The following is a 57194-nucleotide window of genomic DNA, read 5'->3' as shown; positions in this document are numbered from 1 at the left end:
CGACCCGCTCCAGGCCGGCATCCACGCGCAGGCGATACAGGCCGTCGGCGGCGATCGGCTGGTCGTTGACGTCTTGGCGCAATGAAAACGCATACCCGAGCTCATCAAGCAGCCGCCATTCGAACGAACGCAGCAGAGGTTCCAGCGGGCGGCCTTCAGCCAGGGCCTGCAAGGTCAGGGTGTAGTGCTCGAAAATGGCCGGAAACGGTGCTTCGGCGGGCAGCAGCCGCATCAGCAACTCATTCAGGTACAACCCGCTGAACAGCGCATCGCCATGCAGCCAGGCGGCGATGCCGTTGCTGTCCATGCGGCCGACATTCTTCAGCTCGCCGCGCCCCCGCAGCTCTAGCTCCAGGAGGACGAACGGCCGCACCAGGCTACCGCCCTTACCCCGCGCGCGACGCAGCACGGCGCGCATGCGGCCCTGCGGGGTGAAAAAGTCCACCAGCGCGCTGGTTTCCTTATAGGCACGGCTGTGCAGCACGTAGGCTGGCTGGCCGACAGGTTGTTCCATTAAAAATCACTCGCGCCGAGGGTTGCGCTGGCCCTTGTGGGAGCGGCCTTGTGTCGCGAAAAGGGCCGCAAAGCGGCCCCAGATTTTTAGCTTCGCAGCATAAGTCGCCGGGGCTGCTGCGCAGCCCTATCGCGACAAAAGGCCGCCCCTACAGGGACCAGCGCGCGGCTTACAGGTCGCCGTAGCCCAGCGAACGCAGGGCGCGCTCGTCGTCGGACCAGCCGCCCTTTACCTTGACCCACAGGTTGAGCATGACCTTGGAATCGAACAGCACTTCCATGTCCTTGCGCGCCTCGGAACCGATGCGCTTGATGCGCTCACCCTTGTCACCAATGATGATTTTTTTCTGGCCATCGCGTTCAACCAGGATCAACGCGTGAATGTGCAGCACATGGCCCTGCTGCTTGAACTCTTCGATCTCCACGGTGATCTGGTACGGCAACTCCGCACCCAACTGGCGCATGATCTTCTCGCGCACCAGTTCGGCGGCCAGGAAGCGGCTGCTACGGTCGGTGATCTGGTCTTCGGGGAAGAAATGATCGTTCTCGGGCAGGTGCTTGGCGATCTGTGCTTCCAGCGCCTCGAGATTGTGCCCCTGCTGTGCGGAAATCGGCATCACCTCGGCGTTCGGCAGCTGCTCTTGCAGCCACTGCAGGTGCGGGATCAGCTCGGCTTTCTCTTCCATACGGTCGGTCTTGTTGACCGCGATGATCAGCGGGCCGGTCACATATTGCACGCGCTCCAGCACCAGTTGGTCCTCGTCGGTCCACTTGGTACGGTCGACCACGAAGATCACCACGTCGACGTCCTTGAGGGCCGCCGAGGCATTGCGGTTCATGTAACGGTTCAGGGCCTTGTCGTTGGCCTTGTGCATACCGGGGGTATCGACGTAGATGGCCTGCACATCACCTTCGGTCTTGATGCCGAGCATGTTGTGGCGGGTGGTCTGCGGCTTTCGCGAAGTAATCGCCAGCTTCTGGCCCAGGATGTGGTTGAGCAGGGTCGACTTGCCGACGTTGGGACGGCCAACAATGGCTACGTAGCCGCAGCGGGTCGGGTTGCTATCAGTCATTGCCATTCTCCACGCCCAGGGCGATCAGTGCAGACGCGGCGGCGACTTGCTCGGCAATACGCCGGCTAACGCCTTGACCACGGCTCTTGTTGTTCAGCAGTACCACTTCGCATTCGACGAAGAAGGTCCGGCAGTGTGGTTCACCCTGGATATCCACGACTTCGTAACGCGGCAGCTCACAGCTGCGCGACTGCAGGAACTCTTGCAGGCGGGTTTTCGGATCTTTATTGGTGTCGACCAGTGTCAGGCCTTCAAACTCATCGGCCAGCCAGGCCAGAATGCGCTCCCGGGCGGTGTCCATGTCAGCGTCCAGGTAGATGGCACCAATCAGTGCCTCCAGGGCGTCGGCCAGGATCGACTCGCGGCGAAAGCCGCCGCTCTTGAGTTCTCCGGAACCCAGGCGCAGGTAATCGCCCAGATCAAAACCACGGGCCAGACGGGCCAGGGTCTCCCCCTTGACCAACCGCGCACGCAGCCGCGACAACTGGCCTTCGCGAGCCTGCGGAAAACGCTCGAACAGCGCTTCGCCGGCAACGAAGTTGAGAATGGCGTCACCGAGGAACTCCAGGCGCTCATTGTTGCGCCCGGCGTAACTGCGATGGGTCAGTGCCAGGAGCATCTGGTCCTGGTTCTTGAAGGTGTAACCGAGCTTTCGCTCCAGACCGGCAAGGGAAGCACTCATGCGGCCACCCGATCGTTGTTCAACGCGTTGTTCAAATCAACATCCTGAAAGACTGTTTGGCTGTGGTCCGCCGATTGATGTGTGGCGAATCTCCCGATCCCTGAGAACACAGCCTATGTCAGAAATGCATTCGGCGCTGTCTGCTGGACAGCGCCGATGGGTATCAATGGATCAGGCCAACCCGCGACAGGTTGGGCAAGTGGCTGAGTTTGGGCTCTGGCCAGCTCATCCACACCGCGAAGGCCTTGCCGACAATGTTCCGGTCCGGAACCATGCCGTGCAGTTCCTTGGGAATGTTCGGGTCATCCCAGAAACGGCTATCGTTGGAGTTGTCGCGGTTGTCGCCCATCATGAAGTAATGGCCCGCAGGCACGGTCCACTGCTGGTCCGGCGGCATGCGATAACGGCTCATTTCCTTGCGGATCAGGTGTTCGGCCGCGCCGAGCTTTTCCTTGTACAGCTGAGCACTGCCCAGGGTACCCGGCTCGCTGCCCACCAGTTGTTCGGCAACGGGCTGGCCGTTGACGAACAGCCGCTTGTCGTTGGTGTAGCGGACTACGTCGCCCGGCAGGCCAACCACACGCTTGATGTAGTTGACATTCGGGTCGCTCGGGTAGCGGAACACCATCACATCCCCGCGTTGCGGGTCACCGACCTCGATGACCTTCTTGTCGATCACCGGCAGGCGAATGCCGTACGAGAATTTGTTCACCAGGATGAAGTCGCCCACTTCCAGGGTCGGTTTCATCGATCCCGAAGGGATCTGGAACGGCTCGACCAGGAACGAACGCAGCACCAGCACGATGAACAGCACCGGGAAGAACGACTTGCCGTACTCGACCAGCAACGGCTCCTTGTTCAGCCGTTCGACCACCGCCATCTCAGGCTGGCTGACGCTGCCCTGATAGTTGGCGATTGCCGCACGCCGGCGCGGGGCCAGGAACAGCAGGTCGATCAAGCCCAGCAGACCGCAGATGAAGACGGCGATGACTAGCAACAGCGGGAAATTTAGCGACATAGGACCTAGCTATCCAACCTGAGCACGGCGAGGAAGGCTTCTTGTGGAATTTCCACATTGCCCACCTGTTTCATGCGTTTCTTACCGGCCTTCTGCTTCTCCAGCAGCTTCTTCTTACGGCTGACGTCACCGCCGTAGCACTTGGCCAGTACGTTCTTTCTGAGCGCCTTGACGGTTGTCCGCGCAATGATCTGGCCGCCAATGGCTGCCTGGATCGCTACGTCGAACATCTGCCGAGGGATCAGTTCCTTCATCTTCTCGGTCAACGCACGGCCTTTGTAGGCCGCGTTGTCGCGGTGCACGATCAATGCCAGGGCATCGACCTTGTCGCCATTGATCAGTACGTCCAGCTTGACCAGGTTGGCCGACTGGTAGCGATCGAAATGATAATCCAGCGAAGCATAGCCGCGGCTGGTGGATTTGAGGCGGTCGAAGAAATCGAGCACCACTTCGTTCATCGGCATGTCGTAACGCACCTGCACCTGGCTGCCGAGGAACTGCATGTCGCGCTGTACGCCACGCTTCTCGATGCACAGGGTGATGACGTTGCCCAGGTGCTCCTGCGGAACCAGGATGGTCGCGGTGACGATCGGCTCGCGGAAGTCGGCTACAGCCGAGACGTCCGGCAGCTTGGACGGGTTGTCGACGACGATGGTTTCGCCGGTTTTCAACTCCAGCTCATAGATCACGCTGGGTGCGGTGGTGATCAGGTCCAGGTCGTATTCGCGCTCCAGGCGCTCCTGGATGATCTCCATGTGCAACATGCCCAGGAAACCGCAACGGAAGCCAAAGCCCAGCGCGTCGGAGCTTTCCGGCATGTACTGCAGCGAGGAGTCGTTCAGGGTCAGCTTCTGCAGAGCGTCGCGGAAATCCTCGAAGTCGTCGGAGCTGACCGGGAACAGGCCAGCGTAGACCTGCGGCTGAATCTTCTTGAAGCCTGGCAACACCTCGACCTCAGGGGTCGAGGACAGGGTCAGGGTGTCGCCAACCGGGGCACCGTGGATGTCCTTGATGCTGGCGATGATGAAGCCTACTTCGCCGGCTTTCAGATCAGCGGTCTGGGTGTGCTTCGGGGTGAAGACACCGACGCTGTCGACCAGGTGCACCTTGCCGGTGGACTTGACCAGGATCTTGTCGCCTTTCTTGACGCGGCCCTGGCGCACACGCACCAGCGAGACCACACCCAGGTAATTGTCGAACCAGGAGTCGATGATCAGCGCTTGCAGCGGTGCATCGATCTCACCTTCTGGCGCGGGGATGGTGTGCACGAGGCGCTCGAGCACCTCGTCAACGCCCATACCGCTCTTGGCGCTGCAGGCCACGGCGTCGGTGGCATCAATACCGATGATCTTCTCGATCTCGTCCTTGACGCGGTCCGGGTCGGCCTGGGGCAGGTCCATTTTGTTCAGGACCGGCATGACCTCCAGGCCCTGCTCGATGGCGGTGTAGCAGTTGGCTACGGACTGGGCCTCCACGCCCTGACCGGCGTCAACCACCAGCAGTGCCCCTTCACAGGCCGCCAGCGAACGCGAAACTTCGTAGGTGAAGTCGACGTGGCCGGGGGTATCGATGAAGTTCAGCTGGTAGGTCTTGCCGTCCTGCGCCTTGTAGTGAAGGGTGACGCTGTGGGCCTTGATGGTGATACCGCGCTCACGCTCCAGGTCCATGGAATCGAGCACCTGGGCTTCCATCTCGCGCGCCGACAGGCCACCGCACATCTGGATGAAACGGTCAGCCAGCGTCGACTTGCCATGGTCGATGTGGGCGATGATGGAGAAATTGCGGATATGACTCAAATCACTCACGGGTCAACACTCGAAAAGGCTGCGAGCCGGACGCCCGCCGAAAAATAGCCGGGAATTGTACCTTAAGCTGCTGGGTTATGGGAGATTCCTCTGTCCGACTGTACACAGCAATCATTCCGGCAATTGTGAAGATTCATGAAAAAGGGCAGCCGAAGCTGCCCTTTCGCCTAGCGAAACCGCTTATTCAGCAAGCTTGAAGGTGATGAAGCTGGCGCGGCCCTGACGCAGCACGCGCATCGACACAGAACGGTTCTTCGGCAGTTCCTTGGCGATTTCGGTGAATTCCTTCGCCGAACCGATAGCCTGGTTGTTCAGATGGCTGATGACATCACCCGGGCGCAAGCCGATCATGGCTGCCGGGCCATCCTGCACTTCCTTGATGACCACGCCACCTTTGAGCTCCAGAGATTTTTTCTGCTCGGCGGTCAGGTCGGCGACCGATACACCCAGGCGGTTGCTGCTGCGCTCGGCGCCACCTTCGGTGCCAGCGCCAATCTCAACGTCGTCATCCGGCAGTGCGCCGACGCTGATGTCCAGGTTCTGGCGCTTGCCATTGCGGATGATTTCCAGCTTGGCCTTCTCGCCATCCTTGAGGCTGCCAACCAGGTGCGGCAGATCGGCCGACATGACGATTGGCTGGCCGTTCATGCTGAGGATCACGTCGCCCACCTGCAGGCCGCCTTTGGCTGCCGGGCCGTTTTCCAGCACCTGGGCCACCAGGGCGCCCGCCGGCTTGTCCAGGCCAAACGATTCAGCCAGGTCCTTGTTGACCTCCTGAATCACTACGCCCAGCCAGCCGCGGCTGACCTTGCCGTCTTTCTTCAGCTGGTTGGAGACATCAATCGCCACGTCAATCGGGATGGCGAACGACAGCCCCATGAAACCGCCAGAACGGGTGAAGATCTGCGAGTTGATCCCCACCACTTCGCCTTTCATGTTGAACAGGGGGCCGCCGGAGTTACCCGGGTTGATGGCCACGTCGGTCTGGATGAACGGTACGTAGGTGTCATTGGGCAGGGTCCGGCCCTTGGCGCTGACGATACCTTTGGTCACCGAATGGTCGAAGCCGAACGGCGAACCGATGGCCAGTACCCACTCGCCCACCTTGAGCTTCTCGGAGTCACCCAATTTCACCGTTGGCAAATTCTTGCCATCGACCTTCAGCAGCGCCACGTCAGTACGCGGGTCGGTACCCACCAGCTTGGCCTGGAGCTCGCTACGGTCCGACAGGCGGACGATGATCTCGTCGGCATCGGCCACCACATGGTTATTGGTGAGCACGTAGCCATCACTGGAGATGATGAAACCCGAGCCCAGCGACTGCGCCTCGCGCTGGCGGTCGCCGCGCGGCGAGCGCGGCTGCTGGGGCATGTTGCGCTCGAAGAACTCGCGGAACATCGGCGGCAGGCCTTCCAGGTCCGGCATCTGGCCTGCGGCGATTCGGCGGTCAGGCAGCTTCTGCTTGGTACTGATGTTGACCACCGCCGGCGAAGCCTGCTCCACCAGGGTGGTGAAGTCCGGCAGGGCTTCCTCGGCCTGGGCGGTGAGGACTTGGCCGAGCATCAGCACAGCAGCGAACATCATTAGGTAGGATTTCAAGCGTGGTATTGACATACGACTCCCGTCACAACGAGCGGTAGTTTGGAAAGACCCCTGCACAACGCAGAAAGGCCAGGCTCTTCAAAGCCTGACCTATAGAAAATTTGCCGATGGATTGCAAATGACAATGCTTTAATTTCATTTCAGCCGTATACCCGCCCACCTTGGCTCGGCACGCAAAAGCGCGCCATTACTGGCGCGCCTGGGCATCCTGGGGGCGCATCGACAGGGCAACGCGCTCTGCCGTACCCAGCGGAATTTCGCCAACCACGGTCACCATCACCTTGCCCTTGGGTGTATTCAGGCGACGCGAGACTGCCGAGGTCGGGCCTAACTGGGTGCGCATGTCGGTGCCGCCATCATCGCTCACTTGCTCGATGAACACCGAAAAACGCGCCAGGCCGTCGTCATACATCAAGCTGCTGACCGAACTGTTGCGCTTGGGATCACGGCGTACCGAGCTGTTGACCAGCTCGAAACCGGGTGGCAGCCAGTCCGAACGCCAACCCGCGACGGTATCATTGCTGCCGGCCGCCACATGTTGCACCGGCTTGCAGCCAGCACCTGGGCGCAGGTCTGCGTCGCTGGGGACATCATCGGTATCGAGACGGGTCATCTGGAAGCGTTCCAGCAACTGCCCCTTGTCGTTGAGCATCAACGAACGCAGCGGCAAACCCGAGTGACGGTCCAGATGCAATTCGAATGCATAGCGATGCTGGTCGCGTGGCGAGAGCGTAATGATCACGGCATCGCGCCCGGCGACCCGTGACTTGCCTGCCACACTCAAATCGTACCAGCCCATCAGTTTCAGCGGATCAAGCACACGCGGCGCGGTATCCGGCGGCGCCGTGACACCGCTGGCCAAGGCCCCGCTGACGCACTCCACCTTACCATCCACGCGCACGATTTCCTGGGCGGCGCCATCAAGCTGCAACAGCCGCTCGCTGACCTTGCCGTTGTCGACCCTGTGCCAGATGTCGTGGGAGGAGAAACTGCCGTTGCGTTCGTAGACGAACGACCCTTGATAGCTCTGTTTTTGCTCGGCCTGTGCCAGCTTGTTCAACCACTCACTCGCCTCAGGCGAAGAATTGGCCGCCAATGCTGGCACCGTCATGCAGCTGCCAATCAGCAGCGACAGGAGAGGTAGCGCGCGCATGATCCTCCTTACTTAACGGTTTTCCAGGCTGGCGGCGCGGGCATACGGCAATGCGGTTTCAGTGCCCTTGAGCGCAGATTCCTGGGCATGCTGGCGCAGGTAGCCTGGCAGACGCTGATCCCAGCCGGCCTGGTTCTGCAGCACGCCATTGGCCATCGGCCCGGTCGGTTGCTCACTGCTCTCACTATAGCCTGCCAAAACGGCCGGGCCTTGCGCTTGTGGCACACTCAGGCCCTGCTGGACAGGCTGCTGGGCAGCAAGCTGTGCACCCGTGATCTCATCCTGGTTGTACATACGCACACCCGCCAGCACCGCCACGGTAACCGAGGCGGCAACCGCCAGGCGGCCAATGCTGCGCCAAGGGCCTTTCTTGACCTTGGCTGGCACGGCTTCGTCGGCCAGCGCAGCGGACACCGCCGAGGCGATATCCAGGTTAGGCAGCAGCAGCTCCTTGTGCATGGCTGCTCGGGCAACCTGGTAACGCGACCAGGTGGCACGGGTTTCGGCGTCGTCGACGGCGTTCAACACCCGACGCAGTTCCAGTTCATCCGCTTCGTTATCCATCACCGCGGACAGCGATTCCTGCAAAGCTTCACGACTCATGGCGGTTCCTCTCTTGGCGCTGTCGCCGCTGTCTCAGGTTTCCTGCAACAACGGCTGCAGGGCTTTATCTATGGCCTCCCGAGCGCGGAAGATTCGAGAGCGCACGGTACCCACCGGACATTGCATGACACTGGCAATGTCTTCATAACTCAGCCCATCGAACTCGCGCAGCGTCAATGCCGTACGCAGGTCTTCGGGCAGTTGCTGGATGGTGCGATGGACAGTGCCTTCGATTTCATCCCGCAACAACGAGCGCTCTGGGGACTCGAGATCCTTGAGACCATGATCGCCGTCGTAAAACTCCGCATCCTCGGAGCTCACATCACTGTCTGGCGGCCGTCTTCCACGGGACACCAGGTAATTCTTCGCCGTGTTGATGGCGATGCGGTACAGCCACGTATAAAACGCACTGTCGCCGCGGAAGTTGCCAAGCGCACGGTAGGCCTTGATGAAGGCTTCCTGTGCTACATCCTGGGCCTCGTGGGTATCGTGTACAAACCGCACGATCAACCCGAGAATCTTGTGCTGATACTTCAACACCAACAGATCGAAAGCTCGCCTGTCGCCGCGCTGAACGCGCTCGACAAGCTGCTGATCCTCTTCCTGGGTTAGCATGAACACTCCTCAGTGAACTCGAAGGAGCGTTGCATCAGCCATCGCTCAGGCTTGCAAACATAGACTCGGGCTTTGCGCAAAAGTTCTCCCCTCCAAGCAAGTTTCCTGCAGCCCTTGGTCGGCTTGCACGGAAGACGCGGCGCGGTCACGGCCGGCTACGTCGATAATCAGGTTTCAAATACGCAGGGGTAAAGCCCGGAAAGGCCTGCCGCCCTGCGTCGCCGCGGCAAATTGTGGCGTACGGGCAGCCTTCATAGGATTTCCGGCCATGTCGGAAAGTTCCCACAAAGGTCGTCGCAACCTGGCAGGTGGCATGGAAATTGGCCACCCGGGGCTGCTATAAAGGCATCCCGGCCACGTTTAACGATAGTTTCACAATGCCATCCGCGCGTGACCATTGTGCCGTGCCCCTCCCAAAGATTACTAGTGTCCCGACATGAGCCAACAATTCCAACATGATGTCCTGGTGATCGGCAGCGGTGCCGCCGGTCTCAGCCTGGCACTTAACCTCCCCAGCCACCTTCGCGTTGCCGTATTGAGCAAGGGCGACCTGTCCAACGGCTCGACCTTCTGGGCCCAGGGCGGCGTCGCTGCAGTGCTGGACAACACCGATACTGTGCAGTCGCATGTCGAGGACACCCTCAATGCCGGCGGCGGGCTGTGCCATGAAGACGCCGTGCGCTTTACCGTCGAGCACAGCCGCGAAGCGATCCAGTGGCTGATCGAACAAGGCGTGCCCTTCACCCGCGATGAGCACTACAGCGTCGACGATGGCGGTTTCGAGTTCCACCTCACCCGTGAAGGGGGCCATAGCCACCGGCGCATCATCCATGCCGCCGACGCTACCGGCGCGGCAATTTTCACCACGCTGCTGGAACAGGCTCGCCAGCGCCCGAACATCCAGCTGCTGGAACAGCGGGTGGCGGTCGACCTGATCACTGAACGCCGCCTGGGCCTGCCCGGCGAACGCTGCCTGGGCGCCTACGTGCTCGACCGCAACACCGGCGAGGTGGACACTTTCGGCGCGCGCTTCACCGTGCTGGCCACGGGCGGTGCGGCCAAGGTCTACCTCTATACCAGCAACCCCGATGGTGCCTGCGGCGACGGTATCGCCATGGCTTGGCGGGCCGGCTGCCGAGTGGCGAACCTGGAATTCAACCAGTTCCACCCGACCTGCCTGTATCACCCGCAGGCCAAGAGTTTCCTGATCACCGAAGCCCTGCGCGGCGAGGGCGCCCTGCTGCGCCTGCCCAACGGCGAACGTTTCATGCCACGCTTCGACCCACGCGAAGAGCTGGCCCCACGGGACATCGTGGCCCGCGCCATCGACCACGAGATGAAGCGCCTGGGCGTGGACTGCGTATACCTGGACATCACTCACAAGCCAGCAGATTTCATCAAGAGCCACTTCCCCACCGTGTACGAGCGCTGCCTGGCCTTTGGCATCGATATCACCCGTCAGCCGATCCCGGTGGTGCCTGCGGCGCATTACACCTGCGGCGGGGTGATGGTCGACGACTGCGGCCACACCGATGTGCCTGGCTTGTATGCCATCGGCGAAACCAGTTTCACCGGCCTGCACGGCGCCAACCGCATGGCCAGCAACTCGCTGCTGGAATGTTTCGTATACGGTCGCGCCGCCGCTGCCGACATCCAGGCGCACCTGGGGCAAGTGGCCATGCCCAAGGCCCTGCCCGGCTGGGACGCCAGCCAGGTGACCGACTCGGACGAGGACGTGATCATTGCGCACAACTGGGACGAACTGCGGCGCTTCATGTGGGACTACGTCGGCATCGTGCGCACCAGCAAGCGCCTGCAGCGGGCCCAGCACCGCATTCGCCTGCTGCTGGATGAAATCGACGAGTTCTACAGCAACTACAAGGTCAGCCGTGACCTGATCGAGCTGCGCAACCTGGCGCAAGTGGCCGAGCTGATGATCCTGTCCGCCATGCAGCGCAAGGAAAGCCGTGGGTTGCATTACACACTGGATTATCCAGGGATGCTGGACGAGGCCAAGGACACCATCCTTAGCCCGCTCTGATAGCGGCGTCGCGGCCTTCGCGGGCTCGCCCGCTCCCACAGGGGTTTAACTGCCTTGCAGTTTTGCGCAGTACCTGTGAGAGCGGGCGAGCCTGCGAAGAAACTGACCCGGTGCTGATCTATGCCCGGCTCACCGCAGCCCAGCGCCGCCGGCTGAACTTCAACCGCACCCGCAATCGCCGATGCTCATCCGGCCCCAGCGCATCCCGCGGTACGCACTGGCTCTGCCCCAACCACCGCCCCGCCCGCTCAAAGCGCAACACCACCAGCCCAGGCAACGCCACACTATCCCGACACAAGCGCACTGACTGCCACCCACAAGCACGGCTGAACACCTGCCAGCCCCGCACATCACGGCGCAGGCCGACAACAGCATGCTCATGGGTCAACAGAATACGTCGGGGAATGGCCCAGCCAGCGTGGGCCGTACAGGCGGCGACAACAGAAAAGGCCAGCCACCCGGGCAGCGGGCTCGCCCACACGGCAAGCCACGCCAGTACCTGACAAGCCAGGTAGGCCGTCAGCAGCAGGCGCGAGCCTTGCCAACGGCACTCGAAACACTCACTTGGGCTGGACACGGTCCAGAATGATGCGGACCATACGCTGCAGTTCCGGGTCTTCGGACTCGGTGCGCTCCATGAACCAGCCGAACATGTCCTGATCCTCGCAGCTCAAGAGACGCACGTACAGTTCACGGTCGGTCTCATTGAGGGTGGGGTAGACTTCCTGGGTGAAAGGCACCAGCAGTACGTCCAGTTCCAGCATGCCGCGGCGGCTGTGCCAGAAAAGCCGGTTGAGTTCAGTTTGTTCGACCATGGGGCCCTCCTCGAATGGGCCGCCAGTATACAGCCCGGCGCGCGAAGCGACACCGGGCGTTGGTCTAGTCACCTACCTATTTTGTTACCGGCGTTCTATGATGGCCGCCAGTCTTTAGCCACCGCGATGACCCATGGCCGATTCCGCTTTCTTCTGCCCCCTGTCCCACGAGGGCATCCTCGCCGTCCGCGGCTCCGATGCAGGCAAGTTCCTGCAAGGCCAGCTGACCTGCAACATCAACTACCTCAGCCAGGAACACGCCAGCCTCGGCGCCCGCTGCATGGTCAAGGGGCGCATGCAGTCGAGCTTCCGCATAGTGCCCGAGGGCAACGGCTACTTGCTGGCCATGGCCAGCGAACTGCTCGACGCGCAACTGGCCGACCTGAAAAAGTACGCCGTATTCTCCAAGGCCACGCTGACCGACGAAAGCACCGCATGGGCACGCTTCGGCCTGCAAGATGGCGACACCGCGCTGCAGGCGCTGGGGCTTGTCGTGCCCGCAGCCGCCGGTAGCACCGTGCGCCATGACGGGCTGATCGCGATCGCCGTGTCCGCCGGCCGGGTTGAGCTGTGGGTGCCGGCGGCTGACGCCGAGCCTGTACGCCAGGCCCTCGCCGCAGCGCTGCCCGAAGGCACGCTCAACGACTGGCTGCTGGGCCAGATTCGCGCAGGTATCGGCCAGGTCATGGGCCCGACCCGTGAACTGTTCATCCCGCAGATGATCAACCTGCAGGCCGTCGACGGCGTCAGTTTCAAGAAAGGCTGCTACACCGGCCAGGAAATCGTCGCCCGCATGCAGTACCTGGGCAAACTCAAGCGCCGCCAGTACCGCCTGGCTCTGGACCAGCAGGCCATTCCGGCCCCGGGCGCCGAGATCTTCTCGCCCACCCATGGGTCGTCGGTCGGTGAAGTGGTCATTGCTGCCGGCAACGGCGCCGGCTGCGAACTGCTCGCAGTGCTGAGCGCCGAGGCGGTGGAAGACGGCAACCTGCACCTGGGCAGCCTCGAAGGCCCGCGCCTGCAGGTGCTGACCCTGCCTTACGAACTGGACCGCGACCGGGAAATCCAGCGCTGACCAGCCTGCCCCACCCCTGTGGCGGGGCCGCACCACCACTGCGGTAGACATGCCCATGAACAAGCTGGCCGAGTTGGTTCAAGCACAATTGCTCGACGCCATCGAAAAGGATGACCTGGTCCTGCCAACCCTGCCCGAGGTTGCCTTGAGCATCCGCGAAGCAGCGGAAGACAACGAGATCAGCGTAGCGGCCCTGAGCAAGGTGATCGGCCGCGACGCGGCCCTTTCAGCGCGCCTGATCAAGGTCGTCAACAGCCCACTGCTGCGTGCTGCGGTCGAGGTGACCGACCTGCATACCGCCATCACGCGGCTAGGCATCAACTACAGCTGCAACCTGGCCATCGGCCTGGTGATCGAGCAGATTTTCCATGCCCGCTCGCCGGCAGTCGAGCAGAAACTGCGCGATATCTGGGCCAGTAGCCTGGAAGTGGCGGGCATCAGCTACGAAATCTGCCGTCGCTTTACACCTCTGAAGCCTGACCAGGCCACCTTGGGTGGGCTGGTCAACCAGATTGGCGCGCTGCCGGTACTCATCTATGCCGAAGAGCACAACGAACTGTTGTCCGACCCGGTTTGCCTGCATTACGTGATCGAGCAACTCCAGCCGGTGCTGGGGGACAAGATCCTCAAGGCCTGGGAGTTTCCGGAGCAGTTGGTCAACCTGCCGAGCCAGGTTCATGACCTGGACCGCCAGACTGACAAGATTGATTACATCGACATTGTGCAGATCGCCCGCTGCATCAGTCAGCGCGGGCGCCACCGGCCATTGGCTGCGCTGCCGGCTTACCGCCATCTGGGGCTGCCGTTTGGCACCGAGCTGGAGGTCGATGAACTGCTAGAGGCGCGGAGCATGTTGCGCTGAGCTGTAACAGCCTGCCAGGGCCCTTTCGCAGGTGAGCCCGCGAAAGGGTCGACACAGGCAAACCCTCAATCCGCAATAAAACTCACCCGCACCCGCAACCCGCCCTTCTCGCCATCATGCAGGCTCACCTGCGCCAGGTGCGCCCGACAGATCTCGCCAACGATCGCCAGCCCTAATCCACTGCCCTGCGCACTTCGCCGGTAGAACCGCTCGAACACCCGTTCGCGCTCGGCCTCGGGAATACCTGGCCCATCGTCTTCCACTTCCAGCACCGCCGGCGCCATTACCCGCAAAATCACATTGCCACCCGCTGGTGTATGCGCCAAGGCATTGTCCACCAGGTTGCTCAACAACTCATTGAGCAACGTCGGCTCCCCCTTCAGCCATACCGGCGCCTCGGCCTCCAGCGCCAGCGACACCCCGCGCTTGTGCGCCAATGGCGCCATGGCCATGCCCAGTTCACGGGCCAGCTGGCTCAAATCCAGACGCTGCGCACCGCCCTCGGCAATGGCCCGTGCGCCATTCTCGACCCGCGCCAACGACAGTAGCTGGTTGGCCAGGTGGGTCAGCCTGTCGGTGCCCTGGGCTGCAGACTCCAAGGTCTGCCGCCACTCCTGTGGCTCGGCCGAGCGCAAGCCCAACTCGACACGTGCCTTCAACGCCGCCAGCGGCGTTCGCAGTTCGTGGGCCGCGTCGGCAATGAACTGCGCCTGGCGCTCGAACTGGCCACGCAAGCGCTCGGTAAAGTGGTTCAAGGCGCGCACCAGCGGGCCCAGCTCGCGCTGTACCTGCACCACCGGCAACGCTCGCAAGTCGTCCGGCTGACGTTCCTCCACCGCTGTGCGCAGGCGCTCCAACGGCCGCAACGCGGCACTCACGGCAAACCACACCATCACCAACGCCCCCAGTGCCAGCATGCCCAGGCGCAGCAGGGTATCGGCCATCAACCCTCGGGCCATACGCACCCGCGCTTCCTCGGTTTCGGCTACGCGGATTTCTGCCATGCCGTTCATGTTCGGCTCGCTGACCGGCTTCAGCAGGCTGACCACACGAACGTCCTGGCCCAGGTAAGTGGCATTGTAGAACCGTGCCAATGCCGGATAGTCGTCGGTGCGCGGCGTGCCAGGCGGCGGTGGCGGCAGGTTCTCGTAGCCAGAAATCAGCCTTTGCTGGATATCCAGCACCTGATAGTAAATGCGCCCCGCACTGTCATAGGCGAACGTGTCCAGCGCCACGTAAGGCACATCCGCGCTCAACGAACCATCGCGCTGCGACAGGCCCGCGGCGATGGTTCTCGCCGAAGCCAGCAGGGTGCGGTCGTAGGCGGTGTCGGCGGCCTCGCGGCCATTCCAGTAAGCGCTAAGGCCGCTGGCCAGCATCAGCACCACCAGCAACAGCGCCAAATTACCCAGCAAGCGCCCGCGCAGGCTGCCGTTGTCACGCATCGCGGTGCTCAAGCAAATAACCCAGACCACGGAACGTGACGATGGCTACGGAGTGCCCGTCGAGCTTCTTGCGCAGGCGGTGAATGTAGATTTCGATGGCGTCAGGGCTGGCTTCTTCGTCCAGGCCAAACACCTGGGCAGCCAGCTGCTCCTTGCTCATCACCCGGCCCGGGCGAGCGATCAGCGCTTGCAGCACACTCTGCTCGCGGGAGGTCAGCGTCAGGTTGTCATCACCGAGGGTGAAGCGCCGGGTGTCCAGGTCATACACCAGCGGCCCACAACGTTGCTGGCGCTCGCCACCGAGCACACTGCGGCGCAGCAAGGCCTTGACCCGCGCTTCCAGCTCGGTCAGCTCAAACGGCTTGGCCAGATAATCGTCGGCGCCCAGGTTCAGGCCATGGACCCGGTCCTTGACGTCGCTGCGCGCAGTCAGCATCAACACTGGCAAGGTTTTGCCACGGCCTCGCAAGCGCGCCAGTACCTCAAAGCCGTCCATGCGCGGCAGGCCGACATCCAGCACGGCCACGGCGTATTCCTCACTGGCCAGCGCCAAGTCGGCAGCCACGCCGTCATGCAGCACATCTACGGTCAGGCCATGGCTTTTCAAGGCCAGGGCCACGCTTTCGGCCAGTTGCAGGTGGTCTTCGACCAGTAGCACACGCATCGGATTCTCCCGGCTCGGGTGGGGCGGTGGCGCGGAGTGTACCGCTGTCACCACGCCTGTGAAGCCCCTCGTGACAAACCTTTCACGCTGAAAGGTTAGCGAAAGGTTCGTTGCCTAGCATCGCACCACGGTCGCCCTTCGCGCCGAAAAAAGCACCAGCAAGGTGCAACGAATAAGAACAATAAACGGAGTCATCGACGATGCTGTCATTGCAGCCGCAGGCGTTCGCGCCTACCCGTTCCTTTGCCGCACGCCCCTCAGCCATCGCCAGCGCCCTCGCGCTTGCCGGTGTCGCCCCGATGAGCCAGGCCGCCTTCTTCGAAGACAGCACGGCCACCTTCGAAACCCGCAACATGTACTTCAACCGCGACTTCCGCGACGGCACCAGCGCGCAGCAATCCAAGCGCGATGAATGGGCCCAGGGCTTCATCCTCAATTTCGAGTCTGGCTACACCGATGGCACCGTGGGCTTTGGCCTGGACGCATTGGGCATGCTCGGCATCAAGCTCGACTCCAGCCCCGACCGTACCGACAGCGGCCTGCTGCCGACCCACGATGACGGCAAGGCTGCCGACGAATACTCCAAGCTGGGCCTGACCGGCAAGGTGAAGATCTCCCAGACTGAACTCAAGATCGGCACCCTGATCCCCGAACTGCCGACCCTGCAGCCCAACGACGGGCGTATCCTGCCGCAAACCTTCGAGGGCGGCCTGCTCACCTCCAAAGAGATCAAGGGCCTGACCTTCACCGGTGGCCGCCTGGACAAGGCCAAGGACCGCAACGACACCAACTGGGAAGACCTGGCGCTGAACAACAAGAACGGCCGCTTCGGTGGCAGCTTCAGCGCTGACAACCTGGCCCTGGGCGGGCTCGACTACCAGTTCACCGACCGCATCACCGGCAGCTACCACTTCGCCCAGCTCGACGATATTTACCGCCAGCACTTCATCGGCATGGTCGCCACCCAGCCATGGGGCCCGGGCACCTTGGGTGCCGACCTGCGCCTTGCCATCAGCGACGACGCCGGTGCAGCCAAGGCCGGCAACATCGACAACACCACCGTCAACGGCATGCTCAGCTATGCCCTGGGCGGGCACAAGGTCAGCGCCGCCTGGCAGCAGCTGTCTGGCGAAAGTGCCTTCCCGTATGTGGATGGCGCCGACCCGTACCTGGTCAACTTCGTCCAGATCAACGACTTCGCCGGTGCCGACGAACGCTCCTGGCAGGCGCGCTACGACTACAACTTCGCCGCGCTCGGCGTACCGGGCCTGACCTTCATGACCCGTTACATCAGCGGTGACAACGTCAGCCGTGCTGCCGGTGGCGAAGGCAAAGAGTGGGAACGCAACACCGAACTGAAGTACGTGGTACAAAGCGGCCCGTTGAAGAACGTCGCCGTGCGCCTGCGCAACGCCACCTTCCGCTCCAACTTCGCCCGTGACGCGGATGAAGTGAGGCTGTTGGTCAGCTACAGCGTGGCGCTGTGGTAACCCCATAGCGGTAATCCAATAACAACAACGCTCACGGAGATCGACGATGACCTTTTCACTGCGCCGCCTCGTCCTCGCTACCGGCTGCCTGCTGTTGGCCGGCAACGCCCTCGCTGCAGAACCGAAACGCCCCGAATGCATCGCACCCGCCTCCCCTGGCGGTGGCTTCGACCTGACCTGCAAGCTGGTGCAAAGCGCACTGGTACAAGAAAAAATCCTCAGCAAGCCGATGCGCGTCACCTACATGCCCGGCGGTGTCGGCGCGGTCGCGTACAACGCCGTGGTCGCCCAGCGCCCGGCAGACGCCGGCACGCTGGTGGCCTGGTCCAGTGGCTCACTGCTTAACCTGGCTCAGGGCAAATTCGGCCGCTTCGACGAAAACGCAGTGAAATGGCTGGCTGCCGTCGGCACCAGCTACGGTGCCATCGCGGTGAAGAGCGACTCGCCCTACAAGACACTTGATGACCTGGTCGCAGCGCTGAAGAAAGACCCGAGCAAGGTCGTGATCGGTTCCGGCGGTACCGTCGGCAGCCAGGACTGGATGCAGACCGCGTTGATCGCCAAGGCCGCAGGCATAAACCCGCGCGACCTGCGCTACGTGGCCCTGGAGGGCGGCGGCGAAATCGCCACGGCATTGCTGGGCGGCCATATCCAGGTCGGTTCTACCGACATTTCCGACTCCATGCCGCACATCCAGAGCGGCAACATGCGCATCCTCGCGGTGTTCTCTGAAAACCGCCTGGACGAGCCGGAAATGAAAGACATCCCTACTGCCAAGGAGCAGGGCTACGACATCGTCTGGCCGGTGGTGCGCGGTTTCTACCTGGGGCCAAAAGTGAGCGACGAGGACTACGCCTGGTGGAAGGCCTCGTTCGACAAGATGCTGGCCTCCGAGGACTTCGCCAAGCTGCGAGACCAGCGCGAGCTGTTCCCGTTCGCCATGACCGGCGAAGAGCTGGACGGCTATGTGAAGAAGCAAGTGGCTGACTACAAGGCACTGGCCAAGGAATTCGGCCTGATCCAGTAAGCCTGTCGAACTCACCACCACCCCTGTGGGAGCGGCCTTGTGTCGCGATCGGGCGCGAAGCGGCCCCTGGCACAGCCGATACGATGCTTCGGACAGATCGCATCGGCAGGTTTAGCGGCCGCTTCGCGCCCGATCGCGACGCAAGGCCGCTCCCACAGGATGTGCATCTCACTTGAGCAATCCCAACGAGGATTCCCCAATGATCCTTCAACGCATTTTCGCCCTGGCTCTGCTAGTGGTGTGTGCCGCCCTGGCCGTGATGGCCTGGCCCTATCAGGCTGCATTTTCCTATGAACCGGTGGGCCCGCGCGCTTACCCGTTGTTAGTGCTAGGCCTGATGGGGCTGGGCCTGCTGTACCTGTTGTTCCGCCCAACGCCCATCGTGCGCAAGGATGACGAACCGGAACTGGACCGCGAGACCCTGATCAAGATCACCGCCTGTGTCGGCCTGCTGATCGTCTTCGCCGCCACTTTTGAAGCGCTCGGCTTCATCCTCAGCGCCATCCTGGTCGGCCTGCCCATGGCTCGGCTGTACGGTGGCCGCTGGCTGCAAAGCGCCATTGTGGTGGCCGGCATGAGCATTTTCCTCTACTGGCTGTTCGACCGTGTGATGGACGTGCCACTGCCCCTTGGCCTGCTGAGCGTACTGGAGAACTGACATGGATACCTTGAGCTACCTGGGCCAGGGCTTCGGCATTGCCCTGTCCCCTTACAACCTGGTCACCGCCCTCTCCGGCACCTTGATCGGCACCGTGGTCGGCCTGCTGCCGGGCCTGGGCCCGATCAATGGCGTGGCCCTGCTGATCCCCATCGCCTTTGCCCTCGGCCTGCCGCCGGAATCGGCGCTGATCCTGCTGGCGGCGGTGTACCTGGGCTGCGAATATGGCGGGCGTATCAGCTCGATCCTGCTGAACATCCCGGGCGAAGCCTCGACCGTGATGACAACCCTGGACGGCTACCCAATGGCTCGCCAAGGACTGGCAGGCGTCGCGCTGTCGCTGTCGGCCTGGAGTTCGTTCATCGGCGCCTTCATTGCCACCTGCGGCATGGTGCTGTTCGCCCCGCTGCTGGCGAAATGGGCCATCGCCTTCGGCCCGGCGGAGTACTTTGTGCTGATGGTGTTCGCCATCGTCGCGCTGGGTGGCATGGCCGGTGACAAACCACTGAAAACCTTCATTGCCGCTCTCATCGGCCTGTTCCTGTCGGCGGTCGGCATCGACGCCAACAGCGGCGTGTACCGCTTCACCGGTGACAGCGTGCACCTGGCCGACGGCATTCAGTTCGTGGTCCTCGTGCTGGGCCTGTTCTCCATCAGCGAAATCCTCCTGCTGCTGGAAAAGACCCACCATGGCCACCAGGCGGTCAAGGCTACCGGCCGCATGCTGTTCAACTTCAAGGAAGCGGCCTCGGTGTTCCTGGTCAACATCCGTTGCGGCCTGCTCGGTTTCATCATGGGTGTTCTACCCGGTGCCGGCGCAACGCTGGCCAGCGCCGTGGCCTACATGACCGAGAAACGCATGGCCGGGGAAAGCGGCAAGTTCGGCAAAGGCGATGCCCGTGGCCTGGCAGCGCCGGAAACGGCCATTGGTGCGTCCTGCTGTGGCGCCCTGGTCCCGATGCTGACCCTGGGCGTACCGGGCTCTGGCACCACAGCTGTGATGATCGGCGCCCTGACCCTGTACAACATCACCCCTGGCCCACTGCTGTTCGAACAGCAGCCAGATATTGTCTGGGGCCTGATCGCCTCGCTGTTCGTCGCCAACATCATGCTGGTGATCCTCAACATCCCGATGATCCGCATCTTCACCCGCATCCTCGCCGTGCCAAACTGGGCGCTGGTGCCGGTGATCGCCATCATCACCGCGATCGGTGTGTACGCCGTGCATGCCACCACCTTCGACCTGTTCCTCATGGTCGGTATCGGCATCATGGGCTACATCCTGCGCAAGCTGGACTTCCCTCTGTCGCCGATTCTGCTGGGCTTCATCCTCGGCGGGCTGATGGAGCAAAACCTGCGTCGGGCGCTGTCGATCTCCAACGGTGAACTGGGCATCCTCTGGTCCAGCCCGATCAGCATGGGCGTCTGGGCGCTGGTAGTGCTGATGCTCGCCCTGCCGCTGCTGCGCATCTGGCGCAAACGCAGCCTGCAGCGCCGGGCCCTGGCCGATGCCTGATCGGTCGTTGCCATTGTTCGTCGCGACCGGGCTGGTCGGCCTTGCTGGCGGTTTTGCCGCCAGCAAGGTCGGCTGGCCTTTGCCATGGATGGTCGGCTCATTGCTGGCGATCATCCTGGTGCGCTGCCTGACGCGTTGGCAGCTGTCGGAAATCCCCAACGGCCGCAAGTGTGGGCAGTGGATCATCGGCATCGGTATTGGCCTGCACTTCACCCCCGCGGTGATCGATCAAGTGGCCAGCCATTTCGCGCTGATCTGCTTCGGTGCGTTGTTCACCACCCTGTCCAGCGTGATCAGCGTATGGCTGCTGCGGCGAACCGGCGAAGACCGCGCCACCGCGTTCTTCGCCAGCATGCCTGGCGGTTCGGGCGAGATGGTCAACCTTGGGGCGCGCAATGGCGCGGTGCTCAGCCAGGTGGCGGCAGCGCAAAGCTTGCGTGTGCTGGCAGTGGTGCTGTGCGTGCCGGCGCTGTTCAAGTTTCTGCTGGGTGACGGGGTACCACTGAACCACACCGGTAGCGTGAGCTGGGGCTGGCTGGCGTTGATTGCGCCCTTGGGCGTTGCCGTTGCCTTGCTCTGGCAGCGCTTGCGCCAGCCCAACCCATGGCTGTTCGGGCCATTGCTGGTCGCGGCTACGGTCAGCCTGGCCGGCAACCTGCAGATCGCCCTGCCCAACGGCGCCAGCCAGATCGGCCAGTGGCTCATCGGCAGTGGCCTGGCCTGCCACTTCAACCGCGCGTTCTTCCGCCGCGCACCGTCGTTCCTGGGACGCACCTTGATGGCCACGGCGTTGTGCATGGCGATTGCCGCCAGTGCCGCGTGGGTGCTGAGCATGATGACTGCACTGGACTTGCGTTCGCTGACACTGGGGATGATGCCTGGCGGGATCGCCGAAATGAGCCTCACGGCCGAAACGTTGCAATTGTCAGTGCCGCTGGTGACCGCGCTGCAGGTGATGCGCCTGATCCTGGTGTTGTTTCTTGCAGAACCGCTTTTCCGGTGGTGGGACAACAGGTATTCAAGCGGCAAGCCCCCTGAAGATAGATAGTTACCACTTGCCCAATGCCCGGATGAATAGAGTCGGATTGCTGCCCTGATCGCCAGCAAACCCACACTTCCCGGCATTCAAGAGGTAATGATGAAAGTCCGTCTTTCTTGCAACTATCGCTCGGCTATTGCCTGGGCATGCCTTGCCATCAGCGCAGGCAGCCTTGCCGCACAGCCACCTGCCCCCGTCCAGATCAACGTCGTGGCTATCAATGATCTTCACGGCTACCTGGAGCCCAACCCCCAGGACTACGCCGGCGCGCAAGGCGCTACCCGCCTGACCTACGGCGGCATCGCCACACTCGGCGCCATGCTCGATGAACTGCGAACGCAGGACCCCGATCTGCTGTTCATCGGGGCTGGCGACTTGATAGGGGGCAGCCCCGCCATTTCTGCGCTGTGGGCTGACGAGCCTGTGCTTGAGGCCTTGAACGCGATGGGCATGATTGTCAGCGCATCCGGGAACCACGAACTGGATGCAGGCAAGGCCGAGTTTCTTCGTCAGATCCACGGAGGATGCGAGTCAACGCGCCCTGAAAAGGCCTGCACGTTTCGCGGCAATTATCCAGGAAGTGGCTTCCCTTACATAGCGTCCAACCTGATCGATACCACCACGGGCAAGCGCTTGCTACCGGCCTATCACATTGAGCAGGTAAAAGGGGTCAAGATAGCGTTCGTCGGAGCTGTGCCGCGCAACATGGAAAAAGTGGTCTCGGCCAGCGCATTCGCAGGGCTCAAAGCCACGGATGAAGCGCAAGCCATCAATGACGTGATTCCAGAGCTCAAGGCCAAAGGCGTCAATGCAATCATTGCGGTCATGCACCAAGGAGGGGATACCGTCGAGCCGTTCGACACGCAGGATTGCAGCCAGCTGAGTGGCGCGGTCGTCGACGTGGCGAAGCGGCTGGATCCTGCGGTAGATGCTGTCATCAGCGGTCACTCGCATGCCAGCTATCAATGCAAGGTGGGTGACCTGAGCATCACTCAGGCTGGCAAATACGGCCACTTCCTGACTCAGTTGAAGTTGCAGGTAACGCCAGGCACCCATCACGTCACGAACATCACCGCCCGCAATATTCCTGCTGACCCACAGAACTACCTGCCGAATGCCAAGTTGACGAGTTTGCTGGAGGAAGTGCGTCAGCGGTCCGGGGAAAAATTGCTCGAACCCATAGGACGCATCTCGACGGCAGAACTTGACCGCAAAGAAAATGCCGCCGGTGAAACAACCTTGGGGAACCTGGTCACGGATGCCCAATTGGCCATGACCCAAGCGTTTCAGACACAAGTTGCCTTTCTCAACCTGGGTGGGCTGCGCAGTGATCTTATCCAGCCTGCCGATAGCGACCTGACCTACGAACAATTATTCGCCGTACAACCGTTCAATAACCCACTGGTGGTTCAGGAACTGACAGGCAAGCAGATTACCGAACTGCTCAACCTTCAATGGAACAGGGGCAGTTTCAATCCGCTGCAAGTATCGAAGGGTTTTCATTATGAGTGGGATGGTTCACGGCCTGTCGGCAGCCGTGTCGTCGAGGGCAGTGTGCGTCTTCACGGCAAACCCGTTGAGCCGTTGACCCATTATCGCGTCGTCAGCAACCTGTTCCTGGCCGATGGTGGCGGTGGCTTGGCCACTTTCAAAGAAGGAAGGCGACGCCAGGACACCGGCATCTCCGACCTGGAAGCCTTGGTGGCGTATGTACGCCAGAACCATGAGCGGGGTATTGCAATTGGCCAGCGCAGCGAGCCGCGCATCAGCATGACGCCCTGAGCGATTGCGTACCCCACCCCGGTTTCTCACAGCGGGGGCAGTGCCCAGTCGATGGGCCCGAGCCCCCGCTGCTCGAGGAAGCTGTTGGTACGGCTGAAATGCCCGCAACCGATGAACCCGCGATACGCCGACAGCGGCGAAGGATGGACCGACTTCAGTACCAGGTGCTTGGTACCGTCGATCAGCTTCTGCTTGCTCTGTGCATGCGCCCCCCATAGCAGGAATACCACGTTCGGGCATTGCTCACTGACCACTTGAATGATCCGGTCGGTAAACAATTCCCAGCCTTTCTTGGCATGCGACGCGGCATTGGCGCGCTCGACGGTCATGGTCGTGTTGAGCAACAGAACGCCTTGTTCTGCCCAGCTCTGGAGGTAGCCGTGGCTGGGGATCGGGATGTTCAGGTCGCGCTGCAGCTCCTTGTAGATATTGACCAGCGACGGCGGCGTGGCCACGCCCGGTTGCACCGAGAAGCACAAGCCATGGGCCTGCCCCGGCCCGTGATACGGGTCCTGACCGAGGATGACCACCTTCACCTGGTCCAGCGGTGTCGAATTGAGCGCATTGAAGATCAGCGGCCCTGGCGGGTAGATTTCCTTGCCAGCAGCGTACTCGCCACGCAGAAACTCGCGCAGCTGGTGCATGTAAGGCTGGTCGAATTCACCGCGCAATGCGGCCTTCCAGCTGGGTTCGAGTTTGATGCGATCGTCGTCAGTCATGGGGCCTTCCATAAACAATGGCGCGACACTAGGTAAGCCCTTCGCGCTTGTCAAACGATCCGACCGACGACCGGCATGATTGGCCAGGCAAGCCATACTTGAGCGATGACTTGCGAGAGGTAGTCCATGACCATTCACTGCGAGGTACTCACCGGCGTCGATGGCGCCCGCATCGGCATCGCCACCCTGGATGCGCCCAAGGCGCTCAATGCCCTGACCCTGCCGATGATCGAAGTGCTGGGCGAACAACTGCATGCCTGGGCCCGCGACCCGGGTATCGTCTGCGTGCTGCTGCGCGGCAACGGGGCAAAAGCCTTTTGCGCAGGCGGCGATGTCCGTGCGCTGGTGCAAGCCTGCCGCGACCACCCCGGCAGTGTCCCGCCGCTGGCGGCCTCTTTCTTCGCCGCCGAATACCGCCTGGACTTTGCCCTGCACACCTACCCCAAACCGTTACTCTGCTGGGGTCATGGGCATGTGCTGGGTGGCGGCATGGGGCTGCTGCAAGGCGCCAATGTACGTATCGTCACACCCAGCAGCCGGCTGGCCATGCCGGAAATCAGCATCGGCCTGTACCCTGACGTAGGCGCCAGTTGGTTCCTGGCCCGGCTGCCGGGCAAGCTGGGTTTGTTCTTCGGCCTGACCGGCGCGCCGATCAACGCCCGCGATGCCCTTGACCTGGGCCTGGCTGACCGTTTTCTGGGCGAGCACCAGCAAGAGGCCTTGATCGAGGAGTTGCTGCAACTCAACTGGCAGGAGCAGACCGCCGTACAACTGAACAGCTTGCTCAAGGCCGAGCAGCATCGTGCTTGCGCCGAGCTGCCTGATGCCCAGTGGCTGCCACGACGGCATGTGATCGATCAGTTACTCGACGTGGCGGATGCGGCTTCAGCCTGGCGCGCGCTGGAAAGGCTCAAGCAGCATGACGACCCATTGCTGGCAGATGCCGGCCAACGCCTGCATGAGGGTTGCCCGCTGACGGCGCATCTGGTCTGGGAGCAAATCCGCCGGGCGCGGTACCTCTCGTTGGCGCAAGTGTTCCAGATGGAATACAGCATGAGCCTGAACTGTTGCCGTCACCCTGAATTCAGTGAAGGCGTGCGCGCTCGCCTGCTGGACAAAGACAACCAGCCGCGCTGGCACTGGCCTGATGTGGCGCAAGTGCCGGCGGCGGTAGTCGAGGCGCATTTTGCCAAGGCATGGGAAGGACGGCACCCATTGGCGGATGTGGGTTAGCCTGCTGATGCGGGGGCTGCTTTTCAGCCCCCGCCTCCGCTCAGCTAGCGCTGCCAGTTTCCTCCTCGCCCCTGCCCGCCCCGCCCGTCCCAGCGCCCGCGGTCGTCAACCTGCCGATTGGAGTGCCGGTCGCCCTGCCGGTAACGCTGGCTGTCATTGCGATAGTCATGGCGATCCCGGTCCTGCCGGTAGTCTTGCCGCTGGCGATTGCCGTAGTCATAGCGCGGGTTGCCATGCCACTGGTTCATCCTCGGCTGCGAATAGGGCCGGTAATGGGGCACAGGGGCCGACCGATTGTAGTAACGGGGAGCAGGCTGATAGTAGTAGCGCGGCGCAGGCGCTACATAGTACCGGTCATAGCGGTAATACCCCGGCGCCACATAGCGGTCGGTGGAGTAGTAGTCCGAACGGTAGTAGCCCCCGCGTTCATAGTACGGGGCGCAGGCCGAAGTCATCAGCCCCAGCAGGGCGATCAACAGGATTCGATAGGACATGGCGGCCTCCTGGACCGCTGGAGTGCCCGAACAGCGGCGCTGGCGAGCGTCGATACGAGATGCGTCAATCGACACTGACTAAGACAGCGGCGCGCAGGTGCAGTGCCATTTCTGCAATAACTTGATACAGCTGAAATAACCCTGAAAAACTTGCAGTCATTTGTCGGCCATCTCACTAGAATAAGCGGCTCGGCACACATCACGGGAAGATCATGCCCTTACGTTCCGCTCTGTTCTCGCAACGCTCGCTGATCGTTACCCTGCTCGTGTTACTGGCCTGCGGCTTCCTGGCCACCTCGCTGCTCAGCTACTTCTCCTCTCGCAGCGCCATCCGCGACGGCATCATCAATACCGAATTGCCGCTGACCTCCGACACTGTCTACTCGGAAATCCAGAAAGACCTGATCCGCCCGGTGCTGATCGCCTCGATGATGGCCCAGGACACCTTCCTGCGCGACTGGGTGCTGTCAGGCGAGCAGGATACCGAACGCATGACCCGCTACCTGGGCGAGGTCATGGGCAAGCAGGATATCTTCACGTCCTTTTTCGTGTCCGATCGCACGCGGACCTACTACCAGGCCAAAGGCGTGCTCAAGCACGTCGAACCGGGCACCTGGCGTGATGCCTGGTATTTCCGTCTGCGTGAGCTCAAGGCCCCTTATGAGATCAACGTCGATCTGGACATGGCCAACCAAGACAGCCTGACCGTGTTCATCAATTACCAAGTGCACGACTACCAGCAGCGCTTCATCGGCGCGGCAGGCGTAGGGCTGAGCGTATCGTCGGTGGTCAAGCTGATCGATCAGTACCAACGCCGCTACCAGCGCGCGGTGCTCTTCACCGATGCCAAAGGCAAGGTGCTGTTGACCGGCTCCGAGGGTGGCCCGCATGGTTTGCAAGTTGGCCAGTCACTCAGCGACAACCCTGAGCTGAAGGCCATGTTGGCCGAGCAGTGGGTGCCGGGCGAAGGCAGCCACGAGTACCATGACAGCGAAAACCACAGCCACTTTCTCAATGTTCGCCACCTCCCCGAACTGGACTGGTACCTGTTGGTGGACAAACGCGAAACCGGCGTCCTCGACCGCATTCGCCACGCGCTGTACCTGAACCTGGCGATCTGTACGATGATCACACTGGTGGTGCTGGCACTGGTGCATGCCATGGTCCGCCGCCACCAGGCCAGCACCGAAGCCTTGGCCACGCTCGACAGCCTCACCGGCTTGCACAACCGGCGCAGCTTCGACCTGCTCGCCGCCCAGGCGCTGCGAGAAGCCCGGCGCGACAATAGCCCTCTGGTGGCCTTGCTGATTGATCTGGACCACTTCAAGGCACTGAACGACAACCACGGCCACCTGGCAGGTGACGAAGTGCTACGCCAATTCGCCAATGTGCTGCAAGGCAGCCTGCGTCAGTCAGATATACTGTGCCGCTGGGGCGGTGAGGAATTCATCGTGCTGCTGCGCGAAGCTGAAGGCCGCCAGGCCATCGAGGTGGCGGAAAAGATCCGGCGACGCACCGAACAGCTGACCTTCAGTTACGACAACCAGCCGCTGCGACTGACCACCAGCATCGGCCTGAGCAGCCTGCAACCGGGGGATACCCTGCACGCCCTGCTGACCCGCGCCGACCGAGCGCTTTATCGTGCCAAGCAGGCTGGCCGCAACCGCGTCTGCAGTGATACCCGCCATGAATGACAAGCAACACTGCCCCGCTTGCGGTGCCCTCAACCAGTGCAGCCTGGCCGACCCACGCCGTGCCACCCAGGCATGTTGGTGCTACAGCGTGACCATCGACCCGGCCGTGCTTCAGGCCCTGCCCGATGAACTGCGTAACAAGGCCTGTCTGTGCCCGCGCTGCGCCGCCGTTGAAGAACAGCTCCGTCCATCCGCTGCCCACTGATCGTTGCCATGCGCCTTGACCGTTTCCTCGCCAACCTGCCCAGCTACAACCGCCAGCAAGTTCGCCTGATGCTGGCGCAACGCCGCGTGCGGGTGGACGGCAAGGTCGCCAGTGACCCGCTGACCGACGTGCGTGAATTCAGCCGCGTAGAGCTGGACGAGCAACTGCTGCAGACCGGCCGGCCGGCCCGCTACCTGATGCTGTACAAGCCCACTGGCTGCGTAAGCGCCACCCACGATCCGCAACACCGTACCGTTCTCGACCTGCTGCCCACGGCGTTGCGAGATGACCTGCACATAGCCGGGCGCCTGGATTTCAACACCACCGGCCTGATGATCCTGACCAACGATGGCCAGTGGTCACGGCGCCTGACCCAGCCTGCCACAAAGCTGCCCAAGCATTATCTGGTGGACACCGAGGACGAGATTGGCGAGCACTATGTGGCCAAGTTTCGCGAGGGTTTCTATTTTGCCTTCGAAGACCTCACCACCCAACCAGCCCAGCTGGACATCCTCGGCCCCCACCGAGCCCGGCTGGCGATCGTCGAGGGGCGGTACCACCAGGTCAAGCGCATGTTCGGGCACTTCAACAACAAGGTGGTGGGGCTGCATCGGGAGAGCATGGGAGCGATCCGGCTGGATCCGGGGTTGGCGCCGGGGGAGTATCGTGAACTGACGGCCAATGAGATAGCCACTGTCCAGGCGTGACAGACAGCCGGTGTCGTCACACGACCGCTCAGCGACAAAAGTCACATTACTTACCGAACGGCACTTGCGCGATCCCCAACCCACTGCTTGAATCCAAATCGTCAGTCTGCATGTGACTACCAAGTCACACCTGCAGCCAATGACACTTTTTGCCGGCCACCCAAAGCCTAGATGCCTTGGGGCACGGCAAATTGCCCGCCAAAAACAATACCGTCGACGCAAGTGCCAAGGATCGACACAGGGCCCCCGGATTATCTTCAGGCAAATGCCTACCTGTCATAAAGAACGTGCACCCTAGGTGACGCGAATACCCTTTTTGCGCCAGGAGTCGATGACATGAGGCCAGAAATCGCTGTACTTGATATCCAAGGTCAGTATCGGGTTTACACGGAGTTCTATCGCGCGGATGCGGCCGAAAACACGATCATCCTGATCAACGGCTCGCTGGCCACCACGGCCTCGTTCGCCCAGACGGTACGTAACCTGCACCCACAGTTCAACGTGGTTCTGTTCGACCAGCCGTATTCAGGCAAGTCCAAGCCGCACAACCGTCAGGAACGGCTGATCAGCAAGGAGACCGAGGCGCATATCCTCCTTGAGCTGATCGAGCACTTCCAGGCAGACCACGTGATGTCTTTTTCGTGGGGTGGCGCAAGCACGCTGCTGGCGCTGGCGCACCAGCCGCGGTACGTGAAGAAGGCAGTGGTGAGTTCGTTCTCGCCAGTGATCAACGAGCCAATGCGCGACTATCTGGACCGTGGCTGCCAGTACCTGGCCGCCTGCGACCGTTATCAGGTCGGCAACCTGGTCAATGACACCATCGGCAAGCACTTGCCGTCGCTGTTCAAACGCTTCAACTACCGCCATGTGAGCAGCCTGGACAGCCACGAGTACGCACAGATGCACTTCCACATCAACCAGGTGCTGGAGCACGACCTGGAACGTGCGCTGCAAGGCGCGCGCAATATCAACATCCCGGTGTTGTTCATCAACGGCGAACGCGACGAGTACACCACGGTCGAAGATGCGCGGCAGTTCAGCAAGCATGTGGGCAGAAGCCAGTTCAGCGTGATCCGCGATGCGGGCCACTTCCTGGACATGGAGAACAAGACCGCCTGCGAGAACACCCGCAGTGTCATGCTGGGGTTCCTCAAGCCAACCGTGCGTGAACCCCGCCAACGTTACCAACCCGTGCAACAGGGGCAGCATGCATTTGCCATCTGAGCGGCTCGGCGCCTTGTAGCCAATACCCGCAGGTCACAGGGCGCCGACAAGCTTTTTTATAACTTGGGCTTCTAATTCGCTGAAGGTTCTGGTAAAAAGTCGAGCTCAGATGCGGGTATAGTTTAGTGGCAAAACGAAAGCTTCCCAAGCTTTAGTTGAGGGTTCGATTCCCTCTACCCGCTCCACATCGCATTCCCGCATGGCGTTCCAGCAACGTCATCGCAGTCAAAAGGAGCCTTGGCTCCTTTTTTCGTTTTTCATCCTGCCTTGACCTGGCCCATGGCCATTTACCCACCGATCCGCTTCAATGCGCATCGGGCCTTTGCGTGCGCAAGCAAAACGGCTTGTGGCGGATAGGCTCAATGGATTCGTGAAACCATTCGAAAGGACAACGCATGTTTCTCTCCCGCTGGCTACCGGGCCTTGCCAACCTGCTGCACTACCGCCGTGAATGGTTCCACGCCGATCTGCAAGCGGGCCTGTCGGTAGCCGCGATCCAGATTCCCATTGCCATTGCCTATGCGCAGATCGTCGGGCTGCCGCCGCAATATGGCCTGTACGCCTGTGTGCTACCGATGATGGTCTATGCGCTGATCGGTAGCTCGCGCCAGCTGATGGTCGGCCCCGACGCCGCCACCTGCGCGATGATCGCCGGTGCCGTGGCACCGCTGGCCCTGGGTGACCCGCAGCGCATCGTCGAACTGTCGGTGATCGTCACCGTGCTGGTCGGCGTGATGCTGATTGCCGCGGGCCTGGCGCGCGCCGGGTTCATCGCCAGCTTCTTCTCGCGGCCGATCCTGATCGGCTACCTCAACGGTATCGGCCTGAGCCTGATCGCCGGGCAGCTGTCCAAGGTGGTGGGCTTCCAGATCGAGGGCGACGGTTTCATCCTCAGCCTGATCAACTTCTTCCAGCGCCTGGGGGAAATTCACTGGGTCACATTGATCATCGGCCTGGCCGCCCTGGGCCTGCTCATCTGGCTGCCACGGCGCTACCCGCGCCTGCCCGCAGCCCTCACGGTAGTGGCGCTGTTCATGCTGCTGGTTGGCCTGTTCGGCCTCGACCGCTTCGGCGTTGCCGTCCTTGGGCCGGTACCTGCAGGCATCCCGCAGCTGGCCTGGCCACACAGCAACCTGGCGGAAATGAAGAGCCTGCTGCGCGACGCCCTGGGTATCGCCACCGTCAGCTTCTGCAGCGCCATGCTTACCGCACGCAGCTTTGCCGCCCGGCATGGCTATGCGATCAACGCCAACCACGAATTCGTCGCCCTGGGCGTGAGCAACCTGGCGGCCGGGATTTCCCAGGGCTTTGCCATCAGCGGTGCCGACTCGCGCACAGCAGTCAACGACATGGTCGGTGGCAAAAGCCAGCTGGTAGGCATCATCGCGGCACTGGTGATTGCCCTGATCCTGCTGTTCTTCACCGCACCCATGGCCTGGATCCCGCAGGCTGCGCTGGGCGCCGTGCTGCTGATGGCAGGCTGGGGGCTGATCGACATCAAATCGCTGGGGCATATCCGGCGTCTAAGCCGCTTCGAGTTCTGGCTGTGCCTGCTGACCACGGCGGGCGTACTGGGCCTGGGCGTGCTGCCCGGCATCGTGTTTGCCGTTACCCTGGCGATCCTGCGCCTGCTTTACAGCATCTACCAGCCCACCGATGCCGTACTGGGCTGGCTGCCGGGCACCGAAGGCCAAGTGGACATCCGCAAGTTCAAAGACGCCCGCACCGTACCTGGCCTGGTGGTGTACCGCTTCGACGACGCCATCCTGTTCTTCAATGCCGACTACTTCAAGATGCGCCTGCTAGAAGCCGTGCAAAGCCAGGACCAGCCTAAAGCCGTGCTGTTCGATGCCGAAGCGGTAACCAGCATTGATGTCAGCGGCATCGCCGCCCTGCGCGAAGTGCGTGACACCCTGGCGGCTCAAGGCATCCTCTTCGCCATCGCCCGCGCCCGTGGCACTTTCCTGCGCATGCTGGTGCGCTCGGGGATGGCGCGGGACATGGAAGAAAAACTGCTATTCGGCTCGGTACGCGCGGGGATTCGTGCGTACCGCGTGTGGCGCAACCGAAACCGCAGTGTGCAAGTGACCGAACAGGGTTAGCGGCTTTCATCCTGTTCAACGTGCTGCGCCTGTGCTGGCCCTTTCGCGGGTAAACCCGCTCCTACATGGACTTGTAGGCGCGGGTTCACCCGCGAAAGGGCCAGCACAGGCAACACAAAACCTCGCCTTGACACCAACCCTCGCATACCTCGCATGACATGCTAAAGTCGCCCCGTTCCCCGCACCACCCAACGGATCCAGCATGCCCGCACTTGATGCCACCCTTACCCCCTGGCCAGAACTCGCCGCCCGCCACCCCTGCGACGCCCTGCTGCTGGGCAATGGCGCAAGCCGCGCAGTATGGAAGCCGTTCGGCTACTTCTCGCTGTTCGAGCAAGCGCAACGCGCAGGCCGCAAGAAAGGCCTGGCAGTCAGTGACCAGGCACTGTTCAAGTCCTTGGGCACGGAACTGTTCGAGCCGGTGCTCAGCGCCCTCAACACCACCGTGCGTACCAATGCCGCACTGGCCATCAACTCCACCGCGCCGCTGAACCGCTACTACTCGATCAAGGAAGCGTTGATTCACGCCGTGCGCACGGTGCATCTGCCCTGGCCGCTGATGCCGAAGGCCACACTGGCAACCCTCAATCAGGCGCTGCGCGCCTATCGAAGCGTCTACACCAGCAACTACGACCTGGTGCTGCCATGGGCCGTGCAGCACGCCCCGAATGGCTTCGCCGAACTGTTCGACGAACAAGGCTATTTCGACGTGCGACGCACCGGCAGCGAAGGCACCCGGGTGCTGCACCTGCATGGCGGCCTGCACCTGCTCAAGTTGCCCGACGGCACCACCCGCCAGCGCAGCGCTGAAAGCGCCGAACTGCTCGATGGGTTTGCCGTGAATATCCCGGGTGAAGTACCGCTGTTCGTCAACGAAGACCGCAGCGACGAGAAACTGCGCGCTATCCGCAACTCGGACTATCTGAGCTGGTGCCTGGGGCAGCTGGCGCAGGAAAACCAAGGGATATGCCTGTTCGGGCAGCATCTGGACAGCAGTGACCGGCACCTGCTCGACGCTGTGCGCCAAGCCCGTCCGCAACAGCTATCCATTGCCATTCGGCCGCTGGGCGAGGCGTCGGTGATCAATCAGAAGCAGCATTTTGCAGATCGTTTCGGAGATTTGCCGGGAACGGTGCTGCATTTCTTCGATGCCAGCACCCATCCGTTGGGGCAGGCAGCATTGGCTATCGAAGTGCCCTCTGCTCAGCGCTGACAAGGTGCCCGGCAGGCGTAACGGTGGGTGGCGTCAGAGCAACCCATCCGCGCGCAACAACGTTTCCAGGCAATGCTCCTGCACCCCATAGAACGCCTTGAGCTGGGCAATCTTCTCCAGCAACGCCCCGTTATCCCCCGCCTGCCGACGCTTCACCGCAAGAATCATCTTGTTCTTGTTGGTGTGTTCCAGCGAGATGAACTCGAACACCTTGGTTTCATAGCCACAGGCTTCCAGGTACAGCGCACGCAGGCTGTCGGTCAGCATCTCGGCCTGCTGGCCCAGGTGCAGGCCATACTGCAGCATGGGTTGCAGCAACCCTGGGCTGTGCAATTGCGGGCGGATCTGCTTGTGGCAGCACGGCGAGCACATGATGATCGCGGCGTTGCAGCGGATACCGGTGTGGATGGCGTAGTCAGTGGCGATGTCACAGGCATGCAAGGCGATCATCACCTCGATGGCCTCAGGCACCACGCTGCGTACGTCACCACACTGGAACTCCAGGCCCGGGTGGTCGAGGCGTGCGGCCGCGGCGTTGCACAGGTCGACCATGTCCTGGCGCAGCTCCACGCCGGTCACCTGTGCGTCACGGCCCAAACTGTTGCGCAGGTAGTCATGCATGGCAAAGGTCAGGTAGCCCTTGCCCGAACCGAAGTCGGCCACCCGCAGCGCCTGTTCCGTCGACACCGGTGCATTGGCCAGGGCGTGATCGAAGACCTCGATGAATTTGTTGATCTGCTTCCACTTGCGTGACATGGACGGGATCAGTGCGCCTTGTGCGTCGGTCACACCGAGGTCGCGCAGAAACGGCCGCGACAGCTCCAGATAACGCTTCTTCTCGCGGTCATGCCCGCTGCCCGCATCGGCCACGCGCGGTGCCTGGGCACCGTGGCGCTGGAGCATCGGTTTGCCCTTCTTGCTGAAGGTCAACTGCACTTCGCCGTCAGCATCGAACAGATGAGCATTGCGGAAGCTGTCCGGCAGCAGTTCGGCAACCAGCACCTGGGCCTGGTCCAGCGGCAGGTTGCGGGTGATGTCGCGGGTCTGGTGGCGGTAGACCAGCGACAGGCACGGCTGGCCCTTGACCTGCAACGGCTTGGCAATGATCCGTTGCAAGGTCTGGTCGGCACCGACATGGCGCGCCAGCACCAGCTTGACCAGGGTTTCGCCGTACAGGGCGGCGTTCAGCAGGTCGAGAAACTGAGCGCGCGCATCCGGCGCGCAAGAGGCAGAAGTACTGGCGGACATGAAAAGGGGGCCTTGGGTCGCGGAACGCCTATTCTAACGTGCCGCAGGCACCCTGTGGGAGCGGGCTTGCCCGCAACACCGGCAAAGCCGGTGGCAGACACCGTGTCGCCTGATTCGCGGGCAAGCCCGCTCCTACAGGGAATCCAGCAAGGCTGGGCGCGCCTTCAGTCGAGAATCACCAAGCGGTTGGGCAATTCGTTGCGTGCATGGGTTGGCGGCACGTGCTGGCTAAGCAGCTCGCCACACGCTTCGATGCACTCGACAAAGCCCTGCAAGGTGCGGCCCTGGCGCACCTGCTCGGCCAAGCGGGCACCGATGGCCGCGCGGGCTTCGGCATCCAGGCAGTGTTCGATACCCCGGTCGACCAGGATCTCCACATGCCGCTCCGCCTCGCTGACGAAAATCAGCACGCCCGTGGCGCCTGCTGTGCGCTGCAGGTTCTGCTCGCGAAACTGCTGGCGGGCCAGGCGCGCGGCACGCCAGCGGCGCAAGGCACGGGGGATCAGCCAGTCGGCCAGGCGCGGGTTGCGCAGCAGCAGGCACAAAACGACGAACAGCAGCACGTTGCCCATCAGCACGCCACGCACGCTGGGCCAAGCCAGCAGCCAGTGCAACAGACCGGGCACGGTCAGTGCCAGCACGGCGGCCCACAACAACGGCCAATACGCATAATCGTCGGCACGACGGGCAAGCACCGTCACCAGTTCGGCATCGGTACGCCGTTCGGCACGGGCAATGGCTTCGGCAATCTGCCGTTGATGGTATTCGTCGAAGGGGGTCATGCCGTCGGTCTCTTGAGCATTCTTATAGTTGTTATCCCGGCATTCGGGGCTTCATCCGCAGGCGACATATTCAGGCATAATCCGCCGCTGGAAGAATTGCCTGCAAATCGTACAACAATAGCCGCCTGAAAACTTCGGTCGCGCACGTATCACCGTGGATACGGCAGAGGCCCCAAAACGGAATTGATGATGAAACTGTCTTTGCTGGGCCTGGCCATGGGCCTTGCCAGTCAGGCGGCCCTCGCCGCCCCCACCGCCCCGCCCCTGCAGGACAAGCAGGCATTCATCGAGCATCTGATCAGCCAGATGACCGAAGCCGAGAAAATCGGCCAGTTGCGCCTGATCAGCATCGGCCCGGAAATGCCCCGCGACAAGATCCGCGAGGAAATCGCCGCCGGCCGTATCGGTGGCACCTTCAACTCCCGCACGGCCCCCGAAAACCGGCCGATGCAGGACGCGGCCATGCGCAGCCGCCTGAAGATCCCGATGTTCTTCGCCTACGACACCGTCCACGGCGAGCGCACCATCTTCCCGATCGGCCTGGGCATGGCCGCTACCTGGGACATGGAGGCCGTCGCCAAGGTCGGCCGCACCGCCGCGATCGAAGCCTCGGCCGACGCCCTGGACATGACGTTCGCGCCAATGGTGGATATCGCCCGTGACCCGCGCTGGGGCCGCACCAGTGAAGGTTTCGGCGAAGACACCTACCTGACCTCGAGAATCGGCCAGGTAATGGTGCGCTCGTTCCAGGGCAGCAGCCCGGCCAACCCCGACAGCATCATGGCCATCGTCAAGCATTTCGCCTTGTATGGCGCCGTGGAAGGCGGGCGCGACTACAACACGGTCGATATGAGCCTGCCGAAAATGTACAACGACTACCTGCCACCCTATCGCGCCGCGCTCGATGCGGGTGCCGGTGGCGTGATGGTGGCGCTGAACTCGATCAACGGCGTACCGGCCACCTCCAACACCTGGCTGATGAACGACCTGCTGCGCAAGGAGTGGGGCTTCAAGGGCGTGACCATCAGCGACCACGGTGCCATCCAGGAGCTGATTCGCCACGGCGTCGCCCGTGATGGCCGTGAAGCCGCCAAGCTGGCGATCAAGGCCGGCATCGACATGAGCATGAACGATACCCTGTACGGCGAAGAGCTGCCGGGCCTGCTGAAGTCCGGTGAGGTGACCCAGCACGAGCTGGACCAGGCGGTGCGTGAAGTGCTGGGTGCCAAGTACGACATGGGCCTGTTCAAAGACCCGTACGTGCGCATCGGCAAGGCCGAAACCGACCTGAAGGACTACTACGGCAACGACCGCCTGCACCGCGAAGCTGCGCGTGACGTGGCACGCCGCAGCCTGGTGCTGCTGGAAAACCGCAACCAGACCCTGCCGCTGAAAAAAGCCGGCACCATTGCCTTGGTCGGCCCGCTGGCCGATGCCCCGATCGACATGATGGGCAGCTGGGCCGCCGACGGTAAACCCGTCCACTCGGTGACCGTGCGCGAAGGCTTGCGCCGCGCCGTGGAAGGCAAGGCCAAGCTGGTCTACGCCAAAGGCTCCAACGTCACGGGTGACAAGGCGATACTCGACTACCTGAACTTCCTCAACTTCGATGCCCCGGAAATCGTCGACGACCCACGCCCGCCTGCCGTGCTGATCGATGAAGCAGTCAAGGCGGCGAAGCAATCCGACATCGTGGTCGCCGTGGTCGGCGAGTCCCGCGGCATGTCCCACGAGTCGTCGAGCCGTACCACCCTGGAGATCCCGGCCAGCCAGCGCGAGCTGATCAAGGCGCTCAAGGCCACCGGCAAACCGCTGGTGCTGGTGCTGATGAACGGCCGGCCGCTGTCGATCAGTTGGGAGCGCGAGCAGGCCGACGCCATCCTCGAAACCTGGTTCGCCGGCACCGAAGGCGGCAATGCCATCGCCGACGTGCTGTTTGGCGACTACAACCCCTCCGGCAAGCTGGCCATTACCTTCCCACGGTCGGTGGGGCAGATCCCGATGTACTACAACCACACCCGCATCGGCCGGCCGTTCACGCCGGGCAAGCCGGGCAACTACACCTCGCAATACTTCGAAGAACCCAACGGGCCGCTTTATCCGTTCGGCTATGGCTTGAGCTACAGCAGCTTCGAGCTGTCGGGCCTGAACCTGTCGAGCAAGGATCTCAAGCGCGGCGATACGCTGGATGCCAAGGTAACGGTCAAGAACACCGGCAAGGTTGCAGGCGAGACGGTGGTGCAGCTGTACCTGCAGGATGTGTCGGCGTCGATGAGCCGCCCAGTGAAAGAGCTGAAAAACTTCCAGAAGCTGATGCTTGAACCGGGTGAAACCCGCACGTTGACCTTCCGCATCAGCGAGGACGACCTGAAGTTCTACAATGGCCAGTTGCAGCGGGTTGCCGAACCAGGGGAGTTCAATGTCCAGGTAGGGCTGGACTCCCAGGCGGTGCAGCAGCAGAGCTTTGAATTGCTTTGACTGAAAAAGGCCGCCTGTTCCGGCCTTTTCGCGGATAAAACCGCGCCTACAGGTGCTGCAGAGTACCTGTAGGCGCGGGTTTACCCGCGAAGAGGCAGGCCCCGATCTCCCACCACCGGATCCGCCCCCGATGCCCTTTTCCTTTCGCGCCCTGCGTTTGGGGCTGATCACCCTGCTGATCGTGCTGGGTACCGCACTCAGCGCCGGCTGGGCCATGCACCAGGCCAAGCGCCAGGCCATGGAAGACGACGCCAAGCGTGCCAGCCAGCAACTGGGCCTGTACGCCAACGCACTGCACACCCTGATCGATCGCTACCGTGCCCTCCCCGCCGTGCTGGCGCTGGACCCTGAGCTGATCGCAGCCTTGCGCGGCCCGGTCGACGAAAAGGTTCAGAACGCCCTGAACCTCAAGCTCGAACGCATCAATGGCGCCGCCAATTCCTCCACCCTCGAGCTGCTCGACCGCACCGGGCTGGCCATTGCCGCCAGCAACTGGCGGCTGCCCAGCAGCTACGTCGGCTCCAACTACGGTTTCCGCCCCTACTTCAAGCAAACCCGCAACCAGGGCAGTGGCCGCTTCTATGCCGTGGGCGTGACCAGTGGCGTGCCGGGCTACTTCCTCGCCAGCGCGGTGAACGACGAGCATGGCCGATTCCTTGGCGCCATGGTGGTGAAGCTGGAGTTCCCCGAGCTGGAACGCGAATGGCGACAGGGCAACGATATCCTGTTGGTCAGCGACGCCCGCGGCATCACTTTCATCGCAAACCAGGATGGCTGGCGCTACCGCGAACTTCAGCCGCTCAGTGGCGCCGACCGTGCCGAGCTGGCCGAAACCCGTCAGTACGACAAGCAACCGCTGGTGCCGCTACACCATCAGGTGCTGACGCGGTTTGCCCCCTACAGCACCCTTAGCCGCGTGCAAGGCCCCGAGGGCATTACCGAGTACCTGTGGGAAAGCCTGCCGCTGGAAGGCGAAAACTGGACCTTGCACCTGCTGCGCAAACCGCAGGTCGCTGCCGACGGCCGTAATGCCGCGCTTGGCGCCGCCGCCGTCTGGCTGAGCCTGGTGTTCGCCGCCCTTTTCGTCAGCCAACGCCTGCGCCTGGCACGCCTGCGCCAGCGCAGCCGGCAAGAACTCGAACGCCAGGTCGAAGAACGCACCCGTGAGCTGCGCACTGCCCAGGAAGGCCTGGTGCAATCAGCCAAGCTCGCCGCTCTCGGGCAGATGTCGGCGGCCATGGCCCACGAAATCAACCAACCGCTGACCACCCAGCGTATGCAACTGGAAACCCTGCGCCTGCTGCTTGACCATGGTCGCCATGACGAAGCGCGGCAAGCGCTGGAGCCACTGGAACAGATGCTCACGCGCATGGCAGCACTTACCAGCCACCTGAAAACCTTTGCCCGCAACAGCCCAATGGGCCTGCGCGAACGCCTTGACCTGGCAACCGTGGTCGACCAGGCCTTGCACCTGCTGGAAGCGCGCCTTCGCAACGAAGAAGTGGAAGTGGCGCTGTACCTGGCACGCCCGGCCTGGGTACGCGGCGATGCCATCCGCCTGGAGCAGGTGCTGATAAACCTCCTGCACAATGCACTCGACGCCATGCTCGACAAGCGTTACAAACGCCTGGAGATCCGCATCGAACCCGACGGGGAGCTATGGCGCCTGAGTGTGCTCGACTCGGGTGGCGGCATTGCCGAAGCCGACCTGGCCAAGGTCTTCGACCCGTTCTTCACCACCAAACCGGTGGGGGAAGGGCTAGGGCTGGGCCTGGCCATTTCCTACGGCATCGTCCACGAGGCCGGCGGCCAGCTGCGGGCCGAAAACCTGCCTGGCGGCGCGCGCCTGAGCCTTACCCTGCCCCGTGACCTGGAGCCTGTATGTTGAATTCGGTGATCGTCGTCGATGATGAAGCCAGTATCCGCACTGCTGTCGAGCAATGGCTGAGCCTGTCTGGCTTCAGCGTGCAGTTGTTCGCTCGCGCCGAAGCGTGCCTGGCACACCTGCCGCAGCACTTCCCTGGGGTGATCATCAGCGATGTGCGCATGCCGGGCATGGATGGCCTGCAATTGCTCGAACGCCTGCAGGCGAACGACCCCGACCTGCCCGTGATTCTGCTGACCGGTCACGGTGATGTACCGATGGCGGTAGAAGCCATGCGCATGGGGGCCTATGACTTCCTGGAAAAACCCTTCACGCCGCAAGACTTGCTGGGCAGCCTGCGCCGCGCCCTGGAAAAGCGCCAGCTGGTACTTGAGAACCGCCGGCTCCACGAGCAGGCCGACCTCAAGTCACGCCTGGAAGTCACGCTACTGGGCATGTCCCAGGGCCTGCAACAGCTGCGCCGGCAAGTGCTGGACCTGGCCGGCCTGCCGGTGAACGTGCTGATCCGCGGTGAAACCGGCAGTGGCAAGGAGCGGGTGGCCCGCTGCCTGCACGACTTCGGCCCCCGTGCTGCCAAGCCCTTTGTAGCCCTTAACTGCGCAGCCATCCCCGAGTCGTTGTTCGAGGCCGAACTGTTCGGCCATGAGAGCGGCGCCTTCACGGGCGCCCAGGGTAAACGGATCGGCAAGCTGGAATATGCCAACGGTGGCACCGTGTTCCTCGACGAAATCGAGAGCATGCCACTGGCCCAACAGGCCAAGCTGTTGCGGGTGATACAGGAGCAGAAGCTGGAGCGCCTGGGGGCCAACCAGAGCATCAGCGTGGACCTGCGCATCATTGCTGCGACCAAGCCCGACCTGCTCGAGGAGGCGCGTGCCGGGCGCTTCCGCGAAGACCTGGCCTACCGCCTGAACGTGGCCGAATTGCGCCTGGCACCGCTGCGCGAGCGGCGGGAGGACATTCCGCTGCTGTTCGAACACTTTGCCCGTGCTGCAGGTGAAAAGCTGGGTCGCACCGCCCCGCCGCTATCGGCTGCACAGCTGGCGCAGCTGCTGTCACATGATTGGCCTGGCAACGTGCGTGAGCTGGCCAATGCGGCGGAGCGGCATGCGCTGGGGCTGGGTTCGCCAAACATCGAGGTGGCACCTGCCGGGCAGTCGCTGGGCGAGCAGATGGAAGCATTCGAGGCGCAATGCCTGCGCGCGGCCTTGCGTCAGCATGGGGGCGAGATCAAGTCGGTGATGGAGGCGTTGCAACTGCCGCGGCGCACCCTTAACGAGAAGATGCAACGGCATGGGCTGGTGCGCGAGGATTTTGTTGGGCAGGAATGAGCGGAAATCCGCTTATGACCTACACCTGGTAGGCAAAAAACCGCTTATCACCTCGAGATTCCGGGCTGCTTTGCAGCCCTTCGCAGGCAAGCCCGCTCCCGCAAAGGGCAGCGCAAGCCCCACTACTGTGCCGGTTTTGGGGTATTGGATGCCCTGAAATGAATCAGCCCGCCCCCATTTGGCACACCTTCTGCAATTGCCTTGGCAAGCTGCGCCACGGCGCGCTCCACAAAAACAACGAGAAGGTATCCCTGATGGATAACGCCACCTCCCTGCCCGCCGGGGCGGCCACCGCGCCTGCCGCAGAAAAAACCACCGCCAGCCGCCTGAAGTCGATTTTCAGCGGGTCCATCGGCAACATGGTCGAATGGTACGACTGGTACGTCTACGCCGCATTCTCGCTGTACTTCGCCAAGGCCTTCTTCCCCGCCGGCGACTCCACCGCACAACTGCTCAATACCGCTGCGATCTTCGCCGTGGGCTTCCTCATGCGCCCGATCGGTGGCTGGCTGATGGGCCTGTACGCCGACCGCAAGGGCCGCAAGGCCGCGCTGATGGCGTCGGTATTGCTCATGTGCGCAGGCTCGCTGGTCATCGCCCTGACCCCGGGTTACGAAACCATCGGCGTCGCCGCACCTGTCCTGCTGGTCATCGCGCGCCTGCTGCAGGGCCTGTCGGTGGGTGGTGAATACGGCACCTCGGCCACCTACCTCAGCGAAATGGCCAGCAAGGAGCGCCGTGGTTTCTTCTCCAGCTTCCAGTACGTGACCCTGATCTCCGGCCAGCTCATCGCCCTGGCGGTACTGATCGTCCTGCAACAGACCCTGACCACCGAGCAGTTGTACGCCTGGGGCTGGCGCGTGCCGTTCGTGATCGGTGCGCTGTGCGCGGTGGTGGCCCTGTACCTGCGTCGCGGCATGGAAGAAACCGCCTCGTTCACCAAGAAGGAAAAGGCCAAGGAAAGCCTGATGCGCACCCTGCTGCGTCACCCCAAGGAGCTGATGACCGTCGTCGGTCTGACCATGGGCGGCACCCTGGCCTTCTACACCTACACCACCTACATGCAGAAATACCTGGTCAACACCGTGGGCATGAGCATCAGTGACTCGACCACCATCTCGGCCGCCACGCTGTTCCTGTTCATGTGCCTGCAGCCGGTGATCGGTGGTCTGTCCGACAAGATCGGCCGCCGTCCGATCCTGATCGCCTTCGGTGTGCTCGGTACCCTGTTCACCGTCCCCATCCTCAGCACCCTGCACACCATCCAGACCTGGTGGGGTGCGTTCTTCCTGATCATGGCCGCACTGATCATCGTAAGCGGCTATACCTCGATCAACGCCGTGGTCAAAGCCGAGCTGTTCCCTACCGAGATTCGCGCCCTCGGCGTGGGCCTGCCGTATGCCCTGACGGTGTCGATCTTCGGTGGCACCGCCGAATACGTGGCCCTGTGGTTCAAGAGCGCTGGTATGGAGAGCGGCTTCTACTGGTACGTCACCGCCTGTATCGCCTGCTCGCTGCTGGTTTACGCGACCATGAAAGACACCAAGCAGCACTCGCGGATTACCACTGAGTAACGCTGGCCTGGCAGTACTAAAAGGGGCGCTCCATTGCATGGAGCGCCCCTTTTCTATTCAGACTTTTCCTTCTTAACGCCCTATTAATTCCACCTTATCAAGCTGCAATGGCTGGCAGAACGTTGGCGCCCGTGCGAACGCTCCCAAGCCAGCCTTGCGGCGTGAAGGACGACATAGGTGCCCAAATACATCGAACAAATAGATTATTAAGCACTGTTTTTTGCGCTTTTTAATCAAATTATTCGGCGTAGGATTAAACCCATAGAAACAAACAACTCACAAACCCCTGGAGCAACGACCATGAAAAACAAACTGATCCTCACCTTGGCCCTTTCGGTTTTCGCAGCTGGCGCCTTCGCCGAAGATGGCTTCGACCGGACCGACGCTCACACCTTTGCCGCGGTTCAAACCCAGTCAGCCAGCTACGCTGAAGACGGCTTCGACCGCACCGGCGGCCAACGCTTCGCCGAAGACGGCTTCGACCGCACCGGCGGCCAACGCTTCGCCGAAGACGGCTTCGACCGCACCGGCGGCCAGCGCTTCGCTGAAGACGGCTTCGACCGCACCGGTGGCCAACGCTTCGCTGAAGACGGCTTCGACCGCACCGGCGGCCAACGCTTCGCTGAAGACGGCTTCGACCGCACCGGCGGCCAACGCTTCGCTGAAGACGGCTTCGACCGCACCGGCGGCCAACGCTTCGCTGAAGACGGCTTCGACCGCACCAACGCGCACCGCATCAGCTGATACCTGATTGCGAGCACCCAGCCCGGCTTCGGCCGGGCTTGATCATTTGCACACGAGCTCAGGCTTGGCACACTAGGCACCTTGTCCACCAGGAGGTAGGGCCAACAAGCCCAGCACAGATGTATTACTACGAACCCGCCAAAGGCCACGGCCTGCCGCACGACCCGTTCAATGCCATCGTCGGTCCCCGCCCTATCGGCTGGATCTCCTCTCAGGACCGCGAAGGCCGCCTGAATCTGGCGCCTTACAGCTTCTTCAATGCGTTCAACTACATCCCGCCGATCATCGGTTTCTGCAGCGTCGGGCGCAAAGACAGCCTGAACAACATCGAGCAGACCGGTGAGTTCGTCTGGAACCTGGCCACCCGCCCACTGGCCGAGCAAATGAACCTGAGCTGCGCACCGGTTGCTGCCGAAGTGAACGAATTCGAATTGAGCGGCCTCACTGCCGCACCGTCTAGCATCGTCAAAGTGCCGCGCGTGGGTGAAACGCCGGTAGCCTTCGAGTGCAAGGTCAGCCAGATCGTCCAGCTCAAGCGCGCCGACCAGCAAGAGGTGCCCAGCTGGCTGATCCTTGGGGAAGTGGTGGCGGTGCACATTGCCGAGCACCTGTTGAACAACGGCATCTACGATACCGCTGCCGCCGAGCCGATCCTGCGTGGGGGTGGCCCGGCGGATTATTTCGAGCTGGGCAACCTGTTCAAGATGGCCCGGCCGCCGGCCTGATCACCAGACCAGCTCACCCTCTTCGCTGACGCCCTGCAGGCGTTGCAGCTCGGCGGTGGCCGCTTCGTCGGCGGCCACAGCGCCCTTGAACACCTGCCCGTCGAGAACCTTGTGAAAACGCGGCGCACCGCCCATGCCCAAGGCTTTGACTGCGATGGCCGCGTTGTAGCCGCCACCTTCCACCGGCACCATCGCCGATACCGCTTCGAAATGAGTGAATTCCCTACGTGCCATGTTGCTGTCCGCGTGATTGAACAAGGGCGTCACTTTACCTCATCCACGCTCAATCGAAGGTATGCAAGTCCAGGCTGCTGACCACCTGAGCCTGCACCAGCTCACCGAACACCTCCAGTGTCGGTGAAGCAAAGTAGCCACTCATCGCCTGCTGGTCCTGCCAGCTTCCGCTGAGCAACCACAGGTCAGCATCAGCCTGAGAACGCTGCACGGTGAAACTCAGGCATCCCGGTGCACGCAGCGAGGGCTCGAGCAGGTCACGCAGGCGCGCGCCCAGCTCTGCCGAGCGCCCGCTGCTGGCACGGATGAAAGCAAGGTGGGTGACCGGTTGTTTAAGGGTCATTGCACAATCTCCTTGAAGCAGGCGGACGGAAAGGCCAGGCTGCCAAGGTTAGGCGCTCACCCGCGCGGCGCGTTAGGCCATTACTGCATGTCGATTGCCTGATCCTGCAGCGCGGCAGGATCAGGCAATCGACATGCAGCTTTCGACTAGCGCCCGTCTTTGCCCAAACCTATGCTGCGTCGGTCAGCAGAGGAAAGCCATCATGACCACCGCCACGTCCACCGAACCGACCCTGGAACTGCAGCGCCTGGAGCTGGCCGAGCTGATCAACCGCCACGCGGGCGAGCCCTATGGCCCAGCATCGGCCATCGATGACCTGTACCTGGTGCGTTACACCGAAAATGTGCGTTCTGTACCCACCCTGGCGCAGCCTGCCCTGTGCATCCTTGCCCAGGGCAGCAAAAGCCTGTTCCTGGGTGACGAGCAGTACGCCTACGACCCACTGCATTACATGGTCGTTTCGGTGACCTTGCCACTCAGTGCCGTGAGGCTGGATGCCAGCCCCGAGAACCCAAGCCTGGGCCTGCGCATGGACCTGGACCCGGCCGAGATCAGCCAGCTGATCGCCGAGAGCGGACCGATGCTGGTACCCAATCGACCTTCCGGCCGTGGTTTGTATGTGGAAAGGACTGATGCTGCGTTACTCGATGCCCTGCTGCGGTTGCTTCGGCTGCTGGACACCCCCCGCGACATCGCAATGCTGGCGCCGCTGTTCCGCCGCGAGATTCTCTACCGCCTGCTGCGTGGGCCGCAGGGTTACCGGCTGTATGAAATTGCCTTGGCCAACAGCCAGACCCACCGGGTTTGCCAGGCCATCTCCTGGCTCAACAACAACTTCCAACAGCCGCTGCGTATCGAGGACCTGGCCCGTGAGGTCAACCTCAGCACCTCGACCTTGCACCACCGCTTCAAGGCCGTGACCTCGATGAGCCCGCTTCAGTACCAGAAGCAACTGCGCCTGCAAGAGGCGCGGCGGCTGATGTTGAACGACGGGCTGGAAGCGGCGGTGGCGGCTTATCGGGTGGGTTATGAAAGCCCGTCGCAATTCAGCCGTGAATACAGCCGGCTTTACGGCGCGCCGCCAATTCGCGATGTGGCTCGGTTGCGGGCTACTGCGGTCTGAAGCTCGACACTCGCCTGCCCCGGCGCTTTCGCGGGTAAACCCGCACCTGCAGGTTTTTGCACACATGCGAAAATTGCGTGGCACCTGCAGGAGCGGGTGAACCCGCGAAGCGGCCGCTACAGGCAATCGCAATGCTTCAACCCAACACCGCGGCCTGCCACTGATTCTGGTCCACCTGAATCAAGGTCGGCCCCTTGCGCTCCACCGCTTGCCCGAGCGCGGCCTGCAATTGGGCGATATCGGCCACGTTCTCTGCTGCCGCGCCCAACGCCCGCGCCACGCCGATGAAATCCGGGGTATGGATATCCACCCCGACCGGCTCGATCGCCCGATTGACCATGTATTTCTTGATTTCCTCGTACCCCTGGTTATTCCACAGCAGCACGATCAGCGGTACCTGTGCCTCCACTGCACTGGCCAGTTCCGGCAGGGTGAACTGCAAACCACCATCACCAATCAGGCACACCGCCGGAGCGCGTTCGACGGCCTGCTCGGCACTGCCCAACCAGGCGCCCATGGCTGCTGGCAACGCGTAACCCAAGGTGCCGTAACCGGTCGAGGCGTTGAACCAGCGGCGTGGCTGCTCCATGTCGAGTGTCAGGTTGCCGGTGTACACAGGTTGGGTCGAGTCGCCCACCAGAATCGCATCAGGCAGGCGCTCCAGTATGGCCCTCAGCAAACGTGTCTGGCTCAGGGTTGGCTGGTCCCAGTCTGCCGCCAGGACCTTGCGCAGGTCGGCCACGCGGGCCATGCCCCAAGTGCTTTCGTGCACTGGCTGCGGCTGAGCTTGCAGGGCACCGAGCAGCGCTTCGGCTGCCAGCTCGGCATCGGCTACCAGCGCCAGCTCCGGCAGATAATTGCGCACGGTCTGGTCCGGGTCGATGTCAATGCGCAGCAGCCTGCCCGGGATCTCGAAGCCTCCCTTGAAGGTCACGTCATAATCGGTTTCAGCCAGTTCGGTACCGATCGCCAGCACCACGTCGGCCTCGGCCACCAGCGCCCGTGTGGCGGGTAACGACTGGGTCGAGCCGATCTGCAATGGGTGGCTGGCTGGCAGCAAGCCTTTGGCATTGATGGTCAACGCCACCGGGGCCTGAAGGTGTTCGGCCAGGCGTGCCAACGCAGCGCCCGCAGCCAACGCCCCGCCACCGGCCAGAATCAGCGGCCGACGTGCACTGGCCAGTCGCTCAGCCATCTGCGCCGCGGCCTGCGGTGCAGCCCCTGCCCGACTGCCCCGTACAGGGCGGCCCGGCAGCAGGAAGTCGGCCGGTTCAACCAGCACATCGAGCGGGATTTCGATATGCACCGGGCGTGGCCGGGCACTGTCGAACACGGCAAATGCCCTGGCCAGCACCTGCGGCAAGTCGGCTGCACTCATCAAGGTGTGGGAAAACGCCGCCACACCCGATACCAGCGCGGCTTGGTTGGGCAGTTCGTGCAGCTTGCCACGGCCACCGCCCAGCTGATCACGGGACTGCACGCTGGAAATCACCAGCATCGGGATCGAGTCGGCATAGGCCTGGCCCATGGCAGTGGTGATATTGGTCATGCCCGGGCCGGTGATAATGAAGCACACCCCGGGTTTGCCGCGGGTACGCGCATAGCCGTCAGCCATGAACCCGGCACCTTGCTCATGACGCGGGGTGATGTGGCGAATGGAAGAGCCCGCCAGGCCACGATAGAGCTCCACGGTATGTACACCGGGGATGCCGAAGACATGATCGACGCCATAGCCTTCAAGGAGTTTGACCAGTACTTCGCCGCAGGTTGCCATCAGGGGTCACCATGAATCGTGTTGGGGTATGCCCTTATTGGACCCAAGCCACGGCTATCGCCACAATGTAAAAAAACACATACTAGCCATGTCCTGTGATCATGGCTTACTGCAATGAAACGCCTCCCGCCCCTGCCTGCCCTGCACACGTTTCTGGTCACCGCCCAGCACTGCAACTTCACCCGCGCCGGGCAGCAGTTGCACATCACCCAGGGCGCTGTCAGCCGCCAGATTGCAGCCCTCGAAGAACACCTCGGTTATGCCCTGTTCAAGCGCGAGGCGCGTGGGTTGAGCCTGACCCGTGAAGGCCTGGACTGGCTGCCACGGGTGCAGCAGGTGTTCGCCCTGATCGAACAAGGGGTGCGCGAGGTGGGTGAGCACAGCACTACCTTGCAGCTGAAGGCACCAACCTGCGTAATGCGCTGGCTGCTGCCGCGCCTGATGGAATGGCAGGCACTGCGCCCGGATGTGCCGGTTGAGCTGACAACGACCGTGCAGCACGGGGTGGATTTCCGTCGCGAGGGCTTCGATGCGGCAGTGGTCTACGGCGATGCGCCGAACCACGGGCTGCAGGTGCGCAAGCTGTTCGATGAGCAGCTGACACCGGTGTGCGCACCGTCACTGCGTGAAGGGCCAGTGCCGTTGCAGCAGGCGGAAGACCTGGCCCGACATATGTTGCTGCATCCCTCGCGGGATGAACACGACTGGCGGTTGTGGTTGCAGGCGGCTGGAGTGACGCTCGCCACGCATGGGCCTAAACAACATTTCGAGACACTGGACATGGCGATGGCCATGGCCTCGCAGGGGACAGGGGTGGCAATCGGTGACTGGTCGCTGATTGGCGATGACCTGCGCGGTGGGCGGTTGTGCATGCCGTTTGCGCTGAAGGTGCTGACAGGCAAGGGGTATTACCTGGTGAGCCAGGCCAGGAGCTTGCCGCCGGGGCTGCTGGAATTGCTGGACTGGCTGGAGGGCCAGGCCAGCCTGTGACGGCCCTTTCGCAGGCTCGCCCGCTCCCACAGGTTTGCACAGGCCTTGGTAGCTGTACGGTACCCATGGGAGCGGGCATGCCCGCAACGCAGGCGACTCAATAGCCGACTGTGAACCGTTGCCGCGAGTGCTGCGGCTTCTCCAGCTCATCCAGCATGGCAATCGCATAGTCGGCAAACGTGATCCAGCTCTTGCCGTCCGCACCGATCAACAGATGATCCTTGCCCAGCGTATAGTGACCTCTGCGCTCACCCTCAACGAACTCAGCCGAAGGCGAAAGGAAGGTCCAGTCCAGGTTCGGCTCGCGCCGCAGCGCCTCCAGAAAACGCACGCCGGCACTGGCCTCGGCTTTATACGCCTCCGGGAAATCCGGGCTGTCGATCACCCGGTGCCCTGACGGCAGCAACAAGCTACCGGCGCCACCCACCACCAGCAGGCGCTTGACCCCGGCGCGCTTCACCGGCTCGATGATGGCGTGCGGCTCCATTGTCGAGAAATGCGCGGCACTCAACACAGCGTCCATACCTGCGACCGCTGCCTGCAGGGCCGCGCTGTCCGTGGCATCCAGCGACTTGACGGTCACACCCTCACGCCCTTCAAGCGTGGAAGGGTCGCGGGCTATGGCCAGTACACGGTGACCACGGCGCAGGGCCTCTTCCAGTAACTGGCTGCCAGCACGGCCGGTGGCACCGATGATTGCGATCTTGCTCATGAAATACTCTCCATCAGTTGAACGGAATGACCGCCCTTGGTGACCTTCGCCGCCAGCGCCAAGGCTCTCGTCTGCCGGCTTCGGGTAACGCCTTCTACCAAACAATGCGCATAGCTTAGTTACCCGATTCGTCACAAAAAATGCGATGCTCAGACATAGTTTGTTTCTGAAATCGGGCAAATCATGGACCGTCTCAACGCCATGCGTGTATTCGTCACAGTCATCGACCTGGGCAGCCAGTCGGCGGCGGCGGATTATCTGCAATTATCGCGGCCGGTCGTGTCGCGCTACCTGGCAGAGTTGGAAGACTGGGTTGGCACGCGGCTGATGCAGCGAACCACGCGCAAGCTCAGCCTCACGGCAGCCGGCCAGGAAACCCTGCCTCGCTGCCGGCAACTGCTGGAACTGGCCGGCGACCTGCAGGCCGCCGTGCAGCAGCCGGAAGACGCACCAAGGGGGGCACTGCGTATCAGCGTCAGTACCTCATTCGGCCAGGCACAGCTGGTGGATGCAGTGGCCGCCTATGTGCGGCGCTTTCCTGACGTGAAGGTAGAACTGCAGATGCTCGACCGCACCGTCAACCTGGTGGACGAGCGCATCGACCTGGCCATTCGCACCAGCAATGACGTGGACCCCAGCCTCATCGCCCGGCGCCTGAGTGTGTGCCGCTCGGTCGTGTGCGCGGCACCCGCCTACCTGAATGAGCGAGGCACGCCGCAACGGGTTGAGGAACTGAGCCTGCACAACTGCCTGACCCATGCCTACTTCGGACACAGCTTGTGGCATTTCGCGGTAGCCGGCCAGCAGGTCGCCGTGCCCGTATCCGGAAACATCAGTGCCAACGAGGTGATGACCCTGCAAAGGGCTGCGCTGGCTGGCGCAGGTATCACCATGCTGCCAACCTACCAGGCCGCAGACGCCATACGCCGGGGTGAACTGGTGCGTCTGCTGCCCGAGGCCAAACCGCGGGAACTGAACCTGAATGCGGTGTATACGTCGCGCAAACACATGCCCGCGACCTTGCGCAGCATGCTGGATTTCCTGGTGCAGCATTTCAAGGACGAACCGGCGTGGGATCGGGATCTATACTAGTGGCGTACACCCCTATCGCTGTCACGGGAGGTGAGCACCATGGGCATCAAATCCAGAAGAGTCGCCCTTGTCATGGCCCTTACCGCTGCCGCAGGGCTGTATGGCTCAGCCTGCTGGCGCGCCGAACTGCTAGGCAGCCAGCCCAGCGTCGCCAATAGTTGCGAGCAGGCACATTGCGTGCCTCACAGTGCAACCTTGAGCGCCGTCCGTTGAATGGACGGCGTCCTGCTGATCACTCTTCGACGCTCATGTATTCCTTGGCCCAGCGAATGTAGTCTTCAGGCTGGGTGTAGGTGTGCGAGAGTTCGGTGGCACTGAGGTTTTCCGACTTGTTCTGCCGACCACGCTGCAGCCGCAGGCAGTCGTAAGTGGCCTTGATCGCGGCAAAGTAAGCCGCATGGCCATCGACCACGATGCGCACGCCCAGACGCGCCAGGCGCTCGTCATCGCGCAGGTTCGGGTTGCCATAGGTAACTAGCATCAGCGGCACAGTCAGGTGCTCGGCAATCTGTTCGAGCTGCTCGAAGTCTTTGACCCCGACCATGCAGATGCCATCAGCGCCCGCCTTCTGGTAGCTCTGGGTACGCACGATGATTTCTTCGGTGCTGAGTACGCCCGCGTTGGTACGGGCAATGATCGACAGGGACGAATCGACTCGTGCCTCCAGCGCCGCGCGGATCTTGCCAACGCCCTCCTCGACCGGGATCAGGTCAGTGGACTTGCGCCCGAACTGGGCAGGCAGCAGGGTGTCCTCGATGGTCAGTGCGGCCACACCGGCGCGCTCCAGTTCGATCACCGTGCGCATCACGTTCAGTGCGTTGCCATAGCCATGGTCGGCGTCGGCCAGTACCGGCAGTTGCGCGACCCGACCAATGCGGGTGGCCTGCTCGACGAACTCGCTGAGGGTGATCAGAGCGAAGTCTGGAGCAGCCAGTACCTGCAACGAAGCGACCGAACCGCCGAGGATACCGACTTCGAAGCCCAGGTCTGCGGCAATGCGTGCCGACATCGGGTCGAACACCGAGGCAGTGTGGAAACACGAACCCGAAGCGAGCAGCTCGCGGAAGGCAAAACGCAGATCTTGGTGGGAAGCCTTGGGCATGATCACTCCGCAAAAAAGTTGAAATTTGAACGGTAACTACCGACCCCTGTAATCGGGTCTACCTGACCTGTTCCAACCGTCGCCATCTGGGCGGTCATGCTCGACATGCAGGCAGAGGAATAAAAGGTGTGGGAGACAGCGGACTGAAAAACCTGAGTCAATATGCTGCACCAACCTGGTGCAAGCCCCGGATTTCAGCCTCTGTGGCATACCAACGATATCACGCAGCCATGCAGCACTGGATGAATGCGCCAATGCCGATCTTGCATAGGGGATGCAGATAGTACATAGGAAGCTACCTAACTCAGGTTACAATCCGAGGGCTTCTGTGAGAGCAGGCTTGCCCGCGAAGGGGCCGCCATAGACAAACAAGGTATTCCCGTGACCGCCGCCCTGCCCCCCACCGCCCTGCGCAACGTGCTCACCGCCCTGATGCTGGCCATCTTCCTCGGCGCACTGGATCAGACCATCGTCGCCGTCTCGCTGCCCGCCATCTCGGCGCAGTTCAGCGATGTCGGCCTGCTGGCCTGGGTCATCTCCGGTTATATGGTGGCCATGACCGTGGCCGTGCCGATCTACGGCAAACTGGGCGACCTTTACGGCCGGCGCCGGATGATCCTCACCGGCATCAGCTTGTTCACCCTGGCCTCCATTGCCTGCGCCATGGCCCAGGACATGCCGCAACTGGTGCTGGCCCGGGTACTGCAGGGTATCGGCGCAGGCGGGATGGTCTCGGTGAGCCAGGCAATCATTGGCGACTTCGTGCCCCCACGCGAACGCGGCCGCTACCAGGGCTACTTCAGCAGCATGTACGCTGCGGCCAGCGTGGCCGGGCCAGTGCTGGGCGGCTGGTTGACCGAGTACCTGTCGTGGCGCTGGGTGTTCTGGATCAACCTGCCGCTGGGGCTGGTCGCCTTGTGGGCCATTCGCCGTGCGCTCGCTGATATGCCGGTGCAGCGTCGCGAGGCACAGGTGGACTACCTTGGCGCCATGCTGTTGATTCTCGGCCTTGGCAGCCTGCTGCTGGGCATCACCTTGGTGGGCCAGGGCCACGCCTGGGCCGACCCGGCCGTGCTGGCGCTGTTCGGCTGCGCCCTACTGGGCCTGGCGCTTTTCATCGCACACGAACGCCGCTGCCCAGAGCCGCTGCTGCCGCTCAGCCTGTTTGGCAACCGTGTGGCAGTGCTGTGCTGGGCGGTGATCTTCTTCGCCAGCTTCCAGTCCATTTCCCTGACCATGCTCATGCCCTTGCGTTACCAGAGCATTACCGGCGCCGGTGCCGACAGCGCCGCCCTGCATCTGCTGCCGCTGGCCATGGGGCTGCCCATGGGCGCCTTCACAGGTGGTCGCATGACCAGCCGGACCGGGCGCTACAAGCCACAGATCCTGGCCGGTGCACTGCTGATGCCAGTGGCCATTTTCGCGATGGCACTGACTCCGCCGCAATCAGCGTTGCTCAGTGCGCTGTGCATGCTGCTGACCGGTATAGCCTGCGGGCTGCAATTCCCGACCTCACTGGTGGGCACACAAAGCGCGGTGGCCAGCAAGGACATCGGCGTGGCCACCAGCACCACCAACCTGTTCCGTTCGCTGGGCGGAGCCATGGGCGTGGCGTGCATGTCCAGCTTGTTGCTGGCACTGCTGCATCAGGGTGGTTTCGAACTGTCGGGTAATCCGTTGCTGGGGAGCTTGAAGGCCGCAGAGGTGGACCCGGTGACTCAGGGGCGGTTGCTGGAGACGTTCCGGCAGCTGCTGATGGGGAGTGCGGTCGTCGCGGTGCTGGGACTGTTCGCGGCATTTGCTTTGCCTGACCGGCAATTGCGCGGCCGCTGAAGGTTGCACACGCGCTGCCGCCTTGTGGTGCGAACAGCTGCAAGGCGGCGGTGACCTTAATCTCCCCTTAACACAAAGGGGAAACACTCCCTCACAATCCTTAACAAAGTGTCATTTGCGCAGAGCCGGGCTCAAGCGCAGCATATCCAGCCCGGTGTCGACCCATTTTTCGACATCACCCAACAGATCGACACTGTCAGGCAGCAATAGCCAGCGCCTGATCAGGCCATCGACATAGGCAAACATGGCCACCGCCGCGCGCTCGACATCCAGCTCGCCAGGCAACTGGCCCCGGCGTACGGCATTGGCCAGCGCCAGGGTGATGCCCTTGTGGCAATCCAGCACCGCACTCTGGCGCTGCTGGCGAATTTCACACATGTCATCGGTGAACTCGCACTTGTGATGCAGGATTTCATTGATACGACGGGTTCGGGCATCGAGCACCAGCTCGTTGAACACTTGCAACAGCAGCTTGCGCATGCAGCCAAGCGGGTCGACTTCATCCTCGCTTTCGCTCGCCCGCGCCAAATGGTCATGGGTCTCGTGCAGGCTGTCGAGCAACGCCTGCACCAGCTCGGCCTTGTTGTTGAAGTGCCAGTAGATCGCCCCCCGCGTCACACCCGCCAGTTCGGCGATGTCGGCCAGGGTGGTTCGCGCAACCCCGCGCTTGTAGAAGGCCCTTTCCGCCGCCTCGATGATCTGGGCACGGGTTTCCTGGGCTTCTTCTTTGGTTCGACGGACCATGGCAGTACAACCTCATCTGGCCCGAACGCGCAGCGCGTGCGGGGAACGCTCCGGGGGCACCTCTGCCGGGGCCTCTCGGATAAGCTAATCAAGCGCTGAGGCTGTACCTGAGTACCACCCAGCAGTATTTACAAACAACCATGAATGTAAGTATATTCCTTAGCAAGCTATTTATCCACCGGATAGCATTTTTTCCAGATCAAGATCTCTTCCATTACTCTTGAGCGTCTCCCTGCTCCAGCGACCCGAGGATCCTCATGCAATTCAAGCCAGCCGTTACCGCTCTGGTTTCCGCCGTCGCCCTGGCAACCCTGCTCAGTGGCTGTAAGAAAGAAGAAGCAGCGCCAGCGGCGCAGGCTCCTCAGGTCGGCGTCGTGACCATCCAGCCGCAAGCCTTCACCCTCACCTCGGAATTGCCGGGGCGAACCAGTGCCTACCGCGTCGCCGAAGTGCGCCCGCAGGTCAACGGCATCATCCTCAAGCGCCTGTTCAAGGAAGGCAGTGAGGTCAAGGAAGGCCAGCAGTTGTATCAGATCGACCCTGCCGTGTACGAAGCCACCCTGGCCAATGCCAAGGCTAACCTGCTGGCTACACGCTCACTGGCCGAACGTTACAAGCAACTGATTGACGAACAGGCCGTCTCCAAACAGGAATACGACGACGCCAATGCCAAACGATTGCAGGCTGAGGCTTCGCTCAAGAGCGCACAGATCGACCTGCGCTACACCAAGGTTCTGGCGCCGATCAGCGGCCGTATCGGTCGCTCTTCGTTCACCGAAGGTGCACTGGTGAGCAACGGTCAGACCGACGCCATGGCCACCATCCAGCAGCTCGATCCTATTTATGTCGACGTTACCCAGTCCACCGCCGAGCTGCTCAAGCTGCGCCGTGACCTGGAAAGCGGCCAGTTGCAGAAGGCTGGCAACAACGCCGCCTCGGTTCAGCTGGTGCTGGAAGACGGCAGCCTGTTCAAGCAGGAAGGCCGCCTGGAATTCTCCGAAGTCGCGGTTGACGAGACCACCGGCTCGGTGACCCTGCGCGCGCTGTTCCCCAACCCCGATCACACCCTGCTGCCAGGCATGTTCGTGCATGCGCGGCTCAAGGCCGGGGTCAACGCCAACGCCATCCTGGCACCGCAACAAGGCGTGACCCGCGACCTCAAGGGCGCACCCACCGCCCTGGTGGTCAACCAGGAGAACAAGGTTGAACTGCGCCAGCTCAAGGCCAGCCGTACCTTGGGTAGCGACTGGCTGATCGAGGAAGGCCTCAACCCGGGTGACCGCCTGATCACCGAAGGGCTGCAGTACGTGCGCCCAGGCGTCGAGGTGAAGGTCAGCGATGCCACCAACGTCAAGAAGCCGGCCGGCCCTGATCAGGCCAACGCGGCGAAAGCAGACGCCAAAGCGGAGTAAACCATGTCGAAGTTCTTTATCGATCGCCCGATCTTCGCCTGGGTGATCGCCTTGGTGATCATGCTGGTCGGGGCCTTGTCTATCCTGAAGCTGCCGATCAACCAGTACCCCAGTATCGCGCCGCCGGCCATCGCCATCGCCGTGACCTACCCGGGCGCCTCGGCGCAAACCGTGCAGGACACCGTGGTGCAGGTGATCGAGCAGCAGCTCAACGGTATCGACAACCTGCGTTATGTGTCGTCGGAAAGTAACTCCGACGGCAGCATGACCATTACCGCCACCTTCGAACAGGGCACCAACCCCGACACCGCGCAGGTCCAGGTACAGAACAAGCTGAACCTGGCCACCCCGCTGCTGCCGCAGGAAGTGCAGCAGCAAGGTATCCGCGTCACCAAAGCAGTGAAGAACTTCCTGCTGGTGATTGGTCTGGTCTCCGAAGACGGCAGCATGACCAAGGACGACCTGGCCAACTACATCGTCTCGAACATGCAGGACCCGATCTCGCGTACCGCCGGTGTGGGTGACTTCCAGGTGTTCGGTGCGCAGTACGCCATGCGTATCTGGCTCGACCCGGCCAAGCTGAACAAGTTCCAGCTGACCCCGGTCGACGTCAAGACCGCTGTGGCTGCACAGAACGTGCAGGTGTCTTCCGGCCAGCTCGGCGGCCTGCCAGCCTTGCCGGGCACCCAGCTGAACGCCACCATCATCGGCAAGACCCGCCTGCAAACCGCCGAGCAGTTCGAGAGCATTCTGCTCAAGGTCAACAAAGACGGTTCACAGGTGCGCCTGGGTGACGTCGCCCAAGTAGGCCTGGGGGGTGAAAACTACGCCGTCAGCGCCCAGTTCAACGGCAAGCCGGCTTCCGGCCTGGCGGTAAAACTGGCAACCGGCGCCAACGCCCTGGACACCGCCAAGGCACTGCGCGAGACCATCAAAGGCCTGGAACCGTTCTTCCCGCCGGGGGTCAAGGCGGTATTCCCGTATGACACCACCCCCGTGGTCACCGAATCGATCAGCGGCGTGATCCACACCCTGATCGAAGCCGTGGTGCTGGTGTTCCTGGTGATGTACCTGTTCCTGCAGAACTTCCGCGCCACCATCATCACCACCATGACCGTGCCGGTCGTATTGCTGGGTACCTTCGGTATCCTTGCCGCCGCGGGCTTCAGCATCAACACCCTGACCATGTTCGCCATGGTCCTGGCCATCGGCTTGCTGGTGGACGACGCCATCGTCGTGGTGGAGAACGTCGAGCGGGTCATGTCCGAAGAAGGCTTGCCGCCCAAGGAAGCGACCAAGCGCTCGATGGAACAGATCCAGGGCGCCCTGGTGGGTATCGCCCTGGTGCTCTCGGCCGTACTGCTGCCCATGGCGTTCTTTGGCGGCTCCACGGGTGTGATCTACCGGCAGTTCTCCATCACCATCGTCTCGGCCATGGGCCTGTCGGTGCTGGTTGCGCTTATCTTCACCCCGGCGCTCTGCGCGACCATGCTCAAACCGCTGAAGAAGGGCGAGCACCACACCGCCAAAGGCGGCTTCTTCGGCTGGTTCAACCGCAACTTCGACCGCAGCGTCAACGGCTACGAGCGTAGCGTAGGCACCATCCTGCGCAACAAGGTGCCATTCCTGCTGGCCTATGCGCTGATCGTGGTCGGCATGATCTGGCTGTTCGCCCGCATCCCTACCGCGTTCCTGCCAGAAGAAGACCAGGGCGTACTGTTCGCTCAGGTGCAGACCCCGGCCGGTTCCAGTGCCGAGCGCACGCAGGTCGTGGTCGACCAGATGCGTGAATACCTGCTCAAGGACGAAGCCGATACCGTATCGTCGGTGTTCACGGTCAACGGTTTCAACTTCGCAGGCCGCGGCCAGAGCTCAGGCATGGCCTTCATCATGCTCAAACCCTGGGATGAACGCTCGAAGGAGAACAGCGTGTTCGCCCTGGCCCAGCGCGCCCAGCAGCACTTCTTCACCTTCCGTGATGCGATGGTGTTCGCCTTCG

51 protein-coding genes and 1 tRNA gene (2 of these 52 running past the window's edge) are annotated in these 57194 nt (G+C 62.3%); 29 read left to right on the top strand and 23 right to left on the bottom strand.

Going from position 1 to position 57194, the window contains the following annotated elements; translation table 11 throughout:
- The 9 genes from recO to rpoE form a co-directional block, all read right to left on the bottom strand.
- A protein-coding gene (recO, locus tag V6093_RS22940; RefSeq protein ID WP_019752453.1) for a DNA repair protein RecO crosses the window boundary here: on the bottom strand, nucleotides 1-514 show its 5' portion. The gene continues 170 nt to the left of window position 1, outside the view; only the first 514 of its 684 coding nucleotides appear in the window; the start codon lies at nucleotides 512-514; the stop codon falls past the left edge of the window.
- A 169-nt stretch (nucleotides 515-683) separates the two neighbouring features.
- Complete coding sequence (era, locus tag V6093_RS22935) at nucleotides 684-1586, bottom strand: GTPase Era (protein ID WP_003252061.1); 903 nt, start codon at nucleotides 1584-1586, stop codon at nucleotides 684-686.
- Nucleotides 1579-2268, bottom strand: a complete 690-nt coding sequence (gene rnc / locus V6093_RS22930) for a ribonuclease III (RefSeq protein WP_003252059.1) — start codon at nucleotides 2266-2268, stop codon at nucleotides 1579-1581. Before rnc ends, era begins: the two co-directional genes overlap by 8 nt.
- 163 nt (nucleotides 2269-2431) lie before the next feature.
- Nucleotides 2432-3286, bottom strand: coding sequence for a signal peptidase I (gene lepB, locus V6093_RS22925; RefSeq protein ID WP_003252057.1), 855 nt, complete (start codon nucleotides 3284-3286; stop codon nucleotides 2432-2434).
- A gap of 5 nt (nucleotides 3287-3291) precedes the next feature.
- Nucleotides 3292-5091, bottom strand: a complete 1800-nt coding sequence (lepA, locus tag V6093_RS22920) for a translation elongation factor 4 (protein ID WP_010952535.1) — start codon at nucleotides 5089-5091, stop codon at nucleotides 3292-3294.
- A 180-nt stretch (nucleotides 5092-5271) separates the two neighbouring features.
- Entirely contained in the window at nucleotides 5272-6675 is a 1404-nt protein-coding gene (locus tag V6093_RS22915; protein ID WP_370626972.1) for a DegQ family serine endoprotease, read from the bottom strand.
- A gap of 205 nt (nucleotides 6676-6880) precedes the next feature.
- Nucleotides 6881-7846, bottom strand: coding sequence for a MucB/RseB C-terminal domain-containing protein (locus V6093_RS22910; protein ID WP_047604457.1), 966 nt, complete (start codon nucleotides 7844-7846; stop codon nucleotides 6881-6883).
- A 12-nt stretch (nucleotides 7847-7858) separates the two neighbouring features.
- Nucleotides 7859-8449, bottom strand: coding sequence for a sigma-E factor negative regulatory protein (locus V6093_RS22905; protein ID WP_047604456.1), 591 nt, complete (start codon nucleotides 8447-8449; stop codon nucleotides 7859-7861).
- Nucleotides 8450-8482: 33 nt separating this feature from the next.
- Nucleotides 8483-9064, bottom strand: coding sequence for an RNA polymerase sigma factor RpoE (gene rpoE / locus V6093_RS22900; protein WP_003252049.1), 582 nt, complete (start codon nucleotides 9062-9064; stop codon nucleotides 8483-8485).
- Between the two features lie 436 nt (nucleotides 9065-9500).
- Between rpoE and nadB the strand changes: the two genes are divergently transcribed.
- Nucleotides 9501-11105 (top strand): L-aspartate oxidase, encoded by a 1605-nt coding sequence (gene nadB, locus V6093_RS22895; RefSeq protein WP_004575167.1) that lies wholly within the window; start codon nucleotides 9501-9503, stop codon nucleotides 11103-11105.
- 118 nt (nucleotides 11106-11223) lie between these two features.
- Here nadB and V6093_RS22890 read toward each other — a convergent pair whose 3' ends face one another.
- Nucleotides 11224-11682 carry a protein YgfX gene (locus tag V6093_RS22890; RefSeq protein WP_054888635.1) on the bottom strand — a complete coding sequence of 153 codons (459 nt, stop codon included), beginning with the start codon at nucleotides 11680-11682 and terminating at the stop codon, nucleotides 11224-11226.
- The gene (locus V6093_RS22885; RefSeq protein WP_003252043.1) at nucleotides 11666-11920 is read right to left on the bottom strand and encodes a succinate dehydrogenase assembly factor 2; all 255 of its coding nucleotides are present in this window, start codon (nucleotides 11918-11920) and stop codon (nucleotides 11666-11668) included. The genes V6093_RS22890 and V6093_RS22885 overlap by 17 nt, the downstream gene beginning before the upstream one ends.
- Before the next feature lie 133 nt (nucleotides 11921-12053).
- Between V6093_RS22885 and V6093_RS22880 the strand changes: the two genes are divergently transcribed.
- Complete coding sequence (locus tag V6093_RS22880; protein WP_004575166.1) at nucleotides 12054-12995, top strand: folate-binding protein YgfZ; 942 nt, start codon at nucleotides 12054-12056, stop codon at nucleotides 12993-12995.
- Nucleotides 12996-13050: 55 nt separating this feature from the next.
- Nucleotides 13051-13857: an HDOD domain-containing protein gene (locus V6093_RS22875; protein WP_004575165.1), complete on the top strand. Its 807-nt coding sequence runs from the start codon at nucleotides 13051-13053 to the stop codon at nucleotides 13855-13857.
- A 65-nt stretch (nucleotides 13858-13922) separates the two neighbouring features.
- Here the strand turns inward: V6093_RS22875 and V6093_RS22870 are convergent, their stop codons facing one another.
- Together V6093_RS22870 and V6093_RS22865 are read right to left on the bottom strand one after the other, a co-directional pair.
- Nucleotides 13923-15302, bottom strand: a complete 1380-nt coding sequence (locus V6093_RS22870; protein WP_003252031.1) for a sensor histidine kinase — start codon at nucleotides 15300-15302, stop codon at nucleotides 13923-13925.
- Nucleotides 15295-15966 (bottom strand): response regulator, encoded by a 672-nt coding sequence (locus tag V6093_RS22865; RefSeq protein WP_047604453.1) that lies wholly within the window; start codon nucleotides 15964-15966, stop codon nucleotides 15295-15297. The genes V6093_RS22870 and V6093_RS22865 overlap by 8 nt, the downstream gene beginning before the upstream one ends.
- Nucleotides 15967-16166: 200 nt before the next feature.
- On the opposite strand from V6093_RS22865, the gene V6093_RS22860 reads away from it, so the two are divergent.
- From V6093_RS22860 to V6093_RS22835, 6 genes are all read left to right on the top strand, one after another.
- Nucleotides 16167-17456 carry an OprD family porin gene (locus V6093_RS22860; RefSeq protein ID WP_003252026.1) on the top strand — a complete coding sequence of 430 codons (1290 nt, stop codon included), beginning with the start codon at nucleotides 16167-16169 and terminating at the stop codon, nucleotides 17454-17456.
- Nucleotides 17457-17502: 46 nt separating this feature from the next.
- On the top strand, nucleotides 17503-18483 hold the full coding sequence (locus V6093_RS22855) for a tripartite tricarboxylate transporter substrate binding protein (protein WP_003252023.1): 981 nt from the start codon (nucleotides 17503-17505) through the stop codon (nucleotides 18481-18483).
- Between the two features lie 199 nt (nucleotides 18484-18682).
- Nucleotides 18683-19141, top strand: a complete 459-nt coding sequence (locus tag V6093_RS22850) for a tripartite tricarboxylate transporter TctB family protein (RefSeq protein WP_014859157.1) — start codon at nucleotides 18683-18685, stop codon at nucleotides 19139-19141.
- Between the two features lies 1 nt (nucleotide 19142).
- A complete protein-coding gene (locus tag V6093_RS22845; RefSeq protein ID WP_003252019.1) occupies nucleotides 19143-20657 on the top strand; it encodes a tripartite tricarboxylate transporter permease in 1515 nt (504 codons plus the stop codon).
- A complete protein-coding gene (locus V6093_RS22840; RefSeq protein ID WP_121784022.1) occupies nucleotides 20650-21705 on the top strand; it encodes an AbrB family transcriptional regulator in 1056 nt (351 codons plus the stop codon). The genes V6093_RS22845 and V6093_RS22840 overlap by 8 nt, the downstream gene beginning before the upstream one ends.
- A gap of 90 nt (nucleotides 21706-21795) precedes the next feature.
- Complete coding sequence (locus V6093_RS22835; protein ID WP_179053441.1) at nucleotides 21796-23478, top strand: bifunctional metallophosphatase/5'-nucleotidase; 1683 nt, start codon at nucleotides 21796-21798, stop codon at nucleotides 23476-23478.
- Between the two features lie 26 nt (nucleotides 23479-23504).
- Here the strand turns inward: V6093_RS22835 and ung are convergent, their stop codons facing one another.
- Nucleotides 23505-24197: a uracil-DNA glycosylase gene (ung, locus tag V6093_RS22830; protein ID WP_003252014.1), complete on the bottom strand. Its 693-nt coding sequence runs from the start codon at nucleotides 24195-24197 to the stop codon at nucleotides 23505-23507.
- A gap of 126 nt (nucleotides 24198-24323) precedes the next feature.
- Between ung and V6093_RS22825 the strand changes: the two genes are divergently transcribed.
- On the top strand, nucleotides 24324-25430 hold the full coding sequence (locus V6093_RS22825) for an enoyl-CoA hydratase/isomerase family protein (RefSeq protein ID WP_003252013.1): 1107 nt from the start codon (nucleotides 24324-24326) through the stop codon (nucleotides 25428-25430).
- Nucleotides 25431-25474: 44 nt separating this feature from the next.
- Here the strand turns inward: V6093_RS22825 and V6093_RS22820 are convergent, their stop codons facing one another.
- Entirely contained in the window at nucleotides 25475-25924 is a 450-nt protein-coding gene (locus V6093_RS22820) for a hypothetical protein (RefSeq protein ID WP_047604449.1), read from the bottom strand.
- A gap of 212 nt (nucleotides 25925-26136) precedes the next feature.
- Here V6093_RS22820 and V6093_RS22815 point away from each other — a divergent pair, with 212 nt between their 5' ends.
- From V6093_RS22815 to V6093_RS22785, 7 genes are all read left to right on the top strand, one after another.
- Complete coding sequence (locus V6093_RS22815; protein WP_265979029.1) at nucleotides 26137-27618, top strand: diguanylate cyclase; 1482 nt, start codon at nucleotides 26137-26139, stop codon at nucleotides 27616-27618.
- Complete coding sequence (locus tag V6093_RS22810; protein ID WP_003252007.1) at nucleotides 27611-27823, top strand: cysteine-rich CWC family protein; 213 nt, start codon at nucleotides 27611-27613, stop codon at nucleotides 27821-27823. The genes V6093_RS22815 and V6093_RS22810 overlap by 8 nt, the downstream gene beginning before the upstream one ends.
- Nucleotides 27824-27831: 8 nt before the next feature.
- Nucleotides 27832-28530, top strand: a complete 699-nt coding sequence (locus tag V6093_RS22805; protein WP_047604446.1) for a pseudouridine synthase — start codon at nucleotides 27832-27834, stop codon at nucleotides 28528-28530.
- A gap of 336 nt (nucleotides 28531-28866) precedes the next feature.
- Complete coding sequence (gene phaG / locus V6093_RS22800; RefSeq protein ID WP_003252003.1) at nucleotides 28867-29754, top strand: (R)-3-hydroxydecanoyl-ACP:CoA transacylase; 888 nt, start codon at nucleotides 28867-28869, stop codon at nucleotides 29752-29754.
- Between the two features lie 111 nt (nucleotides 29755-29865).
- Nucleotides 29866-29939: transfer RNA gene (locus tag V6093_RS22795), tRNA-Gly, on the top strand.
- A gap of 210 nt (nucleotides 29940-30149) precedes the next feature.
- Entirely contained in the window at nucleotides 30150-31856 is a 1707-nt protein-coding gene (locus V6093_RS22790) for a SulP family inorganic anion transporter (protein WP_100774460.1), read from the top strand.
- A gap of 202 nt (nucleotides 31857-32058) precedes the next feature.
- Nucleotides 32059-33069 carry a DUF4917 family protein gene (locus V6093_RS22785; protein ID WP_047604443.1) on the top strand — a complete coding sequence of 337 codons (1011 nt, stop codon included), beginning with the start codon at nucleotides 32059-32061 and terminating at the stop codon, nucleotides 33067-33069.
- A 33-nt stretch (nucleotides 33070-33102) separates the two neighbouring features.
- On the opposite strand, the gene V6093_RS22780 is transcribed toward V6093_RS22785, so the two are convergent.
- The gene (locus V6093_RS22780; RefSeq protein ID WP_004575154.1) at nucleotides 33103-34317 is read right to left on the bottom strand and encodes an SAM-dependent methyltransferase; all 1215 of its coding nucleotides are present in this window, start codon (nucleotides 34315-34317) and stop codon (nucleotides 33103-33105) included.
- Nucleotides 34318-34481: 164 nt separating this feature from the next.
- A complete protein-coding gene (locus V6093_RS22775) occupies nucleotides 34482-35099 on the bottom strand; it encodes a TPM domain-containing protein (protein ID WP_003251995.1) in 618 nt (205 codons plus the stop codon).
- Nucleotides 35100-35285: 186 nt separating this feature from the next.
- Here V6093_RS22775 and bglX point away from each other — a divergent pair, with 186 nt between their 5' ends.
- The 6 genes from bglX to V6093_RS22745 all read left to right on the top strand — a co-directional run bounded on the left by bglX (nucleotide 35286) and on the right by V6093_RS22745 (nucleotide 43836).
- Nucleotides 35286-37577 carry a beta-glucosidase BglX gene (bglX, locus tag V6093_RS22770; protein WP_265979025.1) on the top strand — a complete coding sequence of 764 codons (2292 nt, stop codon included), beginning with the start codon at nucleotides 35286-35288 and terminating at the stop codon, nucleotides 37575-37577.
- Nucleotides 37578-37707: 130 nt separating this feature from the next.
- Entirely contained in the window at nucleotides 37708-39465 is a 1758-nt protein-coding gene (locus tag V6093_RS22765; protein ID WP_047604442.1) for an ATP-binding protein, read from the top strand.
- Nucleotides 39459-40793 (top strand): sigma-54 dependent transcriptional regulator, encoded by a 1335-nt coding sequence (locus V6093_RS22760; RefSeq protein ID WP_047604441.1) that lies wholly within the window; start codon nucleotides 39459-39461, stop codon nucleotides 40791-40793. The genes V6093_RS22765 and V6093_RS22760 overlap by 7 nt, the downstream gene beginning before the upstream one ends.
- 254 nt (nucleotides 40794-41047) lie before the next feature.
- Complete coding sequence (locus V6093_RS22755; protein WP_003251986.1) at nucleotides 41048-42367, top strand: MFS transporter; 1320 nt, start codon at nucleotides 41048-41050, stop codon at nucleotides 42365-42367.
- Between the two features lie 300 nt (nucleotides 42368-42667).
- Nucleotides 42668-43111, top strand: coding sequence for a heme utilization protein (locus V6093_RS22750; protein ID WP_104887099.1), 444 nt, complete (start codon nucleotides 42668-42670; stop codon nucleotides 43109-43111).
- A 119-nt stretch (nucleotides 43112-43230) separates the two neighbouring features.
- Complete coding sequence (locus V6093_RS22745; RefSeq protein WP_004575149.1) at nucleotides 43231-43836, top strand: flavin reductase family protein; 606 nt, start codon at nucleotides 43231-43233, stop codon at nucleotides 43834-43836.
- On the opposite strand, the gene V6093_RS22740 is transcribed toward V6093_RS22745, so the two are convergent.
- Together V6093_RS22740 and V6093_RS22735 are read right to left on the bottom strand one after the other, a co-directional pair.
- Nucleotides 43837-44103 (bottom strand): hypothetical protein, encoded by a 267-nt coding sequence (locus tag V6093_RS22740; protein WP_014859143.1) that lies wholly within the window; start codon nucleotides 44101-44103, stop codon nucleotides 43837-43839.
- A gap of 16 nt (nucleotides 44104-44119) precedes the next feature.
- Entirely contained in the window at nucleotides 44120-44413 is a 294-nt protein-coding gene (locus tag V6093_RS22735; protein WP_003251976.1) for a putative quinol monooxygenase, read from the bottom strand.
- A 202-nt stretch (nucleotides 44414-44615) separates the two neighbouring features.
- Between V6093_RS22735 and V6093_RS22730 the strand changes: the two genes are divergently transcribed.
- On the top strand, nucleotides 44616-45536 hold the full coding sequence (locus V6093_RS22730; protein WP_341782909.1) for an AraC family transcriptional regulator: 921 nt from the start codon (nucleotides 44616-44618) through the stop codon (nucleotides 45534-45536).
- A 136-nt stretch (nucleotides 45537-45672) separates the two neighbouring features.
- Here V6093_RS22730 and V6093_RS22725 read toward each other — a convergent pair whose 3' ends face one another.
- Nucleotides 45673-47310: a 5-guanidino-2-oxopentanoate decarboxylase gene (locus V6093_RS22725; protein WP_265979018.1), complete on the bottom strand. Its 1638-nt coding sequence runs from the start codon at nucleotides 47308-47310 to the stop codon at nucleotides 45673-45675.
- Between the two features lie 114 nt (nucleotides 47311-47424).
- On the opposite strand from V6093_RS22725, the gene V6093_RS22720 reads away from it, so the two are divergent.
- On the top strand, nucleotides 47425-48300 hold the full coding sequence (locus V6093_RS22720; RefSeq protein WP_265979016.1) for a LysR substrate-binding domain-containing protein: 876 nt from the start codon (nucleotides 47425-47427) through the stop codon (nucleotides 48298-48300).
- A gap of 97 nt (nucleotides 48301-48397) precedes the next feature.
- On the opposite strand, the gene V6093_RS22715 is transcribed toward V6093_RS22720, so the two are convergent.
- The gene (locus V6093_RS22715; RefSeq protein ID WP_003251968.1) at nucleotides 48398-49012 is read right to left on the bottom strand and encodes an NAD(P)-dependent oxidoreductase; all 615 of its coding nucleotides are present in this window, start codon (nucleotides 49010-49012) and stop codon (nucleotides 48398-48400) included.
- Nucleotides 49013-49195: 183 nt separating this feature from the next.
- On the opposite strand from V6093_RS22715, the gene V6093_RS22710 reads away from it, so the two are divergent.
- Nucleotides 49196-50104 carry a LysR family transcriptional regulator gene (locus V6093_RS22710; protein ID WP_047604432.1) on the top strand — a complete coding sequence of 303 codons (909 nt, stop codon included), beginning with the start codon at nucleotides 49196-49198 and terminating at the stop codon, nucleotides 50102-50104.
- Between the two features lie 232 nt (nucleotides 50105-50336).
- On the opposite strand, the gene V6093_RS22705 is transcribed toward V6093_RS22710, so the two are convergent.
- Nucleotides 50337-51206, bottom strand: a complete 870-nt coding sequence (locus tag V6093_RS22705; RefSeq protein WP_003251963.1) for an oxaloacetate decarboxylase — start codon at nucleotides 51204-51206, stop codon at nucleotides 50337-50339.
- A 381-nt stretch (nucleotides 51207-51587) separates the two neighbouring features.
- On the opposite strand from V6093_RS22705, the gene V6093_RS22700 reads away from it, so the two are divergent.
- On the top strand, nucleotides 51588-53039 hold the full coding sequence (locus V6093_RS22700; RefSeq protein WP_047604430.1) for an MDR family MFS transporter: 1452 nt from the start codon (nucleotides 51588-51590) through the stop codon (nucleotides 53037-53039).
- A gap of 111 nt (nucleotides 53040-53150) precedes the next feature.
- On the opposite strand, the gene ttgR is transcribed toward V6093_RS22700, so the two are convergent.
- Nucleotides 53151-53783, bottom strand: coding sequence for an efflux transport transcriptional regulator TtgR (ttgR, locus tag V6093_RS22695; protein ID WP_108078103.1), 633 nt, complete (start codon nucleotides 53781-53783; stop codon nucleotides 53151-53153).
- 257 nt (nucleotides 53784-54040) lie between these two features.
- Between ttgR and ttgA the strand changes: the two genes are divergently transcribed.
- Both ttgA and ttgB read left to right on the top strand, forming a co-directional pair.
- On the top strand, nucleotides 54041-55195 hold the full coding sequence (gene ttgA, locus V6093_RS22690) for a toluene efflux RND transporter periplasmic adaptor subunit TtgA (protein ID WP_014592249.1): 1155 nt from the start codon (nucleotides 54041-54043) through the stop codon (nucleotides 55193-55195).
- A 3-nt stretch (nucleotides 55196-55198) separates the two neighbouring features.
- Nucleotides 55199-57194, top strand: the 5' portion of a protein-coding gene (gene ttgB, locus V6093_RS22685) for a multidrug efflux RND transporter permease subunit TtgB (protein ID WP_014754360.1). 1157 nt of this gene lie beyond the right edge of the window; only the first 1996 of its 3153 coding nucleotides appear in the window; its start codon is at nucleotides 55199-55201; its stop codon lies beyond the right edge, outside the window.

This window comes from Pseudomonas putida group bacterium ESBL64, from assembly GCF_045277175.1.
Classification (GTDB): domain Bacteria; phylum Pseudomonadota; class Gammaproteobacteria; order Pseudomonadales; family Pseudomonadaceae; genus Aquipseudomonas; species Aquipseudomonas alloputida.
The sequence above is the reverse complement of the archived record's forward strand: the minus strand, read 5'-3'. Positions and strand labels throughout refer to the sequence as shown.

Bases quoted from the DNA above. Each gene is read 5' to 3' on its own strand.
- era (WP_003252061.1), bottom strand. From the start codon at position 1,586: ATGACTGATAGCAACCCGACCCGCTGCGGCTACGTAGCCATTGTTGGC.
- rnc (WP_003252059.1), bottom strand. From the start codon at position 2,268: ATGAGTGCTTCCCTTGCCGGTCTGGAGCGAAAGCTCGGTTACACCTTC.
- lepB (WP_003252057.1), bottom strand. From the start codon at position 3,286: ATGTCGCTAAATTTCCCGCTGTTGCTAGTCATCGCCGTCTTCATCTGC.
- V6093_RS22915 (WP_370626972.1), bottom strand. From the start codon at position 6,675: ATGATGTTCGCTGCTGTGCTGATGCTCGGCCAAGTCCTCACCGCCCAG.
- V6093_RS22910 (WP_047604457.1), bottom strand. From the start codon at position 7,846: ATGCGCGCGCTACCTCTCCTGTCGCTGCTGATTGGCAGCTGCATGACG.
- V6093_RS22905 (WP_047604456.1), bottom strand. From the start codon at position 8,449: ATGAGTCGTGAAGCTTTGCAGGAATCGCTGTCCGCGGTGATGGATAAC.
- rpoE (WP_003252049.1), bottom strand. From the start codon at position 9,064: ATGCTAACCCAGGAAGAGGATCAGCAGCTTGTCGAGCGCGTTCAGCGC.
- nadB (WP_004575167.1), top strand. From the start codon at position 9,501: ATGAGCCAACAATTCCAACATGATGTCCTGGTGATCGGCAGCGGTGCC.
- V6093_RS22885 (WP_003252043.1), bottom strand. From the start codon at position 11,920: ATGGTCGAACAAACTGAACTCAACCGGCTTTTCTGGCACAGCCGCCGC.
- V6093_RS22880 (WP_004575166.1), top strand. From the start codon at position 12,054: ATGGCCGATTCCGCTTTCTTCTGCCCCCTGTCCCACGAGGGCATCCTC.
- V6093_RS22875 (WP_004575165.1), top strand. From the start codon at position 13,051: ATGAACAAGCTGGCCGAGTTGGTTCAAGCACAATTGCTCGACGCCATC.
- V6093_RS22870 (WP_003252031.1), bottom strand. From the start codon at position 15,302: ATGCGTGACAACGGCAGCCTGCGCGGGCGCTTGCTGGGTAATTTGGCG.
- V6093_RS22865 (WP_047604453.1), bottom strand. From the start codon at position 15,966: ATGCGTGTGCTACTGGTCGAAGACCACCTGCAACTGGCCGAAAGCGTG.
- V6093_RS22860 (WP_003252026.1), top strand. From the start codon at position 16,167: ATGCTGTCATTGCAGCCGCAGGCGTTCGCGCCTACCCGTTCCTTTGCC.
- V6093_RS22855 (WP_003252023.1), top strand. From the start codon at position 17,503: ATGACCTTTTCACTGCGCCGCCTCGTCCTCGCTACCGGCTGCCTGCTG.
- V6093_RS22850 (WP_014859157.1), top strand. From the start codon at position 18,683: ATGATCCTTCAACGCATTTTCGCCCTGGCTCTGCTAGTGGTGTGTGCC.
- V6093_RS22845 (WP_003252019.1), top strand. From the start codon at position 19,143: ATGGATACCTTGAGCTACCTGGGCCAGGGCTTCGGCATTGCCCTGTCC.
- V6093_RS22840 (WP_121784022.1), top strand. From the start codon at position 20,650: ATGCCTGATCGGTCGTTGCCATTGTTCGTCGCGACCGGGCTGGTCGGC.
- V6093_RS22835 (WP_179053441.1), top strand. From the start codon at position 21,796: ATGAAAGTCCGTCTTTCTTGCAACTATCGCTCGGCTATTGCCTGGGCA.
- ung (WP_003252014.1), bottom strand. From the start codon at position 24,197: ATGACTGACGACGATCGCATCAAACTCGAACCCAGCTGGAAGGCCGCA.
- V6093_RS22825 (WP_003252013.1), top strand. From the start codon at position 24,324: ATGACCATTCACTGCGAGGTACTCACCGGCGTCGATGGCGCCCGCATC.
- V6093_RS22820 (WP_047604449.1), bottom strand. From the start codon at position 25,924: ATGTCCTATCGAATCCTGTTGATCGCCCTGCTGGGGCTGATGACTTCG.
- V6093_RS22815 (WP_265979029.1), top strand. From the start codon at position 26,137: ATGCCCTTACGTTCCGCTCTGTTCTCGCAACGCTCGCTGATCGTTACC.
- V6093_RS22810 (WP_003252007.1), top strand. From the start codon at position 27,611: ATGAATGACAAGCAACACTGCCCCGCTTGCGGTGCCCTCAACCAGTGC.
- V6093_RS22805 (WP_047604446.1), top strand. From the start codon at position 27,832: ATGCGCCTTGACCGTTTCCTCGCCAACCTGCCCAGCTACAACCGCCAG.
- phaG (WP_003252003.1), top strand. From the start codon at position 28,867: ATGAGGCCAGAAATCGCTGTACTTGATATCCAAGGTCAGTATCGGGTT.
- V6093_RS22790 (WP_100774460.1), top strand. From the start codon at position 30,150: ATGTTTCTCTCCCGCTGGCTACCGGGCCTTGCCAACCTGCTGCACTAC.
- V6093_RS22785 (WP_047604443.1), top strand. From the start codon at position 32,059: ATGCCCGCACTTGATGCCACCCTTACCCCCTGGCCAGAACTCGCCGCC.
- V6093_RS22780 (WP_004575154.1), bottom strand. From the start codon at position 34,317: ATGTCCGCCAGTACTTCTGCCTCTTGCGCGCCGGATGCGCGCGCTCAG.
- V6093_RS22775 (WP_003251995.1), bottom strand. From the start codon at position 35,099: ATGACCCCCTTCGACGAATACCATCAACGGCAGATTGCCGAAGCCATT.
- bglX (WP_265979025.1), top strand. From the start codon at position 35,286: ATGATGAAACTGTCTTTGCTGGGCCTGGCCATGGGCCTTGCCAGTCAG.
- V6093_RS22765 (WP_047604442.1), top strand. From the start codon at position 37,708: ATGCCCTTTTCCTTTCGCGCCCTGCGTTTGGGGCTGATCACCCTGCTG.
- V6093_RS22760 (WP_047604441.1), top strand. From the start codon at position 39,459: ATGTTGAATTCGGTGATCGTCGTCGATGATGAAGCCAGTATCCGCACT.
- V6093_RS22755 (WP_003251986.1), top strand. From the start codon at position 41,048: ATGGATAACGCCACCTCCCTGCCCGCCGGGGCGGCCACCGCGCCTGCC.
- V6093_RS22750 (WP_104887099.1), top strand. From the start codon at position 42,668: ATGAAAAACAAACTGATCCTCACCTTGGCCCTTTCGGTTTTCGCAGCT.
- V6093_RS22745 (WP_004575149.1), top strand. From the start codon at position 43,231: ATGTATTACTACGAACCCGCCAAAGGCCACGGCCTGCCGCACGACCCG.
- V6093_RS22735 (WP_003251976.1), bottom strand. From the start codon at position 44,413: ATGACCCTTAAACAACCGGTCACCCACCTTGCTTTCATCCGTGCCAGC.
- V6093_RS22730 (WP_341782909.1), top strand. From the start codon at position 44,616: ATGACCACCGCCACGTCCACCGAACCGACCCTGGAACTGCAGCGCCTG.
- V6093_RS22725 (WP_265979018.1), bottom strand. From the start codon at position 47,310: ATGGCAACCTGCGGCGAAGTACTGGTCAAACTCCTTGAAGGCTATGGC.
- V6093_RS22720 (WP_265979016.1), top strand. From the start codon at position 47,425: ATGAAACGCCTCCCGCCCCTGCCTGCCCTGCACACGTTTCTGGTCACC.
- V6093_RS22715 (WP_003251968.1), bottom strand. From the start codon at position 49,012: ATGAGCAAGATCGCAATCATCGGTGCCACCGGCCGTGCTGGCAGCCAG.
- V6093_RS22710 (WP_047604432.1), top strand. From the start codon at position 49,196: ATGGACCGTCTCAACGCCATGCGTGTATTCGTCACAGTCATCGACCTG.
- V6093_RS22705 (WP_003251963.1), bottom strand. From the start codon at position 51,206: ATGCCCAAGGCTTCCCACCAAGATCTGCGTTTTGCCTTCCGCGAGCTG.
- ttgR (WP_108078103.1), bottom strand. From the start codon at position 53,783: ATGGTCCGTCGAACCAAAGAAGAAGCCCAGGAAACCCGTGCCCAGATC.
- ttgA (WP_014592249.1), top strand. From the start codon at position 54,041: ATGCAATTCAAGCCAGCCGTTACCGCTCTGGTTTCCGCCGTCGCCCTG.